Origin of the sequence: Collinsella sp. AF04-24, assembly GCF_003465685.1 — a bacterium.
In the GTDB taxonomy this organism is placed as follows: Bacteria; Actinomycetota; Coriobacteriia; order Coriobacteriales; family Coriobacteriaceae; genus Collinsella; species Collinsella aerofaciens_AP.
In genome coordinates, this window is the sequence record NZ_QSBK01000009.1 from 1 (window position 1) to 57,671 (window position 57,671).

The 57,671-nt window shown below is 60.5% G+C and carries 49 protein-coding genes, 1 tRNA gene and 1 other RNA gene; 19 read left to right on the plus strand and 32 right to left on the minus strand.

Translation table 11 applies throughout. The features are described from left to right. Positions 1–110 precede the first annotated feature (110 nt). Positions 111–875 (minus strand): carboxymuconolactone decarboxylase family protein, encoded by a 765-nt coding sequence (locus DWV32_RS04750; protein WP_117757394.1) that lies wholly within the window; start codon positions 873–875, stop codon positions 111–113. Between the two features lie 221 nt (positions 876–1,096). On the opposite strand from DWV32_RS04750, the gene DWV32_RS04755 reads away from it, so the two are divergent. After that, on the plus strand, positions 1,097–1,537 hold the full coding sequence (locus DWV32_RS04755) for a MerR family transcriptional regulator (RefSeq protein WP_117757395.1): 441 nt from the start codon (positions 1,097–1,099) through the stop codon (positions 1,535–1,537). Positions 1,538–1,685: 148 nt separating this feature from the next. On the opposite strand, the gene DWV32_RS04760 is transcribed toward DWV32_RS04755, so the two are convergent. Next, positions 1,686–2,090 (minus strand): TIGR04076 family protein, encoded by a 405-nt coding sequence (locus tag DWV32_RS04760; protein WP_117757396.1) that lies wholly within the window; start codon positions 2,088–2,090, stop codon positions 1,686–1,688. A 114-nt stretch (positions 2,091–2,204) separates the two neighbouring features. On the opposite strand from DWV32_RS04760, the gene DWV32_RS04765 reads away from it, so the two are divergent. Beyond that, complete coding sequence (locus DWV32_RS04765; RefSeq protein WP_117757397.1) at positions 2,205–2,573, plus strand: helix-turn-helix domain-containing protein; 369 nt, start codon at positions 2,205–2,207, stop codon at positions 2,571–2,573. Positions 2,574–2,698: 125 nt separating this feature from the next. On the opposite strand, the gene DWV32_RS04770 is transcribed toward DWV32_RS04765, so the two are convergent. Next, positions 2,699–3,334: a GyrI-like domain-containing protein gene (locus DWV32_RS04770; protein ID WP_117757398.1), complete on the minus strand. Its 636-nt coding sequence runs from the start codon at positions 3,332–3,334 to the stop codon at positions 2,699–2,701. Positions 3,335–3,647: 313 nt separating this feature from the next. Further along, positions 3,648–4,097 (minus strand): hypothetical protein, encoded by a 450-nt coding sequence (locus tag DWV32_RS04775; RefSeq protein WP_117757399.1) that lies wholly within the window; start codon positions 4,095–4,097, stop codon positions 3,648–3,650. 564 nt (positions 4,098–4,661) lie between these two features. Between DWV32_RS04775 and DWV32_RS04780 the strand changes: the two genes are divergently transcribed. The 3 genes from DWV32_RS04780 to DWV32_RS04790 all read left to right on the plus strand — a co-directional run bounded on the left by DWV32_RS04780 (position 4,662) and on the right by DWV32_RS04790 (position 6,829). After that, a complete protein-coding gene (locus DWV32_RS04780; RefSeq protein WP_117757400.1) occupies positions 4,662–5,291 on the plus strand; it encodes a class I SAM-dependent methyltransferase in 630 nt (209 codons plus the stop codon). Continuing rightward, positions 5,278–5,883, plus strand: coding sequence for a class I SAM-dependent methyltransferase (locus tag DWV32_RS04785; RefSeq protein ID WP_117757401.1), 606 nt, complete (start codon positions 5,278–5,280; stop codon positions 5,881–5,883). The genes DWV32_RS04780 and DWV32_RS04785 overlap by 14 nt, the downstream gene beginning before the upstream one ends. A 115-nt stretch (positions 5,884–5,998) precedes the next feature. Continuing rightward, on the plus strand, positions 5,999–6,829 hold the full coding sequence (locus DWV32_RS04790; protein ID WP_117757402.1) for a class I SAM-dependent methyltransferase: 831 nt from the start codon (positions 5,999–6,001) through the stop codon (positions 6,827–6,829). Positions 6,830–6,983: 154 nt separating this feature from the next. Here the strand turns inward: DWV32_RS04790 and guaA are convergent, their stop codons facing one another. Beyond that, positions 6,984–8,582, minus strand: a complete 1,599-nt coding sequence (guaA, locus tag DWV32_RS04795) for a glutamine-hydrolyzing GMP synthase (RefSeq protein WP_117757403.1) — start codon at positions 8,580–8,582, stop codon at positions 6,984–6,986. Between the two features lie 267 nt (positions 8,583–8,849). On the opposite strand from guaA, the gene DWV32_RS04800 reads away from it, so the two are divergent. Continuing rightward, on the plus strand, positions 8,850–9,863 hold the full coding sequence (locus DWV32_RS04800; protein WP_117757404.1) for an asparaginase: 1,014 nt from the start codon (positions 8,850–8,852) through the stop codon (positions 9,861–9,863). A 22-nt stretch (positions 9,864–9,885) separates the two neighbouring features. On the opposite strand, the gene DWV32_RS04805 is transcribed toward DWV32_RS04800, so the two are convergent. Then, positions 9,886–10,104, minus strand: a complete 219-nt coding sequence (locus DWV32_RS04805) for a helix-turn-helix domain-containing protein (protein ID WP_117757405.1) — start codon at positions 10,102–10,104, stop codon at positions 9,886–9,888. A 76-nt stretch (positions 10,105–10,180) separates the two neighbouring features. Here DWV32_RS04805 and DWV32_RS04810 point away from each other — a divergent pair, with 76 nt between their 5' ends. Next, positions 10,181–10,570, plus strand: coding sequence for a hypothetical protein (locus DWV32_RS04810; protein WP_117757406.1), 390 nt, complete (start codon positions 10,181–10,183; stop codon positions 10,568–10,570). Between the two features lie 9 nt (positions 10,571–10,579). Here DWV32_RS04810 and DWV32_RS04815 read toward each other — a convergent pair whose 3' ends face one another. From DWV32_RS04815 to DWV32_RS04840, 6 genes are all read right to left on the minus strand, one after another. Then, positions 10,580–10,963 carry a DUF1648 domain-containing protein gene (locus DWV32_RS04815; RefSeq protein ID WP_117757407.1) on the minus strand — a complete coding sequence of 128 codons (384 nt, stop codon included), beginning with the start codon at positions 10,961–10,963 and terminating at the stop codon, positions 10,580–10,582. An 11-nt stretch (positions 10,964–10,974) separates the two neighbouring features. Continuing rightward, positions 10,975–12,051 (minus strand): redox-regulated ATPase YchF, encoded by a 1,077-nt coding sequence (ychF, locus tag DWV32_RS04820; protein ID WP_117655222.1) that lies wholly within the window; start codon positions 12,049–12,051, stop codon positions 10,975–10,977. Between the two features lie 114 nt (positions 12,052–12,165). After that, positions 12,166–13,419: a 4Fe-4S binding protein gene (locus tag DWV32_RS04825; protein ID WP_117757408.1), complete on the minus strand. Its 1,254-nt coding sequence runs from the start codon at positions 13,417–13,419 to the stop codon at positions 12,166–12,168. Between the two features lie 151 nt (positions 13,420–13,570). Next, entirely contained in the window at positions 13,571–14,638 is a 1,068-nt protein-coding gene (locus tag DWV32_RS04830) for a glycerol dehydrogenase (RefSeq protein WP_117757409.1), read from the minus strand. 147 nt (positions 14,639–14,785) lie between these two features. Next, on the minus strand, positions 14,786–15,886 hold the full coding sequence (locus DWV32_RS04835; protein ID WP_117563611.1) for a glycerol dehydrogenase: 1,101 nt from the start codon (positions 15,884–15,886) through the stop codon (positions 14,786–14,788). Positions 15,887–15,969: 83 nt separating this feature from the next. Next, complete coding sequence (locus DWV32_RS04840) at positions 15,970–17,193, minus strand: iron-containing alcohol dehydrogenase (RefSeq protein WP_055251037.1); 1,224 nt, start codon at positions 17,191–17,193, stop codon at positions 15,970–15,972. A 500-nt stretch (positions 17,194–17,693) separates the two neighbouring features. On the opposite strand from DWV32_RS04840, the gene DWV32_RS04845 reads away from it, so the two are divergent. The 4 genes from DWV32_RS04845 (at position 17,694) to DWV32_RS04860 (ending at position 22,213) form a co-directional block, all read left to right on the plus strand. Then, a complete protein-coding gene (locus tag DWV32_RS04845; protein WP_117757410.1) occupies positions 17,694–18,770 on the plus strand; it encodes a hypothetical protein in 1,077 nt (358 codons plus the stop codon). Beyond that, the gene (locus DWV32_RS04850) at positions 18,770–19,813 is read left to right on the plus strand and encodes a hypothetical protein (RefSeq protein ID WP_117757411.1); all 1,044 of its coding nucleotides are present in this window, start codon (positions 18,770–18,772) and stop codon (positions 19,811–19,813) included. Before DWV32_RS04845 ends, DWV32_RS04850 begins: the two co-directional genes overlap by 1 nt. A gap of 45 nt (positions 19,814–19,858) precedes the next feature. Further along, positions 19,859–22,036: a MurT ligase domain-containing protein gene (locus tag DWV32_RS10395; protein WP_233540408.1), complete on the plus strand. Its 2,178-nt coding sequence runs from the start codon at positions 19,859–19,861 to the stop codon at positions 22,034–22,036. 100 nt (positions 22,037–22,136) lie between these two features. Beyond that, positions 22,137–22,213, plus strand: a tRNA-Glu gene (locus DWV32_RS04860). Positions 22,214–22,661: 448 nt separating this feature from the next. Here the strand turns inward: DWV32_RS04860 and DWV32_RS04865 are convergent. After that, on the minus strand, positions 22,662–24,749 hold the full coding sequence (locus tag DWV32_RS04865; RefSeq protein ID WP_117757412.1) for a glutamine synthetase III: 2,088 nt from the start codon (positions 24,747–24,749) through the stop codon (positions 22,662–22,664). A gap of 423 nt (positions 24,750–25,172) precedes the next feature. Between DWV32_RS04865 and DWV32_RS04870 the strand changes: the two genes are divergently transcribed. The 6 genes from DWV32_RS04870 to DWV32_RS04895 all read left to right on the plus strand — a co-directional run bounded on the left by DWV32_RS04870 (position 25,173) and on the right by DWV32_RS04895 (position 32,538). Continuing rightward, a complete protein-coding gene (locus tag DWV32_RS04870) occupies positions 25,173–26,045 on the plus strand; it encodes a methylenetetrahydrofolate reductase (protein WP_117757413.1) in 873 nt (290 codons plus the stop codon). Further along, on the plus strand, positions 26,045–26,833 hold the full coding sequence (locus tag DWV32_RS04875; RefSeq protein WP_117757414.1) for a hypothetical protein: 789 nt from the start codon (positions 26,045–26,047) through the stop codon (positions 26,831–26,833). Before DWV32_RS04870 ends, DWV32_RS04875 begins: the two co-directional genes overlap by 1 nt. 9 nt (positions 26,834–26,842) lie before the next feature. Then, positions 26,843–29,401 (plus strand): homocysteine S-methyltransferase family protein, encoded by a 2,559-nt coding sequence (locus tag DWV32_RS04880; RefSeq protein WP_187361822.1) that lies wholly within the window; start codon positions 26,843–26,845, stop codon positions 29,399–29,401. Positions 29,402–29,509: 108 nt separating this feature from the next. Continuing rightward, positions 29,510–30,874 (plus strand): PFL family protein, encoded by a 1,365-nt coding sequence (locus tag DWV32_RS04885; protein WP_117757415.1) that lies wholly within the window; start codon positions 29,510–29,512, stop codon positions 30,872–30,874. 375 nt (positions 30,875–31,249) lie between these two features. After that, a complete protein-coding gene (locus DWV32_RS04890) occupies positions 31,250–32,080 on the plus strand; it encodes a methyltransferase domain-containing protein (RefSeq protein WP_255413142.1) in 831 nt (276 codons plus the stop codon). A 158-nt stretch (positions 32,081–32,238) separates the two neighbouring features. Next, on the plus strand, positions 32,239–32,538 hold the full coding sequence (locus DWV32_RS04895; protein ID WP_117563618.1) for a YhbY family RNA-binding protein: 300 nt from the start codon (positions 32,239–32,241) through the stop codon (positions 32,536–32,538). A gap of 69 nt (positions 32,539–32,607) precedes the next feature. Here DWV32_RS04895 and DWV32_RS04900 read toward each other — a convergent pair whose 3' ends face one another. From DWV32_RS04900 to ssrA, 8 genes are all read right to left on the minus strand, one after another. Continuing rightward, positions 32,608–35,607, minus strand: coding sequence for a BTAD domain-containing putative transcriptional regulator (locus DWV32_RS04900; protein WP_117757416.1), 3,000 nt, complete (start codon positions 35,605–35,607; stop codon positions 32,608–32,610). Positions 35,608–36,055: 448 nt separating this feature from the next. Continuing rightward, positions 36,056–36,784, minus strand: a complete 729-nt coding sequence (gene nagB, locus DWV32_RS04905; RefSeq protein ID WP_055251013.1) for a glucosamine-6-phosphate deaminase — start codon at positions 36,782–36,784, stop codon at positions 36,056–36,058. A 272-nt stretch (positions 36,785–37,056) separates the two neighbouring features. Then, a complete protein-coding gene (locus DWV32_RS04910; RefSeq protein WP_316242586.1) occupies positions 37,057–37,524 on the minus strand; it encodes a PTS glucose transporter subunit IIA in 468 nt (155 codons plus the stop codon). Between the two features lie 101 nt (positions 37,525–37,625). After that, entirely contained in the window at positions 37,626–38,963 is a 1,338-nt protein-coding gene (glmM, locus tag DWV32_RS04915; RefSeq protein ID WP_117757417.1) for a phosphoglucosamine mutase, read from the minus strand. A gap of 123 nt (positions 38,964–39,086) precedes the next feature. Next, positions 39,087–39,482 (minus strand): 30S ribosomal protein S9, encoded by a 396-nt coding sequence (rpsI, locus tag DWV32_RS04920; RefSeq protein ID WP_022094634.1) that lies wholly within the window; start codon positions 39,480–39,482, stop codon positions 39,087–39,089. A 2-nt stretch (positions 39,483–39,484) separates the two neighbouring features. Then, positions 39,485–39,928 (minus strand): 50S ribosomal protein L13, encoded by a 444-nt coding sequence (gene rplM / locus DWV32_RS04925; RefSeq protein WP_022094635.1) that lies wholly within the window; start codon positions 39,926–39,928, stop codon positions 39,485–39,487. A gap of 157 nt (positions 39,929–40,085) precedes the next feature. Then, entirely contained in the window at positions 40,086–40,964 is an 879-nt protein-coding gene (locus tag DWV32_RS04930) for a patatin family protein (RefSeq protein ID WP_117757418.1), read from the minus strand. A 617-nt stretch (positions 40,965–41,581) separates the two neighbouring features. Beyond that, positions 41,582–41,945: a transfer-messenger RNA gene (gene ssrA / locus DWV32_RS04935) on the minus strand. Between the two features lie 237 nt (positions 41,946–42,182). On the opposite strand from ssrA, the gene DWV32_RS04940 reads away from it, so the two are divergent. Further along, positions 42,183–42,617 carry a hypothetical protein gene (locus DWV32_RS04940; protein WP_117757419.1) on the plus strand — a complete coding sequence of 145 codons (435 nt, stop codon included), beginning with the start codon at positions 42,183–42,185 and terminating at the stop codon, positions 42,615–42,617. Between the two features lie 58 nt (positions 42,618–42,675). Here the strand turns inward: DWV32_RS04940 and DWV32_RS04945 are convergent, their stop codons facing one another. From DWV32_RS04945 to DWV32_RS04965, 6 genes are all read right to left on the minus strand, one after another. After that, entirely contained in the window at positions 42,676–43,191 is a 516-nt protein-coding gene (locus tag DWV32_RS04945) for a PIN domain-containing protein (RefSeq protein ID WP_158556985.1), read from the minus strand. After that, positions 43,188–43,541: a hypothetical protein gene (locus tag DWV32_RS10225; RefSeq protein WP_158556986.1), complete on the minus strand. Its 354-nt coding sequence runs from the start codon at positions 43,539–43,541 to the stop codon at positions 43,188–43,190. Before DWV32_RS10225 ends, DWV32_RS04945 begins: the two co-directional genes overlap by 4 nt. Before the next feature lie 143 nt (positions 43,542–43,684). Then, a complete protein-coding gene (locus DWV32_RS04950) occupies positions 43,685–45,700 on the minus strand; it encodes a heavy metal translocating P-type ATPase (protein WP_233540409.1) in 2,016 nt (671 codons plus the stop codon). A gap of 78 nt (positions 45,701–45,778) precedes the next feature. Next, positions 45,779–46,024, minus strand: coding sequence for a DUF6110 family protein (locus tag DWV32_RS04955; protein ID WP_055250999.1), 246 nt, complete (start codon positions 46,022–46,024; stop codon positions 45,779–45,781). A 195-nt stretch (positions 46,025–46,219) separates the two neighbouring features. Continuing rightward, on the minus strand, positions 46,220–47,977 hold the full coding sequence (locus DWV32_RS04960; protein ID WP_117757422.1) for an ABC transporter ATP-binding protein: 1,758 nt from the start codon (positions 47,975–47,977) through the stop codon (positions 46,220–46,222). After that, the gene (locus tag DWV32_RS04965; protein WP_187361824.1) at positions 47,978–49,801 is read right to left on the minus strand and encodes an ABC transporter ATP-binding protein; all 1,824 of its coding nucleotides are present in this window, start codon (positions 49,799–49,801) and stop codon (positions 47,978–47,980) included. Positions 49,802–49,921: 120 nt separating this feature from the next. Here DWV32_RS04965 and DWV32_RS04970 point away from each other — a divergent pair, with 120 nt between their 5' ends. Next, the gene (locus DWV32_RS04970; RefSeq protein WP_158566064.1) at positions 49,922–50,920 is read left to right on the plus strand and encodes an AraC family transcriptional regulator; all 999 of its coding nucleotides are present in this window, start codon (positions 49,922–49,924) and stop codon (positions 50,918–50,920) included. Positions 50,921–51,270: 350 nt separating this feature from the next. Here DWV32_RS04970 and gatB read toward each other — a convergent pair whose 3' ends face one another. From gatB to DWV32_RS10125, 5 genes are all read right to left on the minus strand, one after another. Continuing rightward, the gene (gene gatB, locus DWV32_RS04975; protein ID WP_117757424.1) at positions 51,271–52,947 is read right to left on the minus strand and encodes an Asp-tRNA(Asn)/Glu-tRNA(Gln) amidotransferase subunit GatB; all 1,677 of its coding nucleotides are present in this window, start codon (positions 52,945–52,947) and stop codon (positions 51,271–51,273) included. After that, positions 52,947–54,461, minus strand: coding sequence for an Asp-tRNA(Asn)/Glu-tRNA(Gln) amidotransferase subunit GatA (gatA, locus tag DWV32_RS04980; RefSeq protein WP_117757425.1), 1,515 nt, complete (start codon positions 54,459–54,461; stop codon positions 52,947–52,949). The genes gatB and gatA overlap by 1 nt, the downstream gene beginning before the upstream one ends. Further along, on the minus strand, positions 54,461–54,772 hold the full coding sequence (gene gatC, locus DWV32_RS04985) for an Asp-tRNA(Asn)/Glu-tRNA(Gln) amidotransferase subunit GatC (protein WP_117716772.1): 312 nt from the start codon (positions 54,770–54,772) through the stop codon (positions 54,461–54,463). The genes gatA and gatC overlap by 1 nt, the downstream gene beginning before the upstream one ends. A gap of 297 nt (positions 54,773–55,069) precedes the next feature. After that, positions 55,070–55,987, minus strand: a complete 918-nt coding sequence (locus DWV32_RS04990) for a class C sortase (protein WP_158566066.1) — start codon at positions 55,985–55,987, stop codon at positions 55,070–55,072. Between the two features lie 143 nt (positions 55,988–56,130). Then, positions 56,131–57,093, minus strand: coding sequence for a MarR family transcriptional regulator (locus DWV32_RS10125; protein ID WP_147346214.1), 963 nt, complete (start codon positions 57,091–57,093; stop codon positions 56,131–56,133). Positions 57,094–57,671: the final 578 nt, after the last annotated feature.

The window sequence follows — 57,671 nt, forward strand, 5'->3', positions numbered from 1 at the left end:
AGCGTAAACATCTCGGGCGGCTCGGCTCCGCTGCAGCTCGGAAGCAAGGCAGGAGCGATTCAGGCAGATTTGGGCGCGCTGCTCTCGGCGGCGCGGACGGGCGACGGTGCTTAAGCCTCCTTGTTGGTCGCTTTAAGGTATGCATCGTCGCCCACGGGCTCCAGCCACTCGTTGGAGGTCTCCTCGCCCGGAACCTCCAACGCGAGATGCGAGAACCAGCTGTCGGGCGCGGCGCCGTGCCAGTGTTTCACCCCCGGGGCGATGTTGACCACGTCGCCGGGGCGCAGCTCCTGTGCCGGCTTTCCCCACTCCTGGTAAAACCCTCGACCAGCCACGCAGACGAGGATCTGCCCACCGCCGCTTTTGGCGTGATGGACGTGCCAGTTGTTGCGGCAGCCGGGCTCGAACGTCACGTTGTGGACACCGACCTGCTCGGTGGAAAGGGGCGCGAGGTAGCTTTGCCCGATAAAGTACTTCGCGAATGCATCGTTGGGGGCACCGATGGGAAAGGCCATCTCGTTTTGATGCTCAGCTCTTGCATCAGCGGCATCGCCATCTGCCCAGACCTCCTTCGCCATGCGAAAGGCCGCCCACGCCTTGGGCCAGCCCGCGTAAAACGCCGCGTGCGTAAGGATTTCCGCTATCTCCGTCCTGGTCACTCCATTGTTCTTTGCGGACATCAGATGATATTGGAACGAAGAGTCCGTCAGTCCCTGCGCCATCAGGGCCACCACCGTCACCACGCTGCGGTCTCGAAGGGAAAGCCCGTCTTCTCGGCTCCACATCTCGCCGAACAGCACATCGTCATTGAGCTGTGCAAATTTGGGGGCAAAGTCCCCCAGGGCATCCCTGCCTGCCGTCTGTTTAATTGCCATAATTTACTTCCTCCTGTCGATGGTATTAGGTGCAAATCTGCTTTCGCGCGCCAATCGGCCCAGCTAGATTCGCATACCCATTCGTCGCGCCTGCTCCAGTGCGGAATGCCCGGCGATTACGGACACCTCTTGCACCTCCGATTTGCATTGACGAGAATAAAGGTAGTACCTAAACCTGACTTTAGGTCAAGGAATGAATTCGACATTGTTTCGGAGGAGCCATGTACACAATCGGACAGGTGGCGGAAATGTTCGGTTTGCCCGCTTCAACGCTGCGATATTACGACAAGCAGGGATTGTTCCCGGGATTGGAGCGGGCGTCCGGCATTCGCCGATTTGGCGACAAGGAACTCGAGGCGCTTCGAGTCATCGAATGCCTAAAGAAGGCGGGGATGGAGATCAGGGATATCCGGCTGTTCATGGAATGGTGCGCAGAGGGCCCATCAACATACCCCCAGCGAAAGGCTATGTTCGAGGAGCGGAAGGCCCACATGGAATCGGAGATCGCGAACATGAACCGTGCGCTCGATATGCTGAAGTTCAAATGCTGGTACTACGAGCAGCTGAATCAAGGCGACAACGAGGCTGAGCTGAAGGCACTGATTCCAGACGGTTTGCCGGCAGAGATTAAAGAGGCCTACGAGAACGCGCACGCTCGATAGTGGCGCCCGATGCTCAAGGGGCTTCGGCGAGGAGTCTTGTTCGGGGTAGGAGTGCAAAAAGAAAGCCTCCGAACCAAAAGGTCCGAAGGCGGTCATTCCTGCAATTTCGCAAACTGTCCGAGTAGCGGAAAGAACGGCGGCTATCACGCTATTCGTCCTCTTCGGGGATGTCGATGCGCTCGAGCTTGAAGATTACCGGGCGCGTATCATCGTTGCAGCAGCAGATCATCTCGTTCTCCCGCTCCATCCATCCCCGCATAATCGATCCGCCCTGCAGGCCCGTGTAGATGTAGCGCGAGACGGCATCCCACGCCTCGGAGCAGTGAGGGCGCCTTGGGCCGCCGGCGACGGTGTCGGGGTCGGCGTCGGTTCTCGTCAGCGTGCCGAGGCCGCCTTGCCAGAAATGGTCCTTGTCGCCGTCGCGCTCGAACAGGAACTCGTCGCCCACGTTGTAGCACGGGCACGCTCCCGCCTGCTTGTCCGCGCAGTAGCGCTCCTGCAGCTCGGGGAACAGTTTCTTATCGATTACCGTCATTTTCACCTGGTGCTTCACGGTGGCTCCGCCTTTCTCTTAAATTGTGAAGTAGTATGCTTGATGCCGGTCGAAGATACGAGTACACACCTTAAAGATAGGTACATTACTGAAGTAGAGCGTAAAGGAGACCACATGGCAGGGGCAAAAGAGGGGGTTGTGTTCGCGCGCAACGGCATCGAGAACACTGGCTTTGCGTACGCGTTCTCCCTGATAGAAGGCAAGTACAAGCTGCCAGTTCTGTTCTGCCTGTACCTGGACGGCACGACGCGCTACAACGAGCTCAAACGCAAGCTTGCGCCTGCTACTTACAAGTCGCTCACCTCTGCGCTGAGGGGTCTGGTCGCCGATGGTCTTGTCAAGCGCGTTGAGTACCCCCAGGTACCACCGAAGGTGGAGTACAGCTTGACCGAGCGCGGCCTGTCGCTCATGCCAGTGCTTGATGAGCTCTGTCTTTGGGGCGAGGCCCATCGCGATGACCGGGTTCCTCCGTCGGACTGGTAGACGAAAGGGACGATGAGGCACAAGTCTTTATGTGCGCGCCCCTGAAAAACAATGAAGCCGATAAGGCGATGCACCTTCCAGCCCGCAATTGCGGGAGCCTGGACCGCGCGACGTCGCCCGTTTCGCTAAATCAACTTTATGGGATGGCGGATCACGGTCTTGAGCTTCTCCGGCGCGCACTTGCGCGGGTCGGAGAGGTAAATTTCGTGGTGCAGACGGGCTTCGGAGAAGTCGGGGGCGTAGCCCTGTTCCGCTGCAAATGTGCGCATGGCGTCTACGGTCGCCGGCTCGCCGTCATAAGGCCCGGTATGCACGCACTGAACGCAAAGGCCCTCGTCGACCCTCAGCAGCTCGACCGCCGAGAAGTCCAACTTCTTTTTGGCGGCAGCTTCCGAGACGGCCCAGTCGAAGTCCTCGCGAGTGACGAAATCGGGCAGGCGGATGCATGAGATGAAGTTGAAGTCGTCCTTCCGCGCATAATCGATCTCGCCATCGGTGCGGTCTTGCCACCAGAAGCCCTCGAGCGGAGGCACGACGAAGTCGAAATAGCCTTCGATCTCTCGCGGGCCCTTCTTCGACATCTTGATGGTATAGGCGACGCCGTAGAGCAGCGGCAACGCGTTCTGGTACTCGCTGCCTTCGGCATTGGGATTGCCCTTGCCCCGCACGGCGATGTAGCTCATAGGTGGAACGGTTACAACGCTCGGCTTGCCGGACGGCCTGTGGAGCTCTCTGAACTCCTTCTTGAAATCGTATGCCATCGCAACAGCCCTCCCTGAGCTTGGGTTTCCGCCGATATCGGCTCAAATACAGCAACGGGCTCATCTTTGGAAGAAACCTCCCGTTGGCAGGCATTGTAACATAGAATCGAACGCCTGTTCTATTCCCATGCGATGGCCTCTGCCGACTTGGACGTGATGTCGTAGCACACCGAAGACGCTGATGGTGATGGCTATGCACGGGTACGGGCGCGCCGCCGCACTTCACAGCTTGTTTCTCACGTATTTGGGGTGCACACGCGGCGTTCAGAAATGCGGAGCGACTCCGCATGGCTCGAGACTGAGCCGAGGCACCCTACTTCTCGCCCTCCAGCAGCCCCACGATACGGTCGATGTCGACGGCAAAGCGGGGCCTTCCCTCGCGCTCGTAGCGGTCGAGGTACGCCTGGCACTCGGAGACAATGCGCTTGGTGTTGCTGTCGATAATGCGCTGGAGCGTCTCATAGTAGGCCGAACCCTCGGTCCTAAAGCGACGCTGGTAGGCCTTGGTTATGGGAAACATCTTGACGTAGTGGATGCCGTGGCGGCAGCCGGGACGTGTCGTGGGGCGGGGCGGTAGCGCGAAGTACTGGTCTTTGGGCACGTTGGGGGCGATGTTGGAGCGCAGCGGCACAGCGAAGTCCCTGCGCTTTCCGCGAAAACGTAGCCTCACCACCACGATGCAGGGGCGATTGTGCTTAAGCATGAGCTCGCGGTCGCCCTCGACGAGGTCGAAGAAGTCCTGGGAGATGGATACGATCTTCATCGGTTGCGCCCCCTCATACGAAGCGGGGCCCGCATCGCTGCAGGCCCCTACAGGTGGGCGATATTCTACGCCTTGCGGCACCCCGTCGCCCACGGAGGTTAAACGTACACGTAAGCCGTACTCTGAAAGCCGCGGCTTCCGGCAAGTAGTTTATACCACGAAAGGTCGCTTTCAACGCGCATAGCTCGCAAAATAACACTCGCTGGGCCGTCACCCCTGGCAGTTGCCCTCCAATCTTCATTGGAGTCAGCAGGTCAATTCATATAGTTATGGGGGTGTATCCTAAAGGAAATCAAATTTATACCTCCATAGCTAAAGAATTTTCTATTCCCACTCAATGACTAGAGCCCTGGTGTAATTGGCTGGATCACCGTTCCGGGAACCGGTATCGACCTACCTGTCCGCCAAGTTCCTTCTTCAGCTCCAGCCTAGTATCTGACTCGCGCCGCTATAAGCGAAAACCGAAGAGATGCGTCTTAGCCAAGAAAAGAAGGTTAGCCTCATCTTACTGCATGATTCGTGTGTTATAGTTAGATGGCTCTAACTGTTTGGGGGGCGTCAGCCATGCACGAACGCGAGGGTTTCTGGGACAAGAACGCCGGTCGGTATGACCGTTTCATGCGAAACGACCGGGCGGCGTATGAGAAGATATATGGGCTGATCCGGCCGGTAGTGAAAGCAAAAACCGTACTGGAGGTCGCCACCGGCACGGGGCTTATCGCAAAGAGCATCGTGAATGCGGCGGCGCACATCGAGGCTACGGACGCCTCTGCAAAGATGATCCTTGAAGCAAAGCGGGACAATCAATCCGCAAAGCTGCACTTTTCCGTACAAGATATGTTCCGCCTGCCCTATGCACAGAAGTCCTTCGAAGTGGTGATCGTGTCCAACGCGCTTCACATAGTGCCGCATCCGGAAAAGGCCCTGCAAGAAATCAGGCGGGTGCTGAAGGACGACGGCGTGCTCATCGCTCCAACCTTCACCCACGCGGGGAACTCGGTTTCCGGCAAGGCAAAAGCCTTTTTCATGAGTATGGAGGGATTCCCTCTCCACAGCAGGTGGACAAGCGAGGAATACCTACGTTTCCTGCGTCAAAACGGCTGGGCGGTGCAGAAAAGCGCGGTGCTGAAGGCCTCGTTCCCGTTGACCTATGCGGAATGCAGAAAATCGGAGGGGCCAGATGTCGTTCTTTGAAAACACCCGCAAGCCCGTGGGCCTCGGCGGAAAACTTATGGTTGCCATGATGAATCTGGGCCACAGCCCTGTGGCGCGGTGGGGACTTCGATTTCTACGACTTGCGCCAAACGCCAAGGTGCTAGATTGCGGCTGCGGCGGCGGGGCAAACATAAAACGGCTGCTGAAAAAATGCCCGTATGGCGTCGTCAAGGGCATCGACTATTCGCCCGTCAGCGTGGAGAAGGCTAGAAAGATCAACCGAACTGCACTTCAGGAGGGGCGTTGCGCCGTTCTGCAAGGCAGTGTGGCGGATATGGCGTTTGAGGATAGCTACTTCGATGCTGCCACGGCCTTTGAAACCGTCTATTTTTGGCCTGATTTGCCCCGATGCTTCCGTGAGGTCTGGCGGACGCTGAAGCCAGGCGGGACAATTCTTATCTGCAACGAGAGCAATGGCGATACGGACAAGGACGAGAGGTGGACGCAGATCATCGGCGGCATGACCATCTACAAGGACATTGAATTAGAGGCATGTCTGGAGCAGGCGGGTTTTCACGAGGTGCAGATACACAAAAAGAAAAAGTGGCTCTGCGTCACGGCGCGGAAGTAGGGGCATCAAGCACGGGTATTTTTGCATCCATCCTGCACATGGCGATAGGCATGACGGTCATAGCGGCTATGCTGGCGGCAATTATGACAGTTTTTATTCACTGAGGAAGAAACCTATGAAATGTAAAATTGAGAAAAACACCGTGCAGGAGACGCTGATCCTCCCGCTGTATTCCCGGAAGCTGTGTACGGAGTTGTACCCGACCCTTTACAGGGATGAAACAGCGGTTCGTCCGCTCGACCAGATCGACTACGACTTTTCAGAGGCAGAGAAAAACTCCCGCAGCCTGATGCAGCGCTTTGGTGCGCTGGAGGTGGCCACACGGCAGAGTGATCTTGCTTTCGAGGTGCGGGATTACCTGAAAGGCCACCCCAATGCGGCGGTGGTCAATCTGGGCTGCGGGCTGGACAACACCGGCAGAACCTGCGACAACGGTAGATGCAAGATCTATAATCTGGACTTCCCGGATGTGATTGCCTTGCGGCAGCAGCTACTGCCCGCCGGGGATCGAGAACAAAATATCCCCTGCGACCTGAAAGACACCGCATGGTTTAGCAAAATCGATGCCTCCCGCGGGGCGGCGTTCTTTGCCTCCGGGGTGTTCTATTACTTTCTGACCCAGCAGGTCCGGGAACTGGTGCGGGGGATGGCGGACGCTTTCACCGGCAGTGTGCTGGTCTTTGATGCTGCCAATCGGACGGCGGTAAAGATGATCGCAAAAACATGGCTTAAGACTGCAAAAATCAAGGATGTGGGGGCATATTTTGCGGTTTCGGATGCCGCCAAGGAAATCGGCACGTGGGACAGCCGTCTGCAGGTCACAAGTCGCGGCTATATGCTGGGCTACAACGATTTGAGAGACCCTTCTGTCAGCGGCTTTTTCCGGTTTCTCGCAAGGGTCGGTGACAACGGGATGAAAATGCAAATCGTGAAAATAAGATTTTGAGAGGCAAAAACGAAGCGCATTCACTTTGACGTCGAAGAAGACGGCTTTTACGGCGCATATTGGGCATGCAGGGACACGCATACAGCAGCGGGCACGGATTCAATTGAAACCGTGCCCGCTATCTGATACTATATTCTTTTATCGAACGTCTGTTCTATTCCCACTCAATCGTCGCGGGCGGCTTGGACGTGATGTCGTAGCACACGCGGTTGGCGCCGGGGACCTCGGCAACGATGCGGCCGGAGATACGGGCCAGTACGTCGTAGGGCAGCTTGGCCCAGTCGGCGGTCATCGCATCGCTGGACTCGACGGCACGCAGGATGATCGGGCGCTGGTAGGTGCGCTCGTCACCCATAACGCCGACAGACTTGATGTCGGGCAGGACCGCGAAATACTGCCAGCAGCTGTGCTCGGAGTTGCGCTCGCCGGTCTGCTCAAACAGACGCTGGTTGTAGGCGTCCAGTTCTTCGCGCACGATAGCGTCGGCGTTCTTGAGGATCTCGAGCTTCTCCCTGTCGACCGCACCGATGATGCGGATGGCAAGACCCGGGCCCGGGAAAGGCTGGCGGAACACGATGTGACCCGGCAGACCCAGTGCCAGACCAAGTGCGCGGACCTCGTCCTTAAAGAAGTGGTCGAGCGGCTCAATAAGGTCGAAGTGTACGCCCTCGGGGAACGGGATCAGGTTGTGGTGGCTCTTGATGGTGGCCGTCTTGCCGCCCGTCTTGCGAGCACCGGACTCGATGATGTCGGGGTAGATGGTGCCCTGAGCCAGGTACTTGACCGGCTTGCCATCGGTCTCGAGCTGCTGCGCCACGGCGAAGAACTCTTTCCAGAACTGCGTACCGATGATACGGCGCTTCTCCTCGGGCTCGGTCACGCCGGCCAGAAGCTCGGCATAACGGTCCTCGGCGTGGACGTGAATAAAGTCGACGTCAAACTGCTTGGTGAAGACCTCCTCCACCTGCTCGGGCTCGCCCTTGCGCAGCAGGCCGTGGTTGATGAACACGCAGGTCATCTGCTTGCCCACGGCGCGGGCGCCCAGCGCAGCCACGACGGAGGAGTCGACGCCGCCGGACAGGGCCAGAATCACGCGGTCGTCGCCGACCTTCTCGCGGAACTCGGCCGTCATGGTCTCGACCAGGTTGTCCATGCTCCAGTTGGGCTCCAGGCCGCAGATCTCAAACAAGAAGTTGCTCAGCAGCTGCTGACCGTACTCGGAGTGCTTGACCTCGGGGTGGAACTGCGTGGTGAAAATCTTGCGCTCGACGCACTCCATGGCGGCAACCGGGCACACGTCGGTGCTGGCGGTAACGGTAAAGCCCTCGGGCACCTCGGACACGGCGTCGCGGTGGCTCATCCACACGGTCTGCTCCATGGGCGTGGAGTTAAAGAGCTTGGCGCCGGCAGTGCGCGTAATAGTGGCGCGGCCGTACTCGCCCACCTCGGAGTGACCGACCTTGCCGCCGAGCGTCACGGCCGTGATCTGATGGCCGTAGCAAAAGCCCAGGACGGGAAGGCCCAGGTCAAAGATGGCGGGATCGATGGACGGAGCGTCCTCGGCGTACACAGAAGCCGGGCCGCCAGAAAGGATGAGCGCAGAGGCGTTCATCTCGCGAATCTCATCGGCCGAGATGTCGCAGGGAACGATCTCGGAATACACGTTGAGGTCGCGGACGCGACGGGCAATGAGCTGACCGTACTGCGCACCAAAGTCGAGTACGAGGACCTTTGCGGAAGCCTTTTGATCCATGGTTTCCCCCTCTTGTTGGCGGGGAGCCGGTGCCCACCCGCGTGAATGAACGAAAATAACTTTCATAGTGTACACGTTATATGGGGTTTCTCGTCCCTCGCAGCCATCAGCGCACGGCAAACGCACGACCTGGGCCCTATTTGACGGCAATTGAAGTGCTACCAAACGTTACAGATGATGTAATACGTTTGAACATTGGACGCCCTGTGCCACAATACTGCCGAACGACTCCGCCTCTGCGGCGGCAAATACGATAGGAATACCAGCATGAAGCGCATCCTTCTCATCGCCACGGGCGGCACCATCGCATCAACCGAGGACGGCAACGGCCTCTCCCCCGCCCTGACCGGTGAGGAGCTCGCCCAGAGCGTCCCCGAGATCTCGGGCCTCTGCGAGCTCGACGTCGTGCAGCCCATGAACATCGACAGCACCAATATGCGCCCAAGCGACTGGATGCAGATCCGCGATGTCATCGTGGAAGGCTATACCGACCACGACGGCTTTGTGGTCCTGCACGGCACCGACACCATGAGTTACACCGCGGCAGCGCTTTCCTACCTGATCCAGGACAGCCCCAAGCCCATCGTGCTCACCGGCTCGCAAAAGCCCATGGGCAACCCCTTTACCGATGCCAAGCTCAATCTGTACCAGAGCCTGCTCTATGCGCTCGACGAGCATTCGCACGACGTCTCAATCGTGTTTGGCGGTGTGGCCATCGCCGGCACGCGCGCCCGCAAGCAGCGCACCATGAGCTTTAACGCGTTCATTAGCGTCAACTATCCGCCCATTGCCTATATCCGCAACGACCGCATCGTTCGCAACGGACTCCACGGCACTCACCAGAACGAGAACCCGGTTCGTTTCTACGACAGCATCGACCCGCGCGTATTTGTACTCAAGCTTACACCCGGCGTAAACCCGGGTATCCTGGACGCCCTGGCCGATAGCTACGACGCCGTGATTCTGGAGACCTTTGGCATTGGCGGTATCCCCGAGTTTGGTGAGTCGGGCGAGTCGTTCCAAGAGGCAATTTTCCGCTGGGTCGATTCGGGCCGCACCGTCGTTATGACCACGCAGGTCCCCGAAGAGGGCCTCGATCTGGGCGTTTATGAGGTCGGCCGTGCTTACGCCGATCATCCGGGCATTCTGCGCGGCGACGATATGACAACCGAGACGCTCGTGGCCAAAACCATGTGGGCACTCGGCCAGTCACGCGATGCCGCCGAAATCCAGCGCCTGTTCTACAGCCAAGTCAACCACGACCGCGTCCCGATGGCGTAATTCAGTTGTCGACGGGTATCCCCTATTCGATACCCTCGAGAAGCTCTGACACCGTCATGCCGAGTGCGGGCGCGATCTTAAATAGAACCTTGAGCGTGAAATTTGCCGTTCCATCTTCGATTCTGTCGAGATAGGGGCGGCTGATTCCTGCTGCCACACAAAAATCGACCTTGGAGATACCAAGGTCCCTGCGCGTCTGCTCGACTCGCTTGCCAAGAATCTGTTTCGCACGTTCGTCCATGCAGCCGAGTTTGAAATGGAGCCGAACATAAACGTAAACTATAGTTTACGTTTTCCCGAATACACAGGAGTTTTCTATGTCGGGTTCTTCGGTCCGCACGTACCCAGCCACGCTTCGCACAAACAGCGCACCGCCCAAGCTTGTCGTCGTTGAAGCCGAATGCCTTTCGCCCGATGAGCGCACAGCATTTGCATTGCTATCAAGTCGCGTCGCCGCCGTTCTGATCCCTTGCCCGGCGCAAGGTGAACTTGCCATCCAATGCCAAACGCACAGCTGCCCGCTCAATCAGGCTGCCGTAATCGCAACCAGCCAACGCGGCCTGCCGCTCCTTTTAGAAGCCAGTATCGCACTCGCCCTCCGCGGCTCCGGATACGAAAACGAGACCGCCGCCGACATGGTCTTTAAACCACGATCGAGCGGCGGCCTCGCAGCAGCCATTGAATATATGTGCAGGCTCGTTGCCTAAAAGGACAAGCTAGAAACCAAGGCCAAAGCCCGTTCCGGTAATCGCCGAGTACATAAAGTAAACGTTGATCACGTTGAGAAACACACCCGTGATGCAGCCGTTTCGCAGGTAGCGCTCGCACACGATGCGCGCCATGGCGGCGGAGTCATCATTGTTTTTAGCCTGACGTCCTGCCGTAAAGTACGTCGCCACGCTCAGCAGCAGGTTGAGCACCGGCAGTGCCAGCAGCTCGTAGCTCTTGCCCCAGCGCGTCACCTCGCCGGCGGCGTTAAACTTCGTTGCCACCTCGGGGCCAATGTTGGGGATAACACACGCTGCAACCACCAGCGGAATCACCGCAAGCACGAGCAACGCAATACCCATGTAGCCAGCTTTTTTGCCGTATTTAAACATATGCGTCGTCCTTACACGTTAAAGCGGAAGTGCACGACGTCGCCATCGGCCATGACATACTCTTTGCCCTCGATACGCAGCTTGCCGGCGGCCTTGGCGCCCTGCTCGCCACCGAGCTCGATGTAGTCGTCGTAGCCAATGACCTCGGCCTTAATAAAGCCGCGCTCAAAGTCGGTGTGGATGACGCCGGCGGCCTGCGGAGCGGTCGCGCCCTGACGCACCGTCCAGGCCTTGACCTCCATCTCGCCGGCCGTAAAGAACGACTGCAGGCCGAGCAGCTTGTAAGCGGCCTGTGCGAGCACGTCCAGACCGGGCTGCTCCAGGCCCAAGCTCTCCAGGTAGTCGGCCGCATCCTCGGGATCGAGCTCGGAAAGCTCAGCCTCGATCTTGGCGCAGATGGGCAGCGGCTTAACACCATCGATGGGCGCCAGATCGTCGTTGAGCATATCCTCGTCCACGTTGGCCACATACAGGATGGGCTTCATAGTGAGCAGGAACAGGCCCTTGGCAGCGGCGCGCTCCTCGTCGGTCATCTCCATGGACGCGGCGCGCTTGCCCTCGTTGAGCCAGGCAAGCAGACGCTTGGCGACCTCGAACTTGGGCATGAGCTCCTTGTCGCGCTTGGCCTCCTTCTCGAGCTTGGGCAGCTGCTTCTCGAGCGTGCCCATGTCGGCCAGGATGAGCTCGGTCATGATGGTGTCGGCGTCACCGGCGGGATCGACGAACTCGCCCGTGCGACCCACCTCACGCATGACGTTGGGGTCCTTAAAGTAGCGCACGACCTCGCAGATGGCGTCGGTCTCGCGAATGTTGGCCAGGAACTGGTTGCCCAAGCCCTCGCCCTCGTTGGCGCCCTTCACCAGACCTGCGATGTCGACGAACTCGACCGTCGCCGGCACAATGCGACCCGGGTTGACGATGTCGGCGAGCTTTTGCAGACGGCTATCGGGCACATCGACGATACCCACGTTGGGGTCGATCGTGGCGAACGGGTAGTTGGCGGCAAGGCCGGTCTTTTTGGTAAGCGCGGTGAACAGCGTCGACTTGCCTACGTTGGGCAGGCCCACGATACCGATGGAAAGGGACACGACAGCTCCTTTTGGTACAAGCATTTCAAACTGCATAAGTATAGCGCCGCCGCAGCATCTGGGCGAACCCGGACGCCACGGCGGCACGAATGAAGCAGAGATAGAGGTCGCTGACTAGTCCGCGAGCTTTTCCACCTGGTCGAGCATCTTGTCAAGCTTGGCCTTTGCCTCGGCCTTGACCTTCTCGGCCTCCTCGTGAGCCTTCGTCTTCTGGGCGGCCTTTTCCTCGGCCTCGGGATCGACGACGACCAGATTGGACGCATCGTGTTCGACCAGCTTGAGCGCATGTTCGGGACAAACCTTGACGCAGGCACCGCAGCCCAAGCAATACGTGGACTCCAGTGCAAAGCGGCCGCTTCCCACCAGATCGCAGGCGAACGTGGGGCACACATTGACGCACTCGCCGCACGACGTGCACTTGTCAAAATCGCATTCCGGTGTGCTAACCTGCATGTTCTGGGCAAGCTCAGGGTGGTTTTGCAACGTCGAGAGCACCAGTTGCCGCCCGTGCGTGAGCGAACGGCGACGCTTGGTCGTCGTGGTGCCGCACATGGTGTTGAGCGTGCGCTCGAGCTGGGTAATCTGGTGACGGTGGGCCTTCAACTTCTGCGTCACCGAGGCCAGCGCCGCCGTCGCCGGGTTGAGTTTGGTCACCGTCAGACCCGTGGTGCGGGCGATCTTTTCCATGTACTCCTTGCGCTCGTACTCGCGGCGCTTATGACATTTGAGGCTCTTGGGGTCGACCTCCAGGCCCATGCCCGTACCGGCCCACTCCTCGGCAGTGGCGATGGCCTCGCCCAGAATATCCTCGCCACCGGTGTTGCGGCACTTATCGCACACGCCCAACGGCAGGTACACGCTCACGTTGGGATAGTCGGCCAGCACCGAGAACCAGGTCTCGGCCGTAATATCGCCCACGCAGGCAACGACGACCTCGTTCTCGCGCGGCATGCGCTTGAGGGCGCGCGTGCAGGTAACGTAGGCGGTCTCGTGGCTCGTAGCTGCAGAGACAATGTCGTCGTAAAGGTTTTTGGGCGCCAGGCGCGGCGAAATAATCGCCTCGGTCGGACAGGCAGCGGCGCACAGGCCGCACTTGCGACAGGAGTCGAGGATCTCGATAGCGTCTTCCTCGACCTCGATAGCGTTGACCGGGCACACATCCATGCACGCGGTGCAACCGCTCTTTTCGTTTTTGCAGGTCAAGCACGGAATGGTGTTGCCGCGCGGACGCTCCTTGTAGTCGGCAGGATTCCACTGCGGCGCCGACGGATCGAGTGCGTCGGTCACACCGCCAAGCGGGTTTTTAAGAAAGTCGAAACCCTTGCTGATTTCGATAATGTCATCAAACAGATCGTGTTCCTGCGCCATGCGCGGCCCCTCCCTGAGCAGTGCAAACAAGCAAGAAATAATGATACGCCATCGGCCCGTGCCTCGAGCAAATTACACGCGGAGCACCTTTGGGACAAATAGCCTATGGCCTATCGCCGCCTCGATTGCACAAGGTCAATCAAGCGCCAAACTATGCCTCGCACATGAGCTGCACGAGCTTTTGTTTGGTCACCTTGGCCTGCTCGTTGGCCATATTACGCTCGTTTCTAAAGGCCGCATTTGCAACACTCTGCAGGTCGGCATCGGAAATCTCGCCAAGGCCCAGCTCCTCGAGCGTCGTCGGCAGACCAACGCGCTGGCAAAACTCGAGCACCTGATCAAGCTCGGGCGCACGCTCCAGGCGCAGCTGCACCACCAGACCAAACGCCACGGCCTCGCCATGCATGGCCTTGCACTCGGGCAAAATCGTCAGGCCGTTGGCGATGGCATGCGCCAACGCCAAGCCACCGCTCTCAAAGCCAACGCCCGAAAGCAGGATGTTGCACTCGATCAGGCGCTCAACCGCCGGCGATGTACGCCCCTTTTTGAGATCGCGCTTGGCAGCGACGCCGCATTCCATAAGCGTATCGTAGCAGGCACGTGCCGCGACCAGTGCCAAGTGCCCCGGCGCGCCACCGTGCTCGTTCGCGCCGCGCGCCGCGGCGCACGAACGCGCCTCAAAGTACGTTGCCAGCGCGTCGCCCATACCGGCGACCGTCATGCGCAGTGGGGCCGCCGCGACCACGTTGGTATCGACCACGACCAGGTCCGGATTCTTCTCGAGCATCAGATAGCGATCGAACGACCCATCCTCGTGATACAGCACCGAAATCGCGCTGCACGGACCGTCCATCGAAGCCGCCGTGGGGCATACACACAACGGCAGCTCAGCATAAAACGCAACGGCCTTTGCGATATCGAGCATCTTGCCGCCGCCAATGCCCACCACCATGTCGCAATACTCGGCCTGGGCTTCCTTGGCCATTTCGACAACGGCATCTTCCGTACACGGACCGTTGTAAATCTTAAAGAACGGCTCGCTTAGATCTTCATCCAGAAATCCATCGACGATTTGCCTGCACAGCCGATCCTCGGTGCCCTGGTCAAACAAGACATAGGCAGCGCAGCCCAACCATGACAAATACCTGCCCTGACGCGAAAGTTCGCCCGGCCCCTGAACATACCGGCCGGGACCGCCGTAAACCATAGGAAGCGCCATACGAGAATCCGCCCTTCATCAAACAACGATTGGTGCAAAGTAACCTGACCCCTTTGCACCAACTTGGTGCGATGGGGTCAGGTTAGTTTGCACCATAGCAAAAAGGGGCAAAGCCGTCTGCTGGCTTTGCCCCTTCCTTAGCTTGATTTACTCATCCATGAGATAGTAGTGTCCCAGCGCGTCGGCACCCAGGATGGCGTTTGCGACCATCTCGGGCGTCACCTCAAATGGCATATTGCACATGGTGTCATCGGGCGCGCAGGCGGCCTCGGCAACAATCATGGCCTGCTCGCGCGTAAGCTCGGCAACGCCAAGTTCCTTCATCGTGACCGGCAGGCCCAGCTCAATGCAGAAGCCCAAGACTTCCTCGAGTTTCTCAGTCGGAGCATCCTCGAGTACCAGCTGAACGATGGTGCCAAAGGCGACCTTCTCGCCGTGATACATGCCGTGGCACTCGGGCAGCATCGTCAGGCCATTGTGGATGGCATGAGCAGCAGCAAGGCCCGAGCTCTCAAAGCCAATGCCCGAAAGCAGCGTGTTGGCCTCGATGATATGCTCGACGGCAGGCGTGAGCGCACCCTTCTCCAGCGCGACCTTGGCCTTGACGCCATCGGCCATAAGCGTCTCGTAGCAGAGCTTAGCGAGCGCCAGGCCGGCCATGCCGCCCTTACCGCCGGCGCAAGTGCCACCGTCGGCATCATGCGTCGCCTGGGCCTCAAAGTAGGTTGCGAGCGCATCGCCCATACCGGAAACCGTCAGGCGCACCGGGCTCGCCGCGATAACCGTCGTATCCATCAGGACAATGTTGGGGTTTGCCTTAAGGAAGAGATATTTATCGAACTGGCCATCGTCGGTGTAGAGCACCGAAAGTGCCGAACACGGGGCATCGGTCGAAGCAATGGTGGGGCAAATGATAACCGGGGACTCCAGGTAATAGGCGACGGCCTTCGCGGTGTCGAGAATCTTGCCGCCACCGACGCCGACGATGATGTCGCAACCGTTGTCGCGAGCGAGCGCAACCAGGCGATCGACCTCGCCCTTGGAGCACTCGCCGTTAAAGTCCTCAAACAGCAGCTCGGCCTTAGCCTCGGCAAAACCGCCCTCGATCTTGGCACCGACGCGCTTCTTGCCCGAAGGCGTCACGATGACGAGGGCCTTAGCGCCGAGCGGCTCGACATAGGAGCCGAGCTTGGCGAGCTCGTCCGGACCCTGGATGTACTTGCTGGGGCTATTGAAAATTGCAGCCATAACTATCCCATTCTCTAAAAGAAAAAAGAAAGGGGCTCCGTACAGATACGTGCGGAGCCCCTCGTTACGATAACAAGAGTCGATTAGAAATCGATGTCGGTGTCGTAGTAGCAGGCCTTGAGGATCTTCTCGAAGTCGGCAGCCTTGGTCTCACGCGGGTTCTCGGGCGTGCAGGCGTCCTGCTCGGCGTTCGCGGCGATCTCGGGGAGCTTGGCGAGGAACTCCTCCTCGGAAACCATCTGCGGGTTCTCGGCGTCGACCTTCACGCCACCATTCGCGTAATCCTTGATGGACTGCGGAATGTTGAGCTGGTCGTTGAGGTCGCGGATCTTCTGGACGAGCGCAGCGATAAGCTCCTCGTTGGTCTCGCCGGGAAGGTGCAGGATCTCCTTGGCCACATAAGCGTAGCGCTCGGCAGCACGGGGATCCTTGGAGTTCCACTGGATGACCTTGCCAAGGTACATAGCGTTAGCAGCACCGTGGATGATGTGGCCGTTCTCAAAGGCTGCACCGGTCTTGTGAGCCATGGAGTGAACGATGCCCAGCAGGCCCGAGGAGAAGGCGATGCCGGCGATGCACTGAGCCTCATGCATGTGCTGACGGGCCTCATGGTCGCCAGCATAGGACTTGGGCAGCCACTCGACGATCTCGCGGATGCCGTGCAGGGCGTTGGCGTCGGTGAACATAGAGGCGAAGGTAGAAACGTAGGCCTCCATGCAGTGGGTCAGAGCATCCATGCCGGTGTGAGCGCACAGCTTGGCGGGCATGGTGTAGGTGAGCTCGGGGTCGACGATGGCGACATCAGGGGTGATGTTGAAGTCGGCCAGCGGGTACTTGATGCCCTTGGCGTAGTCGGTGATGACGGAGAAGGCGGTAACCTCGGTAGCGGTACCGGAGGTAGAGGAGATGGCGCAGAAGTGAGCCTTCTGACGCAGCTCGGGGAAGCTGAACGGCTGGATGATGTTATCGAAGGACTCCTCGGGATACTCGTAGAAGACCCACATGGCCTTAGCGGCATCGATGGGCGAGCCGCCGCCGATGGCGATAATCCAGTCGGGCTCGAACTCGCGCATGGCCTCGGCGCCCTTCATGACCGTCTCGATGGACGGATCGGACTCGACGCCCTCGAACAGCTTGACCTCGAAGCCGCCCTCTTTGAGGTCGGCCTCAACGTCCTGCAGGAACCCGCCGCGGCGCATAGAGCTGCCGCCAGAAACGATGATGGCCTTCTTGCCCTTGAGGTTCTTCACCTCGTGGCGAGCGCCCTCACCAAAGTACAGATCGCGAGGATTGGTAAAACGTCCCATACTGTGCCTCCTAAACAAGCCCCTCTTAGACTTGCGTATATAACGGAGCACCCGATTGGCTCCGTTAGGACCGTTTTGCGCGTTGCCGGCGAGGGCAATGCGCGATGTCTAAACGTCTCAACGCTCAGACAAACACTATTTTACCGTTCTGGTTGGTCAGTTATTCACCTAAAGCCGACAATGATGAAACGTTTTTTCTATCCCTGAAGACCCTTGTGGGGCATTCATACTCCCAAGCTGGGCAAACGTTTTATCAAGGTTGACCACATATCCCGGGCAGGACGGTGCCCCTCCAAAATGCGCCCCGTTCGCCGCCAAAAATCAACCGTTTGCGGCACCGTGATACCACTCAGTCGTCCAAGGTGCCGACATTTGTGCGACATCCGTCTTCGTGGTGCAAAGGTGCATGTCCAAGTGCGGCACCCCCGGTGTGCCACATGCGGGTAAACTAGAACCTTATATAGAGACATTTGAACCCTAACCGCAGCAAAGGAGGCCCCATGGCATTCGATCCCATTCAAGAGGATTGCCATCGCCTCGTTCTTGAGGCCTTGCGCCGCGACAATATCCCGCTCACCGACGGCCCCGCCGTCGAGCGTCTGATGGATCAATTCACCCGCAACCCCGCGCCGCTCATCGTGCACGACCGCGACCGCGCCGGGCATCTGATTGCCAAGGTGGTCGAGGCCGTCGACTACCGCATTCCCTTTATCCCCGACGATGCCCAAGCCGAGCAGGAAGAGGCCACTGCCGAGAACATGCTTCGCGAGGCCGCCGCACTCGATCCGGCCAACTGGGATGCGCAGCGCATGCTGACGGCCCTCACCGCTGACTCCAACGAGGAATACGTACAGTACTTGGTATCCAAGTGCGATGAAGTCGAACACGACCTGGCGCTCAAGATCGCCTCGGCGCAGGACCCCTACGAGCGTGAAGCCGCAGGCGACCTTATGCGCCGCCCCTACCTGCGCTGGCTTGCCGCCCTTGCATCGCGCTCCCTCATTAGCGGCCGCTACCGCATGTCGCTCGAAGCCGCAAACCGCAGCCTCGACTTTGCCCCCAACGATCCTGCCGGCGTCCGCCACACCGCAATGCTCGCCATGGCAAAGCTCGAATACCCCGCTGAGGAGCTCAAGCGCTTTCGCTCTGCCCACTCCGTCCCCTATCTCGCCAACACGCCGCTGCGCCGTCGTCCCAAGGATGCAGAACGCGACTTGGACCCGTGGACGCTCATCGCGCTGATGAGCGCAGCCTGGCGCGAGCTGGACTACGAGGGTGCCGAGCACTACCTGCGTATCCTTGCGCGCTCGTGCCCGCACGCAGCCGAGGCGCTCTACTTCCAAACCGAGTTTCCCGATGGCGTCTATGCCCGCGTCAACGTGAGTGCAGGCTCCACCGACGAGCTCGTCCTTGCACTCTCCGAGGCGACGCCGGTACTGCAGGAGGGCCTGGGCGCGCCCGACAACGCCAGCTTTGCCGCCTGGGTCGCCACCAACGACATCGTGCGCTCCCAGATCGACGAGCGCATCCTGCGGGCGGCCGAGCAGGGCTTGCCGTTTAAGGGAGGAGACCTCTAATGGATCCGAGCGTCTACATCCCCGCCTACCTGGAGCGCACCTATCTGGCGTCGCACCCCGAGCTCACCGATGCAGCACGCGAGCTTGTCCATAACGACATTAGCGCGAATCCCCAAAAGTATGCGCAGTCCGAGCATGCTCAGGCACTGCTGTCCTATGCCGGTGTTCATCGCCACCTGCTCGACGAGCTCCATCGCATCGAGGACATGGGCAGCGACGAGGAGTTTGAGCAGACGCGCAACCGCCTGTTCGACGACATGCGCGATGAGCTGCTCAAGATCGTCCGCATCGATGCGCTGGCCGTCGACGCGCAGCTGCTCGCCATCATTTTGGCGGACACGCCCGTTGACGCCTGCCTGGGCGACCTGATGAAGCTCGAGGCGAGCACGGCCGACTACCTGCAACAGAGCGTGCCCGGGTTTGATATGGAGGCCCCGCACTATTGGGCCAATAATGTTTTGGCCGACGGTGTCACCGCAGCGGACCTTACCGTGAGCGAGCCGGCCCTTATCGGGTGGCTTCACACACTCGAGGCCATCTCGCAGCTGTGCATGGCGAGCGCTCGTTACCGCGCCGCCGCCAACTATGCTCGCCGTGTCCTTAAGGCGGAGGGCTATCCCACCCGGGCCGCCGGCACCGTATTGCTTGCCCTCGCCCGCTTGGAAGACCAGGACGGCTTTTTTGCCCTGGCGCATCAGCTCGAGGAACAGATGGGGGCAGACGCACTCGAAAACTCTCCTTGGTACCTGCTCGCCCGCACGATCTTGCTGTTCAAAACAAACAAGATGCGCCCGGCGGTGCGTGCGCTGCGTGAGTTCGCTAACCGCTGCGAGGGCGGCGCGTTCTTCTTGCTGAATCCCATGTACCAGACGCCGTATCTTCCCTGCCGACCCGAGCCGCGCGACCCCTGGGACCTTTCGCACCAGGCAGTTTGGGAGGCCGACGGCATTATCTCGGACACCCCCGACTTTGCCCCCTGGGCCAACGCCTGCGAAGATGTATCGCAGCTCGCCCAGGAATTTGCGCGCCGCTACGGCTTTTAGCGACGCGATCGCCCCGACCATGTCATCTATGTTAGGAACGGCTTCATGAACCTCCGCTCATCTCTCGCCTGCACCTCGAGCGATATCGCCCGCTGGGGACTGCGCTCTGTCCTCAAACGCCAGGGTGGCGTGCTTCCCGGCCGCATCGCCATGAAGATCGACCCCGAGCTGCTAAGCGACCTCGCGAGCCTGGTCGACCGCAGCGTGGTGATTACCGGTACTAATGGCAAGACCACCACCTCCAACCTCATCGCTGACGCCGTTGCTGCCAGCGGCGCTACCGTGGTGTGCAACCGTGCCGGCAACAATATGGAGCCTGGTGTGGTGGGTGCTCTGCTCGAGGCCCGCGGCAGCCTTAAGCACACCAGCAGCGGCAAGCGCGTGGGCGTTTTTGAGTGCGACGAGCTCTACACCGTACGCGTTCTGCCCAAGCTCAAACCGACGTACTTTGTGCTGCTCAACCTGTTCCGCGACCAGCTAGACCGCTACGGCGAGATCGACCATACCCAAGACGTCATCGCCCATGCGTTGGAGCTCTCTCCGACGACAACGCTCATCTACAACGCCGACGATCCGCTGTGCGCCTCGATCGCCGCGCGCGTCCCCAACACGAGCATCGCCTTTGGCATCGACGGCGCCACGGGCACCGAGTCCGACCGCATTAGCGACTCGCGTTTTTGCTCGCAGTGCAACGCCCCGCTGGAATACGACTATGTGCAGTACGGACAGCTGGGCGCCTATCATTGCCCTTCGTGCGGCTGGGGTCGCCCCGCGCTGCTCCGCCGCGTGACGGGCGTTGAGCTCGGCTGCGACGGCTACGGCTTTGACCTGGCCTTTGGACCCGAGGCCAACGCGCCCGCCGTGCACATCGCCACGCGCTACAACGGCCTGTACATGGTCTATAACGTCGCCGCCGCCTTCTTTGCGGCGCACGAGCTGGGCGTGGACGCGGCGCACCTGCAGCCCACGCTTAATGCCTACGTGCCCGCCGGCGGACGCATGGGCCGCTGGGATATTGCCGGCCGCACCGTCGAGGCCAACCTGGCCAAGAATCCCGTGGGCTTCGATCGCCAGATCCAGTCCATTAAAACGGCAGGTGGCAGGCTCTGCGCCTTCTTCCTAAACGATAACGATGCCGACGGCCACGATGTCTCGTGGATCTACGATGTCGACTTCGAGCGCATCGCCGACACGCCGGATCTTGTCGCCTTTGCCGGAGGCACGCGCGCACACGATATGCAGGTGCGCCTCAAGTACGCCGGCATCGACGCCGCCATTATCTCGGACGTCGCGCAGGCAATTGGCGCCATGGCAGACGAGGCCGCCGATGACACCTTCTACGCCGTCGCCAACTACACGGCCTTCCCGCCGCTGGTCAAAGAACTCGACGGGCTGAAGGGTGCCGATGCAGCCACGGTTGCCGCCCGCGCCGCAGTCCGTGCCGACGGCAGCGCTCTTCCTGTCGGTATCGCGCCAGTCGAGCTCTCGCGCCCGCTGCGCATCGTCTACCTGTATCCCGATGCCCTCAACCTCTATGGCGACGGCGGCAACGTCATCGCCCTCGAGCGCCGCTGCGCCTGGCGCGGCATCCCCGTTCGCGTGGATGAGGTCCGCATGGGCGAGGTGCTCGATCTGCATGATGCCGATATCGTCATGATGGGCGGCGGATCCGATCGCGACCAGCTAGCCGTGGCACACGAGCTGCTCGCCCAAAAAGACAAGGTCGCAGCCTATGTTGAGGACGGCGGTTCGCTGCTCGCCATCTGCGGCAGCTATCAGCTGCTCGGCCGTTCGTACTATATGGGCGAAAATCGCATCGAGGGCCTGGGCGTCATTGCCGCCGAGACCGTACGCGGCTCCGACCGCCTGATCGGCAACGTCGCCGTCAAGACCGACCTGGCACCCGAGCCCTTTGTGGGATTCGAGAACCACGGTGGCCGCACGCTTTTGGACGCCGATGCCACGCCGCTCGGAACGTCCGTCGTCACGGGCACCGGCAACAACGGCGACGATGGCTTTGAGGGTCTCATCTACAAGGGTGTCATCGGCACGTACCTGCATGGCCCGGCGCTGCCCAAGAACCCCGAGCTTGCCGACTGGCTCATTACCCACGCCCTCGAGCGCCGCGGCGATGCGCAGGCCACAGCCCTGCTGCCGCTCAAGCCCCTCGACGACACCTACGAGCACGCCGCCCACGACGCCGCCATGAAGCTCCTCCCCTAGCACCCCACCACCACAAAGGGGACAGGTACCTTTGTGGTGGTTTTCCAGTTTGCCAACGATATACGCACCGGCAAAAAAGTCTGCTATACTCTTTCCCGCTGTCCCCATCGTCTAGCGGCCAAGGACGCCACCCTTTCAAGGTGGATATCGCGGGTTCGAATCCCGCTGGGGGCACCACAGAATCTGAGAAGCCCGTTACCAATTCGGTGACGGGCTTTTTGCTACCCATACGCCGGGATTCGAACCCCGAAGGCATAAAATCACACTGTCATCCAAGGGCCCGTGGACAAAAAATAGCAAATATGAGTACTGTTACCAATTTAGTAACAGCGATTTCATGCCATCAGAAGGCGATTTGGACACAAGGCGTCCTACGGCGGAGGAATTGCAGGCATTTATCAGCTAAGTACTTGGACATATGTTGCGTAACACTGCATATTTTGCAAAAAGATAATGCTACAGGGCTTGTGACAGTACTCATATTTGACGTTTTTTGCCCACGACCCCTTATTGTGTGGGCGAATCAGTTGCAAAGCGGGATCCAAAGCGTCCTTCGCAAACAAATAGCCGGGGCCCGCGCGATGCGGACCCCGGCTCAATACCGTGACGATATGTCAGTTACGCTCTACACGTAGAACAGGATGTCGTCGTAGGTCGGGACCGGCCAGTAGTCGGCGGCCACGATCTCCTCCATGGCGTCCACGGCAGCACGCAGCGTATCCATAGCGGGAACGACCTCGTGCGCGTACACGTTGGCCTGCTCCTGGCCATCGAGAGCCTCGGCCTTCTGATGTACGGCGTCGAGCGCCTTGATGGAGTCGTTGATGGCGGTGATACCGTTGCAGAGCTTGTTGAGCGTGTTCTGCTCGCACTGCATGGCGGCCTCAGCACCGGCGGCACGAATAGTCTCAAGGCCCTTAGCGACCTTGGTGGCATAGGCGGTAATGACCGGGCGATAGGTACGACGCGCCTCGCGAACCATCGTGGTAGCCTCGATGTTCATGAGCTTGTTGTACTTCTCGAGCTTGCAGTCATAGCGGCACTGGGCCTCGGCCTTGGTCAGGACGCCCGTCTCCTCAAAGAGCGCAATGGCCTTATCGGAAACAAAGGCGGGAAGAGCGTCGGCCGTGGTCTTGTTGTTGGCAAGGCCGCGCTTCTCGGCCTCGATGGGCCACTCGTCGGAGTAACCGTCGCCGGAGAACAGGATGCGCTGGTGATCGGTCAGCACCTTCTTGCAGTACTCGAGCGCGGCGTCCTGGAACTTATCCTCGGGCGTACCCTCGAGTGCGTCGGCGAAGGACTTGAGCGACTTGGCCACGGCGGCATCGAGCACCAGGTTGGAGTCGGAGACGTTCTGCTCGGAGCCGCAGGCACGGAACTCGAACTTGTTGCCGGTGAAGGCAAACGGGGAGGTGCGGTTGCGGTCGGTGTTGTCCTGCATCAGCTTGGGCAGGGTATCGGCGCCCAGGTCGAGCACGCCGCGCGTAGCATGGACGGAAGCCTTGCCATCGATGATCTTCTCGACGACCTCGGTAAGCTGGTCGCCCAGGAAGATGGACATAATCGCCGGAGGAGCCTCGTTGGCGCCCAGACGATGATCGTTGCCGGCCGAAGCAACGGAGGCGCGCAAGAGCTCCTGATAGTTATCGACGGCCTCGATCACCGCGGTGAGGAAGACGATGAACTGCAGGTTGTCGAGCGGGGTGTCGCCCGGGTCGAGCAGGTTCTCGGACTCGGTGCCAAGCGACCAGTTATTGTGCTTGCCCGAACCGTTGATGCCCTCGAAGGGCTTCTCGTGCAGCAGGCAGACCAAGTCGTGGCGGGAGGCGATGAGCTTCATCTTCTCCATCATGACCAGATTCTGGTCGATGGCCTCGTTGACCTCGCCGTAGACAGGGGCGAGCTCATGCTGGCAGGGAGCGACCTCGTTGTGCTTGGTCTTGGCAGGAATGCCAAGCGCCCACAGTTCATCGTCCAGGTCCTTCATATAGGACGAGACGGTGGGGCGGATAGCGCCAAAGTAGTGCTCCTCGAGCTCCTGGCCCTTGCAGGGAGCAGCGCCAAAGAGGGTGCGACCGGTGATGACCAGGTCCCTGCGCTTGCGGTAAGCGTCCTTCTTGATCAGGAAGTACTCCTGCTCATCGCCCACGGAAGGAACGACCTTCTTGGGGGTCTTACCAAACAGCGCCAAAACGCGCTTGGACTCACGCGAGAGCGCGGTCATGGAACGCAGCAGCGGGGTCTTCTTGTCCAGGGCCTCGCCCGTGTAGGAGCAGAAAGCTGTGGGGATGCACAGGACATCGTCCTTGATAAAGGCGGGGCTGGTGGGATCCCAAGCGGTGTAGCCACGGGCCTCGAAGGTGGCACGCAGGCCGCCGTTGGGGAAGCTGGAGGCGTCCGGCTCGCCCTGGATGAGGTTCTTGCCCGTAAACTTGGTAATGGCGGTGCCGTCGTGGTTGGGCTCGAGGAAGCTATCGTGCTTCTCGGAAGTAATGCCCGAAAGCGGCTGGAACCAGTGCGCGTAGTGCGTAGCACCCTTGGAGATGGCCCAAACCTTCATGGCGTGAGCGACGGCGTTGGCCACATCCAGGTCGAGCGGCTCACCCTCCTCGAGGGTTGCGGCAAGGCGCTTCCAAATGTCCTTGGGGAGGTAGTCCTTCATGACTTCCTCAGAGAACACCATGGTCCCGAAGCGGTCAGTAAGATCGGCCATACGGAACTCCCTTCGTATCGGCACCGCGTGAGAAGCGGTGTTGATTACTAACGAACGAGTCATAGCTTAGGCTCGCCGTGTTTCCGCGACATTACCGTTGTGTTGCTGTCGCGAAACCAATCAATGAGGTTACCGCATCGCGGCAGTATTGCCACCCTTAACAGCCAATGAACTGTATAAATTGCAGACCTCCCCGCATGGTTTAAGGGTAGTCAATTTAGGACGGGGCTAAATTGACTGGTATTTCGCATCAGATACCAGTCTTTATAACCCCGCACCCAATGAGCTGCGTTGTTATAGGGAATGCCGATAGCAAGGCATCTTTGATTGGTATCCCTAAATAGCGAGTAAAACTCCACCGTGACACAGTGGTGCTGTAGAATCCTTACAATACATCGCACTAAATATCTAAAGGAGCACGATATGCGCGTCGACGAGGTTTTTAAGCAGGCAGCATCCCAGGGCACTGCACCCGTTTCGTTTGAGATGTTCCCGCCCAAGGGCGAGCTTACCCTCGACACGGCTCGCGAAGTGGCAGGCAATCTGTGCAAGCTTTCGCCGAGCTTTGTCTCGGTCACCTGCTCGGCTGGCGGCTCGGGCAACGGCGCCACCACCGCCCCCATCGCGCATATGATTACGAGCGAATTCGATACGCCCTCGGTGGCGCACCTCACCTGTGTGGGCCGTACCCACGCCGATATCGCCGCCAAGATCGATGAGTACCGCACCGCCGGCGTGGAAAACATCCTGGCCCTGCGTGGCGATCTCCCTGCCGGCGCGACCGAGGACGACAAGCTCGCCTCCGACTACGCCTACGCCCGCGACCTCATCCCCGAGCTCGTCGACGCCGGCTTTTGCGTGGGTGCCGCAGCCTACCCCGAGGGCCACATTGCCTGCGAGGATCTCAACCTCTCGGTCGAACACCTCAAGCAAAAACAGGACGCCGGCGCGAGCTTCTTTGTGACGCAGCTCTTCTTTGATAACGAGTGCTTCTATCGTTTTCGCGAGCTTGCCGACAAGGCCGGCATCACCGTGCCCATTACCGCAGGTATCATGCCGTTTATGGGCAAGTCGCAGATCAGCCGCATGGTCTTTATGTGCGGCGCGTCACTGCCCTCCCCCGTCATCAAGATTCTCGCCAAGTACGAGAACGACCCCGAGAGTCTGCAGGCAGCCGGTGTAGATTATGCCGCCCGTCAGCTTTGCGACCTTAAGGAGCACGGTGCCGCCGGTCTGCACCTGTACACTATGAACCGTCCTGCAATCGCCGCAACCATTATGGAGCGCTTGGGGTAATGGAAAAACCGCACATCGATACAACCGCTGTCGAAGTGCCGGCCGACCTTGCGTCGCCGGCGCTTTATCGTATCGATGATGCCCACCATCCCCGCGTCGATCGTGCCGAGATGCTGCGCTATCTGGGCTACAGCGGTCAGCAGATTGAGCCCGAGCTGTCGCAGCGTATTGAGCTTGTCGTTGAGCGTCTGGAACTGGACATTGAGCCCCGCGGCGTGCGCCGCGCATTTGCCATCGATGCCATGGGCGTGGACGAGCAGGGAGAGCCTTGCATTCGCTTGGTCGGCACCAACGTTGAGCTGCGCGGTCGCGACATCTATCGACATCTCAAAGACGCCCGCTTTGCCGCGCTCATGGCATGCACACTCGGCATGGACGCCGAGCGTCGTCTGCGCACCACGGGAGCCCAGCAGCCCCTGGAGGGAGCCGTGCTCGACGCCGCATGCTCTGCCTATGTAGAAGCCGCCGTCGAGCAGATGGACCAGCAGGTCAAGGCTGCGGCCGCCGCACACGGACTCGCCGGTAACTGGCGCTTCAGTCCCGGCTATGGCGACTGCCCGCTTACGGCCCAGCGCTCAATCGTGAATGCGCTCAACGCCACGCGGCTCATCGGGCTTACCGTCACGCCGACCAGCCTGCTCATGCCCACCAAGAGCGTGACCGCGGTGATTGGTCTGTTTGACGGCGAAGTCCACGACGCCCAGAGCCGCCCCACCTGCAATATCTGCCGCATGCGTGAGCACTGCCGCTTCCGCGCCGCCCACACCACCTGCTATTCCAGCCATTAGGAGCCATCGATGTTTACTCCGCTTATCACTCATGATCTGGACGGTGCCGCGCTGGCGGCACCCGTTGATGCCGCACGCCGTAATGGCGCTGCATACAAGACGCGCACGATCGACGACCTTCGCATTAAGGACGATCGTCTGCGCGCCGCCATCAAGGGCACCGGGCACCTGCTGTTTGACGGCGGCATGGGCACCATGTTGCAGGCCGCCGGCATGAAGGCGGGCGCCCTGCCCGAGCTGCTCAACTTTGAGGAGCCCCAGGTCATTACCGACATTCAGCGACAGTACGTCGAGGCCGGCTGCGACGTGATCACCGCCAACACCTTTGGTGCCAACGCCCACAAGCTCGACGGTACCGCCACCGTGGCAGATGTCTTTGCCGCCGCTGTCGCCTGCGCCCGCGCGGCCGGCGCCCACTACGTCGCCGGCGATATCGGCCCCATCGGCGCGCTGCTTCGCCCCTTGGGTACCCTCAGCTTCGACGAGGCCTATGACCTCTTTGCCGAGGAAGTGCGCGCCGGCGTCGCCGCGGGCGTGGACCTCTTTATTATCGAGACTATGACCGACCTGGCCGAGATCAAGGCGGCCGTCCTCGCCTGCCGCGAGAACTCCGACCTGCCCGTCTTTGCCACCATGACCTTTGAGGAAGACGGTCGCACCTTCCTGGGCACGAGTCCCGAGGTTGCCGCCATCACGCTCGATGCCATCGGCGCCGACGTTTTGGGCATCAACTGCAGCCAGGGACCGGCCGAGCTCCGAGGACTCGCCGCTCGCATGCTCACCGTTACGGACAAGCCCGTTATGGTGCAGGCCAACGCAGGACTGCCCCACGTGGACGACGACGGCAACACCGTCTTTGATATCCAGGCGCCCGAGTACGCCGTGGCCGTCGCCGGTATGATTGAGGACGGCGTAAGCGTCGTGGGCGGCTGCTGCGGCACCACGCCGGCGCACATGGCAGCGCTGCGCACGCTTATCGATAACCACACGCCCAGTCCGCGCCACCGCAAGCCCAGCATGTCGGTCACAAGCGCCCAGACCGTGGTGGACCTCCCCTGCGACGGCCACAAGATCGCCGTCATCGGCGAGCGCATCAACCCCACCGGCAAAAAGCGCCTGCAGCAGGCCCTGCGCGACGGCGATCTGGACTACGTGGTGAGCCAGGGCATCAGCCAGCAGGAGCAGGGCGCCGACATCCTGGACGTCAACGTGGGCCTGCCCGAGATCGACGAGGTCAAGATTATCCAACAGGCCACCGAGCAGCTCCAAGGCTCCACGCTGCTGCCGCTGCAGATCGACTCCACCGACCCCGCCGCCGTCGAGGCCGCCGTACGTCGCTACGCCGGCAAGCCCATCATCAACTCGGTCAACGGCAAGCAGCAGATCATGGACGAGATCTTCCCGCTGGTCGCCCACTACGGCACCAACGTTGTCGGCCTTACGCTCGACGAAGGCGGCATCCCCGATACCGCCGAGGCCCGCTTTGCCATCGCCGAGCGCATCGTGGCCGAGGCTGCCCGCTACGGCATCGGCCCGGACCGTATCCTCATCGACTGCCTGGTCATGACCGCCTCGACCAATCAACGCCAGGCCGAGCAGATCCTGCGCGCCATGTCCCTGTGCAAGGAGCGCCTGGGCGTCAAATGCGCGCTCGGCGTGTCGAACATCAGCTTTGGTCTGCCTGCCCGCCCGCTGCTGGGCTCGGTCTTTTTGGCCGCCGCCTTTGGCGCGGGCCTCGATGCCCCCATCATGAACCCGGGCTCCAAGCGCTTTATGGACACCGTCTACAGCTATCGCGTCCTGAGCGTTGAGGACGAGGGCTCGACCGGATACATCGAGCGCTATGCCGGCTGGACCGATCCGTATAAGATCGCCGCCAACCCGGCAGCAGCTCAGGCCGCATCGACCGACACCGTGCCCGCTGCCGGCACCGCCGGCACCGACGGCAACGACGACCCGATTCGTCGCATGGTCGTCTCGGGCCGCAAAGGCGAGATCGCTGCCGAGACCGAGCGTCTGCTGGCAGACCACGACGCCATGGACCTTATCAACAACCACTTTATCCCCGCCCTCGACGAGGTGGGCGTCCTCTTTGACCAGGGCAAGTTCTTCTTGCCGCAACTCATGGCCTCGGCCGAAGCCGCACGCGTGGGCTTCGACACCATCAAGCGCCTGATGCCCGCCGGCGAGATCGCCGACAAGGGCAAGATCTGCGTGGCCACCGTCAAGGGCGACATCCACGATATCGGCAAGAACATCGTCAAGATGCTGCTCGACAACTACGGCTACACCGTCTTTGACCTAGGCCGCGATGTCGACCCGCAAGAGGTGCTCAAGACCGTGCAGGAGCGTGACATCAAGCTCGTCGGCCTCTCGGCGCTTATGACCACCACGGTCGTCGCCATGGAAGAGACCATCAAGTTGCTCCATGCCGAGGTTCCGGGCGTCAAGATCATCGTGGGCGGCGCCGTGCTCACCCCCGAATACGCCAAGCAAATCGGCGCGGACTACTACGCCAAGGACGCCGCCGAGAGCGCTCGTATCGCCGAAGAGGTCTTTGGGAAGTAACACAACGGAAACAACCGAGCACCAAAACGTGCCGCACGCGCCACTTGGCACGTGCGGCACGTTAGAATAGATAAGACTATGCTCGTTTTGGCAGATAGGAGCGCAAGGATGGCGATCACGCCCGCAGAAATCGCGGAAACCCGCGGCATGGTTGAGGAACAGAACCTCGACATCAGGACCATCACCATGGGTGTTTCGCTCATGGGTTGCGGTGACGAGAACCTCGACCGCATGTGCACGAAGATCTACGACCATGTGACGCACACGGCTGAGCATCTGGTCGAGACCGCCGAGAACCTCGAGCGCGAGTACGGTATCCCCATTGTCAACAAGCGCGTTTCCGTCACCCCGGTGGCGCAGATCGCCGCGTGCTGCAAGGATGAGGACCTCACCCCCATCGCGCATGCCCTCGACCGCGCGGCCGAGACGCTCGGCATCGATTACCTGGGCGGCTTCTCCGCACTCGTCCAGAAGGGCATCGGCGACGCCGACCGCCGCGTCATCCAGTCCATCCCCCAGGCGCTCGCCACCACGAGCCGTGTCTGCTCCAGCGTCAACGTCGCCAGCCTGCGTGCCGGCATCAACATGGACGCCGTGCTTATGGCCGCCCAGACCATCATCGATGCCGCTAAACTCACGGCCGACCAGGATTCCGTCGGCGCTTCCAAGTTTGTCTGCTTTGCTAACATGGTCGAGGACTCCCCGTTTATGGCGGGCGCCGTCCACGGCGGTGGCGAGGCCGACGCCGTCATCAACGTAGGCGTCTCGGGCCCCGGCGTTATGGCCGCAGCCCTGGAGACGCTGCCCGACTCTGCATCGATGATGGCAGTCGCCGAAAAGATTAAGCAGACCGCCTTTAAGATCACCCGTGCCGGCGAGCTCATGAGCCGCGAGGCCGCACATCGCCTGGGTGTCGAGAAGGGCATTGTCGACCTGTCGCTGGCTCCCACGCCTGCCATCGGTGACTCCGTTGCCCGCATCCTCGAGATCATCGGCGTGGGCACCTGCGGTGGCCCGGGCACGACCTGCGCGCTCGCCATGCTCAACGATGCCGTCAAGAAGGGCGGCGTCATGGCCAGTTCCAGCGTGGGCGGTCTTTCGGGCGCTTTCATCCCCGTGTCCGAGGACGCCGGCATGATCGCCGCCGTCGAAGCCGGTGCGCTTTCGCTCGAGAAGCTCGAGGCCATGACCTGCGTGTGCTCCGTTGGCCTGGACATGATCGCCATCCCCGGCGACACCCCGGTCGAGACCATCGCCGGCATCATCGCCGACGAGATGGCCATCGGCGTCATCAACAACAAGACCACGGCCGTCCGCGTGATTCCTGCTATCGGCAAGGGCGTGGGCGACTGCGTCGAGTACGGCGGCCTGTTTGGCCGTGCGCCCATCATGCCGGTGAACCCCAACGCCGGCACCGTGCTTGCCCACCGCGGTGGACGCTTCCCGGCACCGCTGAACTCGCTCAAGAACTAGCTGAGGGGTGCTGGCGAGGAGCCCCGGGGAGGGCAAATATATAAGGTCGCCTGCTCGGACAGTCCTGACTCGCACGGAAAGCACATTAAGTGCTCTCCGGCTCGTGCGGAACTCGCGATCGACCTTATATATTTGCCCTCCCCGGGGCTCCCGCACAACGGGACCTCAGTTGGGTTCTATCCCGGTTGCAGTCGCTTCGCTCCTGCACCACTTGGCTGGTGCGGCGGTTTGGCGTTGGAACGGTTCTTTTTCTGATATATGCTGGTTGCGGCTCTTCTTTTGGGAGGAGTCGCTTTTTTGTTGCTAGGAGGTTGGCCCGTGGTTGATGGGGACGCTCGCTCTGAGCTTCTTTCCGCTGATTGGAATGGCGAATGGATGCGCCTGCAGGCTGGTCGGCGGCGGGCTGATGATTCTTTTGAATGGGATAAGCGGGCTCGGCATTTTCGGCCGCTGGAGACTGCCCCGTATGCCCGGGACTTTATCAAGCTGTTGGCGTTAAAGCCTGGTGAATCCGTGCTCGATATGGGGTGTGGAGCTGGGTCGATTGCTATTCCGCTTGCTCAGGCTGGACATCCTGTGATTGCAGCCGACTTCTCCCCCGCTATGTTGGGCACGCTTGATGCTGGCATTGAGTACCATGGGCTCGAGAATCGCATTACACCGCTTGAGCTTGCTTGGGATGATGATTGGGATTTGGTTGGACCGGTCGCGAAAACGGTGGATGTTGCCTTTGCCAGTCGGTCGGTTACGACGACCGATCTAAAAGGTGCGCTTGCCAAGCTCGACCGTACGGCTCGTCGGCGTTGTGCTGTCACGATGGTCGCCAACTCCAACCCGCGCTATGATCTGCACTTGATGAACGCTATCGGCGCCTCGGTTACCTGCAGCAATGGCTTTGTGTACGCCTTCAACATCCTCATTCAGATGGGTTCGTTGCCGCAGATTACATACTTTGAATCGCCTCGTCGCGATACCTTCGACAGCCTTGAGGCAGGCGTGGCGGATTTTTCCCGTATGCTCGAGCATGGCAACGAGGATAAGATCGACTGCCTGCGCGACTACATCGCTCAACACATGATTGAGAACCCCCATGCCGGTGAGCCGGGCTCCAAGGGCGTGCCGCAGGGGCGCTATATGCTCGATCATGTCCGCAAGGTTCGCTGGGCGTTTATTGCATGGGAACCGGTCTCTGAATCCCGCTCGTAGCCCGTTCACAGCCCGAGCTGCCCATCACCTCGGCATCCGCATTCTTTGCGAACTGGGCAAACGCGCTCCACACCGCGCCGTTCCTGCGCTATCGTGGGACAGCTCACGTAGATTAAGGCCCCGTCGCGGGGCACCCCATACATAGAAAGCGAGAACCCATGGCATTGACAGGAGCCCAGGTCAAGCAGCTTCGCAGCATGGCCCATCACCTCAACCCCGCCATCATCATCGGTAAGTCCGATGTCAACGAGGGCACCGTCGAGCAGACGGTCGCCTACCTGGAGAAGCACGAACTCGTTAAGTGCTCCGTGCTCGATGGCTCCAGTCTTTCCGCCCGCGAGGCCGCCGAAGAGCTCTCCGAGCGTTGCCACGCCGAGGTCGTCCAGGTCATCGGCCGCAAGTTCTCGCTGTATCGCGAGTCCTCGCGCAAGGACATCGAGAAGATCAAGCTCGTCTAAGAGCCAATGATCCGGCGAGCCAACACATGGCAAGCTTACGGGTGCCCAAGTACTTCGGGCGCCCGTTTTTTATCGCTCGACCAGCACGCGATTGAGCCGCCCCTCCACCAAGCGCTCGTATAGACGCCGCGTCTCGGGCTCGGGCACGCCATTGACCTGCTCCCTTAGATGGTGCATATGCCCGCTGTACAGCTCGACGATATCGCGCCGCCGCCCCGCCGCACTGTAGACGCGCATGGCGCAGCGCACCATATCCTCACGCGCTGTTTCCTGCCGAAGCCCCGACTCCGCCAGCCAAATCGCCGACTGCAGATCGTTTTCTTCTAGAGCGGCATTTGCTCCCTTAATCATGCAATCGATGTACTTTGACTGCATAATGCGTCGCATACGCAAAAAGTAGGTGGGGTTACAGCCATTGGGAACATACAGCGGTCCGGCATAAAGCTGCTCAATCTTAAGGCACAGTTCAACTAAATGGGGCCCGCGCGCACCCGTGCGATTTCCCAAAACCTCGCGGCTTATCTGGTCAAACAGCCGTACATCGGTCTTGACGTAGTCGCCGTTGAGTCCGATGCATTCATTTTGGATGAGCACACACGACTTGCCATCCGGCGTCGGTCCCAAAGCCGACCGCAAGCGCGATATCGTCGAGTACAGGTTGTTGCGGGCGCTATTGAACTCGGCATGGGGCCACAGCTCCATGGCCAGCGTCTCGCGGTCGACGAGCGCATCCATGCCCAGCGCAAGCCGCTCGGCAAGCGTCGCCGCCTTCTTGCGGCGCCACATTTTGTCCGTGATGGGAAACCCGTCGCGCTCGGCGCGGAACGCACCAAACATGCGAATCTCGATATGGTCGATGGTATCAACGGCTTCAACCTCGCCGGCCTGGAACAGGCGCTCGCCCTCCCCTTCCAAATCGTCGCGCAGCGAGTACCGCGACAGCTCGCGCACGGGAAGCTTCTTGCGAATCCTGGTCGCCGGCTCGCCCAGACAATGCATGGCAAGGCGCGCAAAGAGCCGATACGATGGTTCCAGAATCCCCGCGCGATTCATGGACATCCAGGCCGCGAGATCGCTATCTCGCCCCGCGCAAGCCAAATGCAGCGCCACCATCCAGGCTTCTGCACCACCAACCTGCGTCTGGCTTATATCGAGCAACTCCGCTTCCTCGCGTACCGAAACCATCGAGGTGTTACGCAGATACGCCGCGCGCTCCAGCAGCAATGCGTTATCGCGCATGTACGCAATCGACTCCTCGGCAAGTTTGAGCACTTGGACCGCACGGAACTTTGCATTAACCGGCCGTCCCTCTGCCAGCGACTGCCAGCCTTCTAGCAACAGGCCAAACAGCTGAATCTGGTTGTCGCGCATGCGCACGGCAAAACGATCGAGCTCGTTGAATGCCGCGTCGTCGGTTACCGGCAAGCCGGAAAGGAGCCGCCGTGCCGCCAACACCATGCGCACCCAGATAGCCATCGCCTTAAGCCCACGTACGTCGAGCGCCTCCCGCACCACCGTCATCTCGTCGTCGCGCTCGTCGGTTCCCGCAAACGACCCGTCAAAAAGCTCCACCAGCATGCTATCGGCCCGTATAACAATCCCCGCGATGTCGAGCTCACAGTCGTAGGCCTTGCTCGTTTTGAGCTGCTGTAGAACGCCGCCGTCATCTCCCCGTTCGGTCAGGCATCGCTTGACCTCGATATGCGCGGACAGCATGTCGAGTGCGGTGTGGGACGTCTCTATTTCTGGCACGGCCAGGTTCGTAGGAAGCCCAAGCCCGTTGTCCCCATAGCAAACAGCCGTCAGTGTCTGGGCCACCCTCCATGAAACAGGGTCTATTTCGCAGGCCGCCCGTTCGCCCCCGCGCTCGATGACCGATGCCATATAGCGAGCGAGCTTTGTATTGGACACGCTGACCGCTGCCAGATATACGCCAAGCGCCTCGGCAGGCGTTGGCTCTGGAGCCGGATCCTCGGCATCGATCGTGCCCAGCGCTGCTCGGCAGATATCGGCCCCGTGCCCCGTCAGAGCCAGATCGACCCCATACTGCCCAGCAAGTTCAAGGACCGCATCACGGTCCAAAAAGGCGTCCGCCAGGCCCATCGCCGCATCGCATCGGCCCGCCTTAAGCAAAATCCGGGCCGCCCTCGGAACAAGTTCGGGGCGAACCTCGGCCACCAACTTACGCAAGCGCAAGCGTCCGTTATCCTCCGTGCCCAGACACGTAAAACTCCGCTCGGCGGGGTCCAAGCCAAAGATCGGGTAGTCGCGTACGAAGTAGGACTGGTCGACCATCGATAGCCTCACCCCGCAAGCCTCGAGTTCTGCGATATTGCCCTCGCCCATCAAAATCATGAGACATGCCACGCAAAACAGTGCATTATTGTCGAGCGAAGCCAAGTCGACAAGTGCCGCGCCATATACGTTGACAATCTCGTTTTCGAGCAGACCGGCTACGTCGCCTTGGCCATACAGACCCGTCTGCAATGCCGAAACGAGCTCGGGCACGCCCTGCGTGAGCTGATAAAAGTCGAGCGATGTGCTGATCGAAAACGCCGATGCCCACGCCGAATACTCATAGGCATGCACCTTGAGCATCTGCGCATTGATCTTAACCGAATCGCCCAGCCCATGAATCAGTTGACGATTTGAAGGACGGCAGGAGATAAAGACCCCCACCCCCATAGCGCGCAGGCCGCGAATCCTGTCGATGAGGTCTTCGGTATCGTGCTGATCGAGGTTTGGCACATTATCAATCGCGATAAGGGAGTGCGGTTTGTCTTTGAGTTCTTCGGTAACCACCTCGAGCTGCATAAACACCTCGCGCCCAGTGGCGCGATCGGCCTCGATAATCCGCACGGGGCCTCGCGTCGGGTCGTATTTAACCTCATGGGTGTACTGCAGCAGCACCGAGGTCTTCCCAAACCCGTCGGGCGCATAAAGAACCACGATGCCGGCCTTTCGGCCCTTGGCGAGAAGCTCATTCATCAAGCGTTCGCGTCGCACCATATAGCCACCGCCCAGCGGCATCAGCTCGAGGTCGTCCATACTGCCCAAATCGTTTACCATGCCCGCTCCTCAACTCGACCGTATGGACACTGTAACCGCAAGACCATACAAGCCGCGCTATGAATAGAGCGACCTTGTGTTCTAGGTTGTCTTTTGGTACGCAAGCGGCAAGTTTTTGTACAGCGAGGGCCGATTGTTATTAATCCCCCGACTAATCGGTCTTTAAGCAGGTAAATGAGCTTGTCAGCTTGTCCCATCTAAGCGGCAGTGTAACGCAAATGAACAAGGTTCAGCTATGTCATTCAACTCGCCTAGCACCCGCTACCGTCTACGACCTTTTAGTGGCATTTTTGCATAGAATCTGGTATGGAATGAATCAAGCTGTTGGGCATCCGGCATTCGTCAAGCTTGCGGCAAGATTTTGGTCAAGCGGGCGGAGAGGGATAACAAAAAGGCCCCCGCAAAGCGGAGGCCTTAGGCAAGGCTATGTCGAGATGCAGGATTCGCGCTACTCGCAGAGCGAAAGGGCGGCCTCGTCGGCAACGACAACGCAGTTGGTGTGCAGCTGCAGGATCGAAGCCGGGCACGCGGGCGTAACCGGACCATAGCACATGTCATGCACGGCCTGAGCCTTGGCCTCGCCGTTGGCGACGACTAGGATCATGCGGGCATACATGATGGTCTGGGTACCCATGGTGTAGGCCTGACGGGGAACATCGTCGATGCTGTCGAACAGGCGGCTGTTGGCCTGAATGGTGCTCTCGGTGAGGTCGACGCAGTGCGTGCCCTTGGAGAAGTGGTCATCGGGCTCGTTGAAACCGATGTGGCCGTTGTTGCCAATGCCGAGCAGCTGCAGATCCGGGTAACCGGCGGCGGCGACGATCTTGTCGTACTCAGAGCAGGCAGCGGCGGCGTCGGGGTTGGAACCGTCGGGCACATGCGTGTTGTTCAGGTCGATGTTGATGTGATCGAAGAAGTTCTCACGCATGAAGTAGTGATAGCTCTGGGGATCGTCGTGCGAAAGGCCGCGATACTCGTCCAGGTTGTAGGTGCTGACCTCGGCAAAGTCGACGTCGCCCTTCTCGTACCAAGCAGCGAGCTGCTTGTAGGCACCGATCGGGGTGGAGCCGGTGGCAAGACCCAGCACGCAATCGGGCTTGAGGATAACCTGCGCCGAGATGATATTGGCGGCCTTGCGGCTCATATCCTCGTAGTCTTTAGCTTTAATGATCTTCATTACGCGTCCTTTCTCGTACAAGAGAGGCAAGGCTCCCCTTACAAGCACTTGCCCGCGGCCCGCGTCGGCCGCAACCAACGTGTGCGGCCACCAGGGCGAGGTCGCGTAATGTATGTGTCTCGTGTCTAGCCGCGTCGAGGCCCCTGCCCGTCCACGGTGACCCAAAGCCGTTTAGCTTCGGACAAATCCCATCTTGCCACGGAGGGCGCCCTCTTTCAAGGGCGCCCTCCATAAACGTGTTTGAATTGTAGGCTAATGGCCACGTGCACTTGCTAGCGTTCGCGAGCAACGATGAGCTGGTCCATCTCTTCGACATGCGCACCAACGGAGCCCTTGATACTCGAGAACTCAACGGAGTTGCACACCAAGATGGGAACCGTCACATCGTAGCCCTCGGCAGCAATTGCCTCGCGATCGAACTCGATGAGCACGTCACCCTTATGGACGACATCGCCCACCTGTGCATGCACGCTAAAATGCTTGCCCTCAAGCTGAACAGTGTCCAAACCAACGTGGATCAGCACGTCTAGGCCATCGACCGTGTTGAGCGCAACGGCGTGACCCGTGGGAAAAATGGCCTCGACCTTGGCGTCTGCCGGCGCAATCACACGCGTGCCGGTAGGCTGAATCGCCACGCCCTGGCCCAAAAGGCCGGTGGCAAACGTCTGGTCGTTTACCTCGGAGAGCGGAATGACGTCGCCCGAGATGGGAGCATCCAGCGTAAGAACTCGTCCACGCATACCAAAAGACCTTAGGACTTTAGTGAACATGCTCCCCCTCGGACATACCAATCAATCAAAATAGCTTTAACAGTTTACCACTTGGCACCCGTTTTTGACCATTAGGGAAGTTCGCGCTTGACAACCTCGACGATGTCGTCGACAACACGCTGAGTGAGCTCGTGCGTCTCCGCCTCGGCCATAACACGGACCAGCGGCTCGGTACCGCTCGGGCGCACCAGAATGCGGCCGCGGCCGTCAAGCTCCTTCTCGGCGGCAGCGACGGCGTCCCAAATGGGCTGGCATTCGTCCAGGCCGGCCTTGTTGTCGGAATGCACGTTGACGAGTACCTGCGGGTACTTCTTCATGATGCCGGCAAGATCAGTGAGGGTACGACCGGTGCGCTTGAGCACGGCCAGCAGCTGCAGAGCCGTCACCAGGCCGTCACCGGTGGTGTTGTGCTCCAGGAAGATGATGTGGCCGGACTGTTCGCCGCCGATGACGGCGCCGTCCGCGAGCATGCGCTCCAAAACGTAGCGGTCGCCCACGGCGGTCTGAACCATCTCGAAGCCCTGCTCCTTCATAGCGATGGAGAAGCCAAGGTTGCACATGACGGTCGAGACGATCTCGGAGTTGGCGAGCTTGCCGCGAGCGGCGAGATCGGAGCCGCAGATAGCCAGGATGTAGTCACCGTCGATCTCATTGCCCTCGCCGTCGACGAACAGCACGCGGTCGGCGTCGCCGTCGTGGGCCAGGCCGATATCGGCGTGGGTGCGCAGCACGAGCTCGCGCAGGGGCTCAAGGTGAGTGGAGCCGCACTCAACGTTAATGTCGGTGCCGCAGTAATCGGTGTTGATGGCATGGACCGTGGCGCCCAGGCGCTGCAGCGCAGCGGGCGTGGTCTGGCAGGAAGCACCGTGGCCGCAGTCGACGGCAACAACCAGGCCATCGAGCTTAAGGCCGTCGAGCGTGCTGATGGCATGATCGACATAGGCCTTGCGGGCGTCTTTCATCTTGATGATGTGACCCACACCGGCGCCGGTCGGCAGCGTGTCGGCAGCCATGGCCTCCTCGGACATGACCCAGGCGCTGATCTCTTCCTCGACAGCATCGGGAAGCTTCATGCCCTTGCGGCTAAAGAACTTGATGCCGTTGAACTCCGGCGGATTATGCGAAGCGGAGATGACGATGCCGCCGTCGAGCTCGTTTTGGACGGTGAGCAGCGCCACGGCCGGCGTAGGGATAACGCCGCAGCAATGCGGACGGCCGCCCTCGGCCATAATGCCAGCGGTCAGAGCACTCTCGAGCATGGTACCCGAAAGGCGCGTGTCGCGGCCGATGCAGATGTCCGGGCCAAGGAACTTGGTCGCCGCGCGGCCCAGGCGAAACGCGAGGTCGCACGAGAGGTCGGCATTGGCGACGCCACGGACGCCGTCGGTACCGAAGATGTTCTGGGGCATAGGATCGCTCCTTCCCTAGCAGGCGATATACAACCGCCCACCCTAGTCGAAAAAGAAAAGCGGGACCCGCCGAGGAATCGGCAGGCCCCGCTTGTACATTGTATCTCGAAAGGAGATAAAACCTTAGCGCTTGGAGAACTGGGGAGCGCGGCGGGCCTTCTTGAGGCCGTACTTCTTGCGCTCGACCACGCGAGCATCGCGCGTAAGGAAACCGGCCTTCTTGAGGTCAGCACGGTAGTCGCCAGCGTTCAGAAGAGCGCGGGCGATGCCCAGGCGCAGAGCGCCGGACTGACCGGAGATGCCGCCGCCATCGCACAGAGCGATAACGTCGAACTGACCGGCGGTGTCGGTCACCTTGAAGGGAGCAAGGGCGTTCTCAACGAGCTGATGACGGCCGAAATACTGCTCGGCGTCACGCTTGTTGATGGTCACCTTGCCGGTGCCGGGGACGAGACGGACGCGGGCGACGGCGTTCTTACGACGGCCGGTACCCTGGTAGACAACGGTGTTCTCAGCCATCTTTAAGCCTCCAGCTCAATCTTCGTGGGGTTCTGGGCAGCATGCGGATGCTCGGCACCAGCGTAGACCTTAAGCTTGGTCATCTGGGCACGGCCGAGGGTGGTCTTGGGCAGCATACCGCGAACGGCGCGCTCGATAACCTTCTCCGGGTGCTTCTCCATAGCCTGGCGGAAGCTCTCAGCCTTGAGGCCGCCGTTGTAGCCGCTGTGGCGATAATAGGTCTTCGTGTCGGCCTTGTTACCGGTAAGCTGGACCTTATCGGCGTTGATGACGACAACGAAGTCGCCGCAGTCGCTGTTGGGCGTGAACTGGGGCTTGTTCTTACCGCGCAGGATCATTGCGATCTGGGTGGCAAGACGGCCCAGGACAGCACCATCGGCGTCGACGAGAACCCAGTTGCGCTGGACCTCGCCCTGCTTGGCGTAGTGAGTCGATTTCGAAATCACTTAGACTCCTCCATGTACAGTACGTGTTGTTACAGAGATTCACGGGGCTCTGCAAGTAACCCGTCCATATTACCCCGCTCGCCGTACGAGTCAACAGGTATTTTGGCTCCGACCAGAGTTTCTGCACATGTCATCCACGAGCCGTGATGTCGCAGCGTTAACGCTCGACAAACGCCTCGATATCTCCCAGCAAGCGCTTTGCCTCCTGGCGGCCCTGGATATACAGATCGAGAAGCTTTGCCGGATCGTGCTCGACATGGCCGACCTCGACCGGCTTTTGCGGAGCGACGACCAGTGCGCGGCCCTCGCGCTCATACTTCCACAGGTGCATGCGCTGGAGGTTATAGCGGTCGTGGCGCGTCTCGATAGCCTCGAGCAGATAGGGGTAGTCGGCATAGCGCGCACGCGCCGCCGGCAAAAACTCGTAGGGCTTTTTCTCATATGAGCGGTCCTGGGTGACGATGACGACCGCACGGTCGAAGCCCGCCTCCTCGAGCACATGCTCGATAGGAACCGAATCGGCCACGCCGCCGTCGACGTATTTGTGCCCGTCAATCTCGACCGGCGGCGTCACCAGCGGCAGCGACGTCGAGGCGCGCACGGCGTCGAGGTCGAGCACGGCGCTTTTGACCGGCAGGTAGGCAGCGGTTCCAAACAGCATGTCCGTCGCGACGGCGTACATCTCGATAGGGCTGGCGTCGAACGCCTCGTTGTCAAAGGGATCCAGGCGGTCCTGGATATCGTTGAAGATAAAGTCGTAACCCACGATGGAGCCCGTGGATGCGAAGGATGCGGCACCCATGTAGCGGTTGTCATTGCAGAAGGTCAGGTTGATGCGATTGACGCGACCGATCTGGTGTGACTTGTAGTTGACGCCGTTGAGCGCACCGGCCGATACGCCATATACCGCCGGAATTTCGACACCGGCCTCCATGAGAACGTCGAGCACGCCGGCGGTAAACTGCCCACGAAAACTGCCACCCTCCAAGACGAGCGCGACCTTGCCGACGTTCTTTGCCTTATCTTCTGCAGTCATATTGACCTCCTGCGATTGCGTTTTGGCTTTCTTCTACCCAGTTTTGGAATGGAGGGCGCGCAGGTTTTTCGAGGCGGCAGGTGAAGCGGAAAGTGCGTCCCAGTTTGAGGCGGGATTCCGGGATGAACTTTCCGTTTGGACCGCCGTTGGGAAAGCGCGTCCCGTTCTGAGCGCGGATTCCGGGATGCGGTTTCCGCTTGATGTGTCATCCGGAAACTACGTCCCAGTCTGAGCGCGGATTCCGGGATGGGCTTTCCGCCTGGGCTGCCATTGGGAAAGCGCGTCCCACTCTGCGTCACTGAGGCGTTTTCTTTACGCCCGCGCCCTGCATAGAGTTCGATTCTCCGCGGGTGGAGGGGATCCGTCCGCGCGGGACACGGCAGGCTGTCATCCGGTCGGCATCGAATCTATATCCAGTCGAGGCTTTGCGCGGAGAATCCGCGTATTTGCTTCGCAAATCCGCACCGGCTTCGGCCGCCTGCCGGCGTCCTCGCCCGCTCGCTACAAACGCTCCGCGTTTGTTTAACGCTCGCGCCCTGCACAGAGTTCGATTCTCCGCGGTACGGGCTAGAAATGAAAAGGCAGGTAGATACGAATATCTACCTGCCTGTAACTATTGGTGGAGGCGCGGAGAATCGAACTCCGGTCCACGAAAGCCCCCTGATTGGCATCTCCAAGCTCAGTCGCTGGTTTAGTCTCGGACGCTTTGCGCGCAGCGACACGCTCGCAGCATCCCAACCGGTTCGATCTTAGCCTGCGCCATACCGATTACGTGCGCAGGAGCATTCCCTTAACATGACGTCGCACCGGTGTCGGGGAAATCACCGGGTTGACGCGCCGCTATAAATTAAGCAGCGAGAGCCATAGGCTCAAAAGAAGAGTTGTTGTCAATTCAATTTGACGGTACCCCTGTTTAACGAGGCGAGGAGACCTCGGCTTGCTTCCTCTCTCAGAGCTATCGTGTCGAAACCAGTCGCCCCCGAATGTCGGGAAAGTCTGGATAGCATTGGGCACGAGCACCCAACACCCGTCGACTTTTCAAGGAACATACGGGGCGAGCCCCGCTTGTGGAGTGTTATCTTACCACGTTCTGAAAGCGGACAGCTGTCCTATGCACGAGCTGTGAAGACCCCAATGTGCGCCGCACTTCGCACTTTTGTTACCGATCGCATCACGTATATTTTCGCCAAGCAAAATTGACCCGTCGAAAGGACCGTTATGGATACCAAGCAGCAACTCGTCAATGCCCTCGCAGGCCTGGGCTCAACCATTACCGAAGCTATGGATGTCATCGAGGGCTTTGTCCCCTGCGGACATCCCGCCCTCACGGTATCGAACGCACTCGTCGCGCTGGACGCTGACGATGATGCGGCTCTCGCCCAGCAGCTTGAGACCGTCGAGGGCTTTATCGACCACGTGAGCGAGAACCGCGGCGTGACCGCCTACCACGGCATCGAGGTCGAGCTCGCGGGTCCCAAGGCCAATCTGCTCGCAGCAATCCGCGAGGTAGGTGCCCTTATGCAGACCGCAGGCGTCAAGAACACCCAGGTCAACGAGTGGGTCTACCGCAGTCTGGCAGCACTCGACAGCTCCGACGAAAAGGCAGCCGAGCAGCTCGCAGAAAGTCCCGCCATTAAGGCCGAGCTTTTGTAAATAGCAGACGCGGGCCCCTTGGCGCATCGTCGTCCAAGAGGCCCGCAAACAGTTCGCATCAACCGATAGCCGCGCCGCCGCGTTCGGCCAAAGCCAGAATCGGCATCATTTGGCGCGGGGTCTTTGCTGCAAGATCGGCATGTTCGAGCAGTTTTCGATCGTTGGTCACCAAGTAATCGACCTGCGCGCGCTTGCATGCGGCGAGCACCAAGTTGTCCTCGTAATCGCGATGGAGCGCTAAGTATTTGTCGGCCAGCCAAAGGTCCGACGCATCTGCACCCACGGCCGTGGCGTTTTCGGTCATATTCCGAACAAACGCCAGCGCCGCATCGCCAATCGCGCGGGCAGAAGCCTCGTCGAGCGCTCCCCCGCTGGCAAGAACGCTACGCTTCAGTTCGTGCTGGACAACGTACAGCACGTCCTTGGCGATATGCACCGGAAAGAGCAACGTTGCGCCCGATTCCGTCGCCCGCCCAATAAACGCACGCGCGGCAAGCGACTCGGCATGGTCGACGCAAAATGAATCAACCCATACGTTGGCGTCCACCATTATTTTGAGAGGAGCCCCGCTCACAGGATCATCCCCTTTTGGCGATAGCGCTCGTCCATGGCTTCGGAATAGATTGTGTCCCAATCGCGGGCATCGGATACGGACGAGGTAGCGATGCCCAGGTCCGCGTAAAGCTGGTCCGCTGCCGCCCATGATGCGGCGAACGGAGTATCGGGCGCGACGGTCTGCTGCCGGTCGTCGACGGCCGCAAGCACTTCCTCGCACTGCCCGCCACCCTGCGCGACCTTGGCCACCACCTTTTTGATGAGCCCGGGCAGCGACCTGCCCGAAAGCTGCAGCACCTCCTCGGCACGGTTCTTGACCTGGCGATTTACGCGAACGTTCACCTGCGCCATGCCGCTAACAGCACCCACGTCGATCCCGCTCCCTTCAATTGCTATCCCTGCTAGCAACACTATATAGAGAAGCTAGCACATGGTCAAACGCAAAAGGCCTGCGCCCAGACGACACCGATGCCGTCTGGGCGCAGGCCAGATAACGTGGGCGAACACGTCTGCTAACGCAGGTACGCCTTGGCGTTGCTCAGGCTGTAGGCAATCGTCGAGCCGTTGTGCAGCAGCGACGACGCCTGCGGGGTAATCGTTCCGGTAATGCCCAGTGCCAACAGCGCCGAGTTAGTGAGCATCACCTTAGAATAGGAGCTCGTCAGACGATCAATGAGGCCCTGACTCATGCGGCGCAGGCGCACGATCGCGGCGAGATCCGTATCGGTCAGGATGATATCGGCGACCTCCTTGGCGATATCGCTTCCGCCACCCATCGCCAGGCCCACGTCGGCCAAACCGAGCGCCGGCGAATCGTTGACGCCGTCGCCCACCATGGCAACGTGGCGTCCCTCGCTCTTAATGCGCTCCACATACGCGTACTTGTCCTCGGGCAGCAGCTCGGCCTTAAACTCGTCGACACCTGCCTCGCGAGCAATGCGCTCGGCCGTGCGCTCGGAATCGCCCGTGAGCATAACGACATGCTTGACGCCCAGCGCATGCAGGTCGGCGATGGCCTCACGGACCCCGGGCTTGAGCGGATCCTCGATGCCGAGCACGCCGACGACCTTGCCATCGACCGCCAGATACAGCGGCGACAGGCCCTGCATCTGGAGCTCGATTTGCTCCTTGATGTCGGACTCGAGCTGCGCGCCCTCATCCTCGAATACAAAGTGCGCGGAACCGATGATGGCGCGACGCCCCTCGATGGACGAAGCGATGCCGTGCGCCACGATGTACTCGACGGCGGCATGGCGCTCGCGGTGCTCAAGCCCGCGTTCGCGGGCGGCGTTGACCACGGCACGCGCCACCGGATGCGGGAAATGCTCCTCCAAGCAAGCGGAAAGACGCAGGACCTCGTCCTCGCTCCAGCCATCGGTGGTGAGCACGCAAGCCAGGCGCGGCTGCGCCTCGGTAAGCGTGCCAGTCTTATCAAACACAATGGTGTCGGCTTTGGCAAACGACTCAAAGTACTTCGCGCCCTTGACCATGACGCCCATCTTGGCGGCATCGCTCATAGCGGTCATGACGGCAACGGAGCCCGTAAGCTTGAGTGCGCACGAGTAGTCGACCATCAACGCCGCCGAGGTCTTGATGAGGCTGCGGGTGGTAAGCGCAACCAGGCCCGCGAGCAGGAAGTTCCACGGGACGATCTTGTTGGCGAGGTCTTCCATGTGCGACTGGCCCTCGGACTTGAGCGAGTCGGCCGTCTGCACGAGTGAGACGATTGAGCGGAGCTTGGTTTGAGCCGTATTGGCGCGCACGCGCACCAAGATGCTGCCATCTTCCACGACGGTACCGGCGAACACGTCGTCGCCCACGCTGCGCTCGACGGCCAGCGGCTCGCCGGTCAGGGTCGCCTGGTTGACCATAGCGCTCCCCTGCTCGACAACACCGTCGATGCAAATGGACATGCCAGTGCGCACGGCCACCAAGTCGCCGGGCTCAAGCTCGGTCGCGGCAACGCTTACCTCGGTATCGCCGACGACCTTTTGTGCCTTATCGGGCACGTCGAGCAGCGAGTTGATGAGCTCGTTTTCGCTCATGGCACGGGTGTAGTCCTCGAGCAGCTCGCCCACGTTGAGCAGGAACATCGTCTGGCCCGCGGTGTCGACATCACGTTTGACAAACGAGATACCGATGGCCGAAGCGTCGAGCACGGGAACGGTCAGGCGCGGCTGCGCGAGCTCACGGAGGGCGGCACGCAAAAAGGCCATGTAACCGGCCACGACAAACACCGCGCGCAGTGGCGTGGGCAAGAACCAGCGACGTGCGTAATGGGCACCGACGAGTGTCGCCAGGTCCATAACGAGTTTGTGCTTGCGCGGCTCAAGCTGCATCACGTAACCCGTCTTTGCGTCGGCAATGGCCTGAGCGTCGAGCGCACCGACGGCGGCCAGCACGGCATCGCGGCGCGACTCGTCGTATTCGAGTGCCATCTGGCCGATGCGGCCATATACGCGCACCTTGCGCACACCATCGATTTCGCCGCTGAGCTTAAGAAGTGCATCGAGATCGCTCTCTGGCACAGGACCCGCCAATTGAAGACGGGTCCTGCCGGGGATCTCGCTAATAATCGAGAATCTCATAGTTTGTGCCTGGGAGCGTTACTCGGCTGCCTCGTCAGCAGCGGCCTCGCTCTGGGTGATGTAAGCAGCCTCGGCAACCATGTCGTCGACATTAGCCTTGGCCTGCTCGACCATGTCCTGGTAGCCGTTCTTGATGCGCATGCCGCACGCGATACCCTGCACGCAGGCATTCTTTACCGGAGCGCTGGTAAGCAGCTTGATGCCGGCCGTGCCAAGCAGAAAACCGCCACCGACAAGCAGGGTATTGAACGTCGACTTCTTCATGTTGCTTCTCCCTTTTGCCGCATTGGACGCGGCATGGTGCTTCAGCACCCGAGTAAACAAGTTTGCTCGAGCACGCTTTTGAAATATCTCAATTTTATCTAACTATCTAGGTCAGCCATGGCTAACCTTTTGAAAATTAACGATGCGGAGTAACCGATTGTCAATGTGAGAAAGGGACTGTCCCTTTGCCCCTTCTTACAACTGCCAGGTAGCTGCTTCCTTTTGCAGCGCCACCATGCGGGCGAATTCTCCACCTGCCGCCTTGAGCTGCGCCGGAGTGCCCTGCTCGGCAACCACACCATCCTTGAGTACAACGATTTTGTCGGCATTTTCCACCGTACGCATACGGTGGGCAATAACGATAACCGTCTTACCTGCAAGCAGACGGGAGAGCGCCTGCTGAACCACGGTCTCGTTCTCCACATCCAAGCTCGCTGTTGCCTCGTCCAGCAACACAATCGGGGCGTCTTTGAGCAGCGCGCGGGCGATGGAGATGCGCTGGCGCTCACCGCCGGACAGCTTGGAGCCGTTCTCGCCGATCATGGTGTCATAACCCTGCGGCATGCGGCTCACAAACTCGTCGCAGTTGGCGGCACGCGCGGCAGCAAGCACTTCCTCATCGGTGGCATCGCGACGACCAAGACGGATGTTTCCCATCACCGTGTCGTCAAAGAGCAGCACGTCTTGGAACACAATGGTGTAGTCGCGCAGCAACACCTCGGGATCCACGCTCGCAACATCCACGCCACCCACGGTGACCGTGCCTTCGGTGGCATCCCAAAAGCGTGCGGCCAGGCGGCTCACCGTAGACTTACCGGAACCCGAAGGACCGACCAGTGCCGTGACCTCGCCTTCCTTGGCGGTAAAGCTCACATCGGTAAGAACTTTCTCGCCGGCGCGGCCGTCCTCGCCCGCACCATAGCCAAATGCCACGTGATCGAACACCACATCGTGGCCTACGGGCTCAAACTGCTCGCTGCCCCGCGCCACGGGCTCCTCCATGATGGAACGCATGCGCTTGGCCGACGACTCGGCGGCAAACAGCTCGGACATCAGCATCAGCGCCTGATCAAAGGGCGCATAGATGCGGCTCACCATAAGCAGAAAGGCAAACATCATCAAAAAGTCGACCTGGCCGGAGGCGACCATCGCAGCGCCCGTGACCAACGTGGTGGCAATCCCCAGGCGCAGGATGGCAAAGGCGGAGTTGACCAAAAGCCCATTGGCGAGCTCGCCTCTGGTGGTCTCGCGCTCCTCGGCATCGATCACGGCGTTGAGCCCCTCAAGATAATGAGCCTCCTGGTTGGTGGCGCGGATCTCGCGCACGCAGTCAAGCGTCTCCTGGATCGCCTCGGTAACCTTGACCTTCTCGGCGCGCACATGGTCGAACACCGGGGTCATGGGGCCGCGCGTTAGATACAGCACGGCAAAGGCCACGGGCACGCTCCAAAACGCCGCGATCGCCAGCTGCCAGCAAAAGAACAGCGACGCCACGAACACAATGGCGCTTGCGATGATGGCACCCCAAAGCTCTCCCAGCACGTGGCTGTAGGCGTGCTCCATGGCCTGGACGTCGCCCATGATGGTCTCGGTTAAATCGGCCAGATCACGACGGCCAAAAAACGACAGCGGCAGCTTGCGAAAGCGCTCGGCAATCTCCATACGCTGCTTGCCGCACTCCTCGTAAAAGATGCAGTAGGTGTAGTAATACTGCTGCCAGTTAGAGGCAAAGAGCAACACGAAAAAGACCAGGAGGCCGCCCACAATCGGCAGGGCATCCGGCAGGTCGGCACCGGTGGCGAGATGTTCGACAAAACCGGCCATGACCAGGAACAATAAGCCCATGCCGGCCATGGTAATGAGATTGGTGAGCGCGGTCCAGAAAATGCCGCGTTGTACGCCGGCGACGCCTTTATCGGATAGGAAGTACTTCTTTTGGAATGAGGCGAACATTTAGGCCTCGCCTCCCTTCGTGACGGCGGCATCCGCGGCAGCAGTGATCTTCCAGCTCGCGGCCTGTTCGTATTCGGCCCACATCTTGGCGTATAGACCGTTTTGGGACAGTAGCTCGGCATGGGTGCCAGTCTCCTGCACGCTACCTTGGTTGAGCACCACGATCTTGTCGGCCCCCACCACGGTCGAAAGCCGGTGCGCGATCATAATGACTGTGCGACCCGCCGCCAGTTTGCTAAAGGCACGCTGGATGAGCGCCTCGTTCTCGGGGTCGGCAAACGCTGTGGCCTCGTCGAGCACCACGATAGGCGCGTCTTTAAGGATCGCGCGGGCGAGTGCCACGCGCTGGACCTCGCCGCCCGAAAGATATGCTCCGCCGGCACCGAGCATGGTGTTAATACCCCGCGGGAGCTTGGCCACAATGTCGTCGCACTGAGCTGCGGAGAGGGCCGCACGCACTTCGTCGTCAGTGGCCGTAGGCTTGGAAGCGCGCACGTTATCGGCAAGTGTTTGCCGGAACAGCTGGTTGGTCTGGAACACGAAGGCGACCTGGTCCATAAGCTCGTGCGGATCCATATCGCGAACGTCCACACCGCCTACGAGCACACGGCCTGCGGAAACATCCCAAAAACGCGGGATCAGGCTGGCGCAGGTTGACTTACCGCCGCCCGAGGGACCCACCAGGGCGAGGGTGCTACCAGCGGGAACGCTGAAACTCACATGGCTAACGGCAGGTGCTTCGGCACCTTCGTACGTAAAGCTCACGTCCTCAAAGCACACATCGCTACCGGCGGAGTGCTTGGGCTGGGCAGGCACGGAGAGCCGCTTGGAATCCATGACGCTTCGAATGCGAGCCAGCGAATCGGCACTCATCTGAGAGGCCTCGCCCACAAACATGAGCTTGGTCATGGCCGTCGGTACCACGGCCGAAAATATCGCGTAAAACGTGAAGTTGGTCATAAAGCGTGCAAAGTCCGTCTCGCCCGGCGCCAACAGCAACGCCACGGGCAACAGGAATGTCACAAGACCATTGAGCGCGGTAAGGTTGAGTACCTGCGGACCTCGGCAAAACGTGCCCGCATAGCTTTGTGCCATGTCGGCGTATTCGGCGATCGCGTCGTGGAACGCCTTAAAGGAATAGACCGTCTGCTGAAACACCTTGACCACGGGAATGCCGCGTACGTATTCGGTACCGGTCTTGTTCATCTTGACCAGCGCGCCCATGTAGGCCTTCATGAACTCGGCGCCCTTGCCGCTCATCATGGTGGCCATGGCGCAAAACGAAACGACGACCGAGATTAGGCATGCCGCGCCCAAGCGCCAATCGAGGGCGAAAAGCAGCACGAGCAGACCTGCGACCATGGCGGTGGCGCCGGCGATATCGGGCAGCATGTGCGCGAGCAGTGTCTCGGTTGAGGCGGCGCATCCGTCTACGATACGGCGCAGCTCACCGGTGGCGTGCGTGTCAAAGTAGCCGAGCGGCAGCTTAAGCAGATGCTCGCTCGTAGCCTTGCGGATATTGGACGCGCAACGAAACGCGGATAGGTGTGTGCACATGAGCCCCACGAAATAAATCACGATGCTTGCCAGGGCAAAGCCCACAGCCCACCAGCCATACGTCGCGATGCCGCAGGCTTCGCTCCAGTTAGGTGCCACGGCGATCAGATCGCGCGCGACAAGCCAAATGCACACGAACGGGCCAAAGCTCAGCAGCTGCGAGAGCGCCGAGAGGGCCATGCCCAAATACGTTAGGAATTTACGGTCACCGGCATATGCAAGTAGCTCGCCGATGCCGCCGCCTTCCTTTTTTGATCCCTTTGCCATGAGATTCCTTTCTAACGGCTTGAGAGTTAACCGTAAGAAACTTATCATGGGCGTGTTAGCCGAGGCACACAATTGGGCCAGGCGTGGACGTTTCCGCAAAGGAAGGGGACGCTTTTGAAAATGCGGCGGGCGGCAACCGATATAACCGAGCTCTACGCACCGCAGTTTGAGCAGTTTGGCTTGGAGTTCTCCGGCAAGGGCGCCGTCTTTACCGGTGAGGTGGCAAACGATCGGGCGCACGGACGCGCATGGATCATGCCCCTCTCCCCCACCTGCATCGTCATGGAGCATTTCATTACCCCGACGCACAACATGCACCTAGCCGAATACACGCCCGAACCGTACGCGTGCGTGAGCGAAGTCAGCGCGCCCACGCTCAGGTGCATGCCCGAAGCCGGCATAACGCCTGCGAACCTCAAGCCGCTGCATGGGCCGTGGCCGAACAGCGCGATCTGCAGCTTTGTCCAAGACAGCTGCGGCGAGGAGCTAAGCCCGCTATTTGCAGGGCAGCTCTACCACTCGCGCTCGGTCCTCTTTTTGCCCGGTTATTTTGACGAACTGGAGCACCGCTATCCCACCGAGTTCGCGGGAATCTTCGAGGCGTTTGCCGAGCCATGGCACGAGGAGGCGACGTCTGCCATCTGCCACACGCTGCGTCGGATTAACGAGGAACGCGCCCGCACCGTAGGCGGACACGTCTATATGCAAGGCATCGTGGAGACCATGGTCGCGGAGCTCGCCTGTTCGCGCGCGGCCCACAAGCAGGCGCAGCAGGCGGCAGACACACGCGCCAGCGTGACCATTGCCGAGGAAGCAACGGTAATGATTGAGCGCGCGCTCGACAAAGGCAGGCGTGTGGGTATCAACGAGGTGGCCGAGAGGCTCTACACAAGCCGCTCCAAGCTATGCGCCACCTTTAAAGCCCAAACTGGCGAGTCCCTGGGCGTCTACATTCGCAGACGCCGTATGGAACGAGCACAGGACCTTTTGGCCGATAGCTCGCTCACGATAGCGCAGGTCGCAGAGCGTCTAGGCTACCCTCAGCAGGCCGCCTTCGCCCAAGCCTTCAAGCAACACACCGGCACCACCCCCACCACCTGGCGCTCCCAACATATATAAAGAATGAAGGCGCCAACGGCACCCTCATTCACTCTATTCCATTCAGCCCGCCTGACCCGAACGGCCGAGTCGTCACGAAACCGAGGGGCCGGGCGCAGGGCCTTGCCTCTCAATGAGTTCCCTTCAAAACAATGGGCGTGCCGACGGCACCCCCATTCACTCTATTCCATTCAGCCCACCTGACCCGAACGGCCGAGTCGTCGCAGAACCCGGGAGCCCCGGCAGGGCGGGTGCTTGCTCAAAATGAGTTCCGCACGCAAAGAAGGCCACTTAATGTGGCCTTCGTCTTGCGCAGGACTGTTTGAAATTTTGAGGAAGCACCCGCCCTGCCGGGGCTCCCGGGTTCCCGCTTACGAGAGCGACGTTCTCAGCAACTCGTTGAAGAGCTTCGGGTTGCCCTTGCCGCGGCTCGCCTTCATGCACTGGCCCACCAAAAAGCCGATGACCTTCTGGTTGCCGTCACGATACTGCTGCGCCTGCTCGGCACAGTTTGCCAGCACCTCGTCCACGATCGGCTGCAACGCACCGGCATCGCTCACCTGACGCATACCACGCTCGTCGACGATCTTGTTGGGATCGTCACCGGTCTGGGCCATGGCCTCAAAGACCTCGTGCGCCTGGTTGGAGCTGATGGCATCGGTCACCAGCAGCTTGGCCAGCGCTGCTACCTGAGCCGGCGCGATGCCGGACTCGGCGAGCGACACGCCTGCGCTCTTAAGGTAGGCGATCATCTCGTTGACCAGCAGGTTTGCGACCGTCTGGGCCTCCTTGCCAGCCATACCGGCAGCGGCAGCCTCAAAGAACTCGGCAAACTCGGGGTCGCCCGCGATCTGCTCGGCATCGGTCGCCTTAATACCAAAGTCGGCCTCAAAACGAGCGCGCTTGGCATCGGGCAGCTCGGGGATCTCGCCACGGCAACGATCGATAAACTCGTCGTCCAGGTCGAACGGAGCCAAGTCGGGATCGGGGAACAGACGATAGTCGTCGGCCGTTTCCTTCACACGCATGACCACGGTGCGCTTGCGGCTGGGCTCCCAGTGGCGGGTCTCCTGATAGATGATGCCGCCCTCCTCGAGCACCTCGGCCTGACGGCAGATCTCGTAGGCAAGGCCGTCATGCAGGCTCTTAAACGAGTTGAGGTTCTTGAGCTCGGTCTTGGTACCCAGCTTGGTCTCGCCGCGGCGGCGCAGCGACACGTTGCCATCGCAGCGCATGGAACCCTTCTCCATGGAGCAGTCCGAAATGCCCAGCGTCACAAAGATGCGGCGGAGCTTCTCCATAAACAGGCGAGCCTCCTCGGGCGTGCGCAGGTCGGGCTCGGTGACGAGCTCGATCAGCGGCGTGCCGCAGCGGTTGTAGTCGACGAGCGACTCGGCCGCGGCGGTAATGCGGCCCTCGGCGCCGCCCACGTGGACCATCTTGGCGGCGTCCTCCTCCATGTGGATGCGCAGGATGCGGATGGGCACCGTGTAGGAACCGTCCTCGCGACGCTCGGGCATCTGCAAGTTGGACGCGTCATAGCTGGCCAGGTGGCCGGCGCGCTGGTTGCCCTCGCGCATGGTCGACGTCATGGACGTGGACAAGCCCTCGGCGTTGGCCGAGGCGCTCGCCAGGCTCTGGGCCTCGGCCTCGCCAAACGCGCATTCGGGGCGCTCGGCGGCACCGCGACCGGTCACATCCAGATCAAGGTGACCGTACATGGCAAAGGCGACCGGACCCTGCGTGGTCTGGAAGTTCTTGGCCATATCGGGATAGAAGTAGTGCTTGCGGTAGAACATCGAGTGGCGCTGGATCTCGCAGTTGGTGGCCAGACCCGCCTTGACGATGCTCTCGATAGCGCGCTTGTTGGGCACCGGCAGGGCGCCGGGCAGGCCCAGGCACACCGGGCACACGTTGGCGTTGGGCTCGTCATCGTGGCTGAGCTTGCAGTTGCAGAACATCTTGGTATCGAGTGCGGTGAGCTCGGTGTGGATCTCCAGGCCGATCACGGCCTCCCAATCCTGCAGGACCTCGGAAAGCTCCTTCATTACAGCTCGCCTCCCTTCCCGGCAAAATCGGGCGCGACGGAAAGCACGGGCGCGCCCGTGGCGGCATCGGCAAAGCCGCGCTCCAGGGCGCGGGCAAACGTGAGCAGCTGACGGTCCTTAAACGCCGGGCCCACCAGCTGAGCAGAAACGGGCAGCTGAGTGTCCTCGCCCAGGCCCAGCGGCACCGAGATGCCGCCGTTGCCGCAAATGTTGAGCGAGATGGTGTACAGGTCGGAGAGGTACATCTGCGTGGGGTCGCTGATCTCGCCAAACTTAAAGGCCGTGCGCGGCGAGGCTGGCATGAGGATGGTGTCCACCTTGGCATACGCGGCGTCGTAGTCCCGCGTGATGAGCGTACGGGCCTTTTGCGCAGCGTAGTAGTACTTGTCGTACACGCCCGAGCTCAGCAGGTAGGCGCCGAGCATCTGACGGCGCTTGGCCTCGGCGCCAAAGCCGTGGGCGCGCGAAAGCGAGCTCTGGTCGGACAGGTTGGCGCAGCCCTCCTCCTGATAGCCGTAGCGAATGCCGTCGAAGCGGGCCAGGTTGGAGAACGCCTCGGCCGGGCCGATGACGTAGTAGGCGGCGATGGCGGCATCCAGGTGCGGCAGGTCGACCTCGACCAGCTCGGCGCCCTGGTTCTGCAGCTCCTGGGCGGCGCGCTGAACAGCGGCCTTGACCTCGGGCGTCAGGCCCTCGGCCTCCATAAACGCGGGGATGATGCCCACGCGCTTGCCCTCGATGCTGTCGTTGAGATGCTCGGTAAAGTCGACGGCGCAATCCTGGCTGGTGCAGTCGTACGGATCGTGGCCCGCGCCGGTAAGCGCGTTCATGGCCAGCGCGACATCCTCGACCGTGCGGCCAAAGGGCCCCACCTGGTCGAGCGACGAGCCAAAGGCGACCACGCCGTAACGGCTCACGGCGCCATACGTGGGCTTAAAGCCCACCACGCCGCACAGCGACGCCGGCTGGCGAATGGAGCCGCCGGTGTCCGAGCCCAGCGAGAGCGCGACCTCGCCCGCGGCGACGGCGGCAGCGGAGCCGCCCGAAGAGCCGCCGGGCACGCGCTCGGTATCCCAGGGGTTGTTGGTGCGGTGGAACGCCGAGCTCTCGGTGGAGCTGCCAAAGGCAAACTCGTCCATGTTGGCCTTGCCCATGGGCAGGCAGCCGGCATCCAGCATGCGCTGGACGCAGGTGGCGGTGTAGACGCTCTGGTAGTTCTCGAGCATGCGGGAAGCGCAGGTGGTGCGCGTGCCCACGAGGTTCATGTTGTCCTTGATGGCCAGCGGCACGCCCGCGAGCGGGGGCAGGACCTCGCCGGCGGCGCGGCGGGCGTCGATTTTGGCGGCGGCCTCAAGTGCGAGCTCGGGCGCTATCTGCAAAAATGCCTGGACCCCGCCCTCGCGTGTCTCGATGGCAGCAAGGGAGGCCTGGGCCACCTCGGTAGCGGTAAAGTCGCCGGCGGCAACGCCCGCGGCAATCTGGGCGGCGGTAAGGGAATCGAAGCTTAGCGCCATTATTCGCTCTCCCCCTCTCCCAAAATGGACGGCACGCGGAAGTAGCGCTCACGCGCGCTGCCGGCGTTTTCGAGCGCGACGTCGAGCGGCAGGTCGCGCTCGGGCTCGCGCAGGTCGTCGCCCATCACGTTGGACAGGCTTCCGATGGGATGGAACGTGGGCTCCACGTCGGGTAAGTCATATTGCAGGACGGGCTCGAGCATCTGGACGGCGTCATTCATGTAGGACGTCATCTGGGTGAGCTCGTCATCGGTCAGTGCGATCTTTGCGTACTCGGCGATGCCGCGCACGTCTTTCTCGCTGAGTGCCATAGGCGCTCCCTTCCGCATAACAGATAAACCGCTCTAGTATACAAGCCAACGCCGCTTGGAGCAGGTGCTTTACCCAAATGCAGCGAAAACGTAACGAGGGCGGCGGATGCGTCCCGGCGGTTATGCAGCAAAATCTGCATCGTCACAATGCAAAAACCGTCCCGCCCACAACGAAAACCATCACAACATTCGACGCTTTTCGCCAAAATCGAGATTTTCATCGAATGTTGTGATGGTTTGGAAGCTCCGACCACCACAAAGGTACCTGTCCCCATTGTGGTGGTTCTGAACGATGTCTTATGCCGAGGCCTTGGCCTTGCGGCGCTTACGGACCGCGTGGATCACGATGTCCAGCAGCAACAGCACAATGGCTACGACCACGATGAGCACGGCAAACTCGCGCTTGCCCCAGTGGCGCCCGGCCAGCGACTTTTGCTTGTCGACGTCCTTCTTGTTGTACTTGGTGCGCACGCAATGCACCAGCAGGCGATGGTCGTTCACGCCGTAGGGCGTGCAGGTGACGAGCGTCACCTTGTCGGCGCCAGGCTCGATGGTCAGCGACTCCATCTCCTCAGGCAGCACCACCTCGGAGTCCACCATCTTGTAGGCGAGCGTCTTGTTCATGGTGTGCAGCAGCACCAGGTCGCCGGGCTCCAGCGAGTGGATGTCGTCGAACATGCTCAGGTTGCGCATACCCGAGTGCGCGGTGAGCACGCAATGCGTCGAGGTGCCGCCCACCGGCAGGCTCGTGCCCTCCAGGTGGCCGACGCCCGCCATGAGGACTTCTTCGCTCGTGCCGTGGTAGATAGGCATGCTCACGTCGATGGAGGGGATCTCGACCCAGCTCATCATGGGGTCGCGGTCAAAGATGAGCTGCTGGGCGTAGGGCTCGATCTGGTCGGCGGGAAGCTCGGTGGCCTCGCCCGCCAGCTGCTCGTTATAGGAGCGCGCCTGCAGCAAGATGCGCTCGCGCTCCTCGGCAGAGAGCGCGTCCACGGTGCTGGACACGGTGCTGATCTGGTTGAACACGCCCGAGGCCTCGAGCCGGTCCAAGATCCACGGCCAGGTCATAAGGCCCACGCCAATAAGGATGATGACGATGGTGATGAGACGGTCGGCCCAGCGCGGCAGCCGCTTGCGGCGGCGCTTGGGCTTTTGTTGAGGTTTGGGCTGAGGGCTTGAGCCGCCGTTGGCCGCGGCGTTATTGCTCTTCATATGTTTGGCGCCCTGCACCATCGCCGGTCACTCCTCTACAACTCAAGTTGTCTAAACAAATAATAGCCGAATTGCGAGCCTCCACGCCGGACAACGCAACTAGGACCGAAACGCCGCCTACAGTTCGAATTCTTGGAGACCTTCTACAGCGCTTCTTGCCATGGATATTCCTTTCCAAAAATGCGATCGACTTCGAGCTGAATTCGCTCATCGTCGATTGCCGCCAAAGATAGCGCAAGCGAAATGTCGTCGACACGGGAGGAGCCGGCAAACACGGGTGCATAGCGCCACACTTGGATCATCGCCGTTTCGTTATCCGGCAACTCCCCATCTGCGACTTCGAGGTCGCTCAGTTGACGCCATGCACTTTTTAAGACGGCCTTTTGTTCCATGCCCGGCGCAGCGAGCATCGAACGCGCAGCGAGCGCCGTCTCCCCGGCGTCAACAAGATAGTCGATCTGCTGCGTCTTCCTTGCAAAAAAGACCTTTGAGACAGGCGAGGAGAGCTCTGCCATGTGCTCGCTGAGCAGAAGATCAACGGCAACAGGGAACACGAAGACACGCCGCTCGCGACGCTCGCGTCTCGCGAGCCCCCTGTCAACAAGCTCGGTTATGGCCTCACTCGCGCGGCTTGCCGAAATCCCAAGCGCACGACAAAGGTCATAGGGACGATATGGCTCCTGGGCTGCTCCCCAGATTGCGGCAGCCTGCGCGTTGGGTGACATCTTGGTCGCGTGGTTGCGAAACCGGGCACCGCCCCTCTCCGTGCAGGCTGTGCCCATAAATGGAAGAAAAGCCTGTCTGCCTGGGCAGACAAAGGGAATCCCTTGTGCGATCAATGCTTTGCGCTGACGTGCATCGGCATCAGGAAACGAAACGACAACAGGAGTCTCCGCGCGCAAGGCTAGCTGACTATAGACTCTCTTAGCCTCGGGAAGCCCGACGCCAGTAGGCAAACTTGCAAGCAAAAACGAAAAACCGTTTGCGTCAACAGCGCGGACCTCAATCGTCCGCAGATGCAGCGGCAAGTGTGCGGATCCAGGCCAAGTTTTGGTCTTGGCGGAAAGGCCTAGTGCTTCTTGTAAGTAGATTAGCGCTTCGTTCATTTCCTTTGTTTTCGTTCGATTCCAGTTTGTATTGGAATTATACATAATTTTCGGAATTAATGAGATACCGTTCGTGCCTAAGCCCATATTTGCGTTTTCAAAATGTCCCGAATCGGCGGGGTGATTCGGGATACAATAGCTACAGGAAACGACGCACCCCGCGTAAGTACTTAGGAGCGCGGGCGACCAGTTTCCGACGTTGTTAAATGCCCGGGCTCCGAACCCCGGGCATTCTTATTTGCGCTTGTTGCGGCGCAAATGCCTTCTACCGTCCGCACCGCGCGTGCGCCTACGGACCTTAAACCGAACCTCATACGAGTCGAGAAACGCGATGACGAACGTGCCAACCGCCGCGAGGGCGGCGAGCGCGTTAAGGAATTTCAGCATTTGGGGACCTCCGATCGAGTCGTCGGCCGCCCGCGCACGGGATGCGTCGCAAGGATATTTTACTGCGAGTGTATGCACCCACGCCTGGTAAACGCGATTTTGACAAACATTTGTTCGATAGTTACACACGGTTCCTCGCCCAGCGGAGCCTGGCCGCATTGTCCGGATTTGCCCGACGTGTTTGCGTTTTC

Bases quoted from the DNA above. Each gene is read 5' to 3' on its own strand.
- DWV32_RS04750 (WP_117757394.1), bottom strand. From the start codon at position 875: ATGGCAATTAAACAGACGGCAGGCAGGGATGCCCTGGGGGACTTTGCC.
- DWV32_RS04755 (WP_117757395.1), top strand. From the start codon at position 1,097: ATGTACACAATCGGACAGGTGGCGGAAATGTTCGGTTTGCCCGCTTCA.
- DWV32_RS04765 (WP_117757397.1), top strand. From the start codon at position 2,205: ATGGCAGGGGCAAAAGAGGGGGTTGTGTTCGCGCGCAACGGCATCGAG.
- DWV32_RS04770 (WP_117757398.1), bottom strand. From the start codon at position 3,334: ATGGCATACGATTTCAAGAAGGAGTTCAGAGAGCTCCACAGGCCGTCC.
- DWV32_RS04775 (WP_117757399.1), bottom strand. From the start codon at position 4,097: ATGAAGATCGTATCCATCTCCCAGGACTTCTTCGACCTCGTCGAGGGC.
- DWV32_RS04780 (WP_117757400.1), top strand. From the start codon at position 4,662: ATGCACGAACGCGAGGGTTTCTGGGACAAGAACGCCGGTCGGTATGAC.
- DWV32_RS04785 (WP_117757401.1), top strand. From the start codon at position 5,278: ATGTCGTTCTTTGAAAACACCCGCAAGCCCGTGGGCCTCGGCGGAAAA.
- DWV32_RS04790 (WP_117757402.1), top strand. From the start codon at position 5,999: ATGAAATGTAAAATTGAGAAAAACACCGTGCAGGAGACGCTGATCCTC.
- guaA (WP_117757403.1), bottom strand. From the start codon at position 8,582: ATGGATCAAAAGGCTTCCGCAAAGGTCCTCGTACTCGACTTTGGTGCG.
- DWV32_RS04800 (WP_117757404.1), top strand. From the start codon at position 8,850: ATGAAGCGCATCCTTCTCATCGCCACGGGCGGCACCATCGCATCAACC.
- DWV32_RS04805 (WP_117757405.1), bottom strand. From the start codon at position 10,104: ATGGACGAACGTGCGAAACAGATTCTTGGCAAGCGAGTCGAGCAGACG.
- DWV32_RS04810 (WP_117757406.1), top strand. From the start codon at position 10,181: ATGTCGGGTTCTTCGGTCCGCACGTACCCAGCCACGCTTCGCACAAAC.
- DWV32_RS04815 (WP_117757407.1), bottom strand. From the start codon at position 10,963: ATGTTTAAATACGGCAAAAAAGCTGGCTACATGGGTATTGCGTTGCTC.
- DWV32_RS04825 (WP_117757408.1), bottom strand. From the start codon at position 13,419: ATGGCGCAGGAACACGATCTGTTTGATGACATTATCGAAATCAGCAAG.
- DWV32_RS04830 (WP_117757409.1), bottom strand. From the start codon at position 14,638: ATGGCGCTTCCTATGGTTTACGGCGGTCCCGGCCGGTATGTTCAGGGG.
- DWV32_RS04835 (WP_117563611.1), bottom strand. From the start codon at position 15,886: ATGGCTGCAATTTTCAATAGCCCCAGCAAGTACATCCAGGGTCCGGAC.
- DWV32_RS04840 (WP_055251037.1), bottom strand. From the start codon at position 17,193: ATGGGACGTTTTACCAATCCTCGCGATCTGTACTTTGGTGAGGGCGCT.
- DWV32_RS04845 (WP_117757410.1), top strand. From the start codon at position 17,694: ATGGCATTCGATCCCATTCAAGAGGATTGCCATCGCCTCGTTCTTGAG.
- DWV32_RS04850 (WP_117757411.1), top strand. From the start codon at position 18,770: ATGGATCCGAGCGTCTACATCCCCGCCTACCTGGAGCGCACCTATCTG.
- DWV32_RS10395 (WP_233540408.1), top strand. From the start codon at position 19,859: ATGAACCTCCGCTCATCTCTCGCCTGCACCTCGAGCGATATCGCCCGC.
- DWV32_RS04865 (WP_117757412.1), bottom strand. From the start codon at position 24,749: ATGGCCGATCTTACTGACCGCTTCGGGACCATGGTGTTCTCTGAGGAA.
- DWV32_RS04870 (WP_117757413.1), top strand. From the start codon at position 25,173: ATGCGCGTCGACGAGGTTTTTAAGCAGGCAGCATCCCAGGGCACTGCA.
- DWV32_RS04875 (WP_117757414.1), top strand. From the start codon at position 26,045: ATGGAAAAACCGCACATCGATACAACCGCTGTCGAAGTGCCGGCCGAC.
- DWV32_RS04880 (WP_187361822.1), top strand. From the start codon at position 26,843: ATGTTTACTCCGCTTATCACTCATGATCTGGACGGTGCCGCGCTGGCG.
- DWV32_RS04885 (WP_117757415.1), top strand. From the start codon at position 29,510: ATGGCGATCACGCCCGCAGAAATCGCGGAAACCCGCGGCATGGTTGAG.
- DWV32_RS04890 (WP_255413142.1), top strand. From the start codon at position 31,250: ATGCGCCTGCAGGCTGGTCGGCGGCGGGCTGATGATTCTTTTGAATGG.
- DWV32_RS04895 (WP_117563618.1), top strand. From the start codon at position 32,239: ATGGCATTGACAGGAGCCCAGGTCAAGCAGCTTCGCAGCATGGCCCAT.
- DWV32_RS04900 (WP_117757416.1), bottom strand. From the start codon at position 35,607: ATGGTAAACGATTTGGGCAGTATGGACGACCTCGAGCTGATGCCGCTG.
- nagB (WP_055251013.1), bottom strand. From the start codon at position 36,784: ATGAAGATCATTAAAGCTAAAGACTACGAGGATATGAGCCGCAAGGCC.
- DWV32_RS04910 (WP_316242586.1), bottom strand. From the start codon at position 37,524: ATGCGTGGACGAGTTCTTACGCTGGATGCTCCCATCTCGGGCGACGTC.
- glmM (WP_117757417.1), bottom strand. From the start codon at position 38,963: ATGCCCCAGAACATCTTCGGTACCGACGGCGTCCGTGGCGTCGCCAAT.
- rpsI (WP_022094634.1), bottom strand. From the start codon at position 39,482: ATGGCTGAGAACACCGTTGTCTACCAGGGTACCGGCCGTCGTAAGAAC.
- DWV32_RS04930 (WP_117757418.1), bottom strand. From the start codon at position 40,964: ATGACTGCAGAAGATAAGGCAAAGAACGTCGGCAAGGTCGCGCTCGTC.
- DWV32_RS04940 (WP_117757419.1), top strand. From the start codon at position 42,183: ATGGATACCAAGCAGCAACTCGTCAATGCCCTCGCAGGCCTGGGCTCA.
- DWV32_RS04955 (WP_055250999.1), bottom strand. From the start codon at position 46,024: ATGAAGAAGTCGACGTTCAATACCCTGCTTGTCGGTGGCGGTTTTCTG.
- DWV32_RS04960 (WP_117757422.1), bottom strand. From the start codon at position 47,977: ATGTTCGCCTCATTCCAAAAGAAGTACTTCCTATCCGATAAAGGCGTC.
- DWV32_RS04965 (WP_187361824.1), bottom strand. From the start codon at position 49,801: ATGGCAAAGGGATCAAAAAAGGAAGGCGGCGGCATCGGCGAGCTACTT.
- DWV32_RS04970 (WP_158566064.1), top strand. From the start codon at position 49,922: ATGCGGCGGGCGGCAACCGATATAACCGAGCTCTACGCACCGCAGTTT.
- gatB (WP_117757424.1), bottom strand. From the start codon at position 52,947: ATGAAGGAGCTTTCCGAGGTCCTGCAGGATTGGGAGGCCGTGATCGGC.
- gatA (WP_117757425.1), bottom strand. From the start codon at position 54,461: ATGGCGCTAAGCTTCGATTCCCTTACCGCCGCCCAGATTGCCGCGGGC.
- gatC (WP_117716772.1), bottom strand. From the start codon at position 54,772: ATGGCACTCAGCGAGAAAGACGTGCGCGGCATCGCCGAGTACGCAAAG.
- DWV32_RS04990 (WP_158566066.1), bottom strand. From the start codon at position 55,987: ATGAAGAGCAATAACGCCGCGGCCAACGGCGGCTCAAGCCCTCAGCCC.
- DWV32_RS10125 (WP_147346214.1), bottom strand. From the start codon at position 57,093: ATGAACGAAGCGCTAATCTACTTACAAGAAGCACTAGGCCTTTCCGCC.